Below are 57671 nucleotides of genomic sequence, written 5' to 3' on the forward strand. Positions count from 1 at the left end.
TCTAAACATGCAAAATGCTCTAAACCCAAAAAATAACACCCCAAATATCCACCGTTAAAACTGTCACCAGCTCCGGTCGTGTCTACGACGGTATTGGCGCGTTGATAGGTCTGTTTTACGGGTATTCCGAGGGAGATTGGCCCTGCGGCGCCTCGCTTTAACGCACCAGTCACTGAAAGGCGATTAAACCTTGCGATCACCTCGTCTGCTGTCTCGCCAAACAGGGCCATTTCGTCGTCAAGAGAAGGGAGTGCGATGTCTGCGCGTTGCCAAAATGCGGTTGTAATTTCGCGGGCGTGCGCCTCGCTGTCCCACAAGCGTGGGCGATAGTTACTGTCGTAGATCACCGTTATGGAAGAGGCCTCAAGCCATGCCAGAAGCGATTTGCGGACTGCATGGGGCAGGATTGCGAGCGATATGCCCGTTAAATAAACTGCGTCATAGCTCGAAAGAACGCTAAAATCGCCGTCATCAAACAACTGACGGGCAGCGGATGTGTTGCGCCAATAGGTAAAGCTGCGCTCGCCATCCGGGCGGGTGGTAATAGCGTAAAGGCCAGGCGATGCACCGGGAACCGTACGAACGGCTGATGTGCCCACGCCCTCCCGCGCGATAAAATCATTTATCCGAGCCGAAAATGGATCATCCCCGAGGCACGTTACGTAATCGACAGTCAGTGAGGGGGCCGTACGATGCAGGTAAATTGCTGTGTTCAGCGTATCCCCTGCAACACCGACCTGCGCGGCATCATCTGTCATTGAAAGCTCGATCATGGCTTCCCCGATACATGCGATCCGTTTCATTTCTGTTCTCGCTTCCAAATAATCAGACCTGCACCCATGATCACAATTGCGCCCATGATGGTGGCGCTGTCAGGTATTGTTCCGAACAGCAAATAACCCCAGATCGCTACGTAAATCAGGAAGGAGTAGGTGAAGGGCATCAATTGATTTGCGGTGCCAAAGCGGTGCGCATTCGTAAGCAGCTGGTGTCCTGCCCAGCCCATCACGCCAAGACCTATCAGCACGATCATGGCCCATGTGGTTTCAGGCTGCACCCAGCTCCATATCGCAAAAGGTAAAAGTATGAGTGTCCCGACCATCCCCATGTAGAACTGCATCGTATCTACGGCGACAATGCCTGACAGTTTGCGCGTCATAATTGAATAAAGTGCGAGGGCTGTCGCGTTGTAGATGATGAGCAGCATGGCGGGGTGAAACGCCGTGCCGAAGGGCCGCACAACGATCAATACGCCAATGAAACCTAACAAGATCGCTCCCCAGCGCCATGGGCCAACTCGTTCGCGCAAAACCGAGATCGACAAGAAGCAGACGATTACAGGGCTGGAAAACATGATCGCCGAAACCACCGTCAGCGGCAGGAATTGCAACGCATAGAAATTGGAGAGCGTGGCCGAGACAAGAAGCAATGCGCGGCTGAAGACCTGCCAAAGATGATCTGTCTTGAACCGCTCCGCCTCTATTCCGCCTTTGGCGATGACGGCGATAGAAATAATGAAGTGGCTGGCGTAGCGCATGAACGCGAGTTGGAAGGCGGGTATACCTGCCACCGCCAGCCACTTTGCCCCAGTGTCCACCACGGAAAAGAACAGCCATGCGGCGAGCATCATCAAGATGCCCAACCGTGGCAGATCAGCGTTGGACCCTGCGGTGACGGCCATAGATCAGCCTTTGAACTTTTTAGCGTAGAAGTCGACCATCTGACTGACCATATCGTCGGCCTGGCCGCTGTCGCGTGCAGCTTCCAGCGCGCCAAGCGGTGCTTTGACCATGATGCTTTCGGTGCCGGCATCACGGGCCATGCGGTCATAATAGCCCAGATCTTTGGCTGCGTTTTTGATTGCAAAGGCCAGCATCGATGGATCGCCGTCCACACCGTAGGCTTTGACGAAATCCATCATGCCTGAATGCAGTGGCCCTGCTGCCATGACGTTATAAAGCTCTTGGCGGTCAACACCCGCACCGTCTGCCATGGCAAAGGCCTCGGCCATTGCATTTGCGACGGTCATGCCGAAGAAGTTGTTGATCAGTTTGATGGTATGGCCTGATCCGACGTCGCCCAGATGAAAGACGTTCTCGCCCAGATCCTTCAGAACAGGCTCTACCGCGTCAAAGGCCGCCTTGTCGCCTGAGGCCATGATATTGAGCAGCCCGTCTGCGGCGTGTGAGGGGGTGCGCCCCAAGGGGGCGTCCAGAAAGCTACCACCAGCCTCGGCGACTTCGGCCGCCAGTGCGCGGCTGCTGGCGGGCAGGGACGTGCCGAAATCAACGACAGTTGCCCCTTTGCGCAGACCTGCGATCACGCCGTCAGCACCGCGCATCCTGCTTTCGACATGGTCCGAGGTCCCCATACACAGCATCACGATGTCGCTGGCCTCGGCCACGGCTTTTGCATTTGTGGCCTCTTTTGCGCCGCGTTCTATGGCAGCGTCCAGATAGGTGCGGTCGCGGTTGCCCAGAACGGTCAGGTCATAGCCGAGGTCCTGCAACCTGCCCGCCATAGCGCCGCCCATTAGGCCGAGGCCAATAAATCCGATGGTTGGTTTACTCATGTGCTGTCCTTTCGAGGAATAGTTGTGCGTGATTAAGCATATTGTGCGGCCTTGCCCACGCTATTCGGGGTAAGTTGTGTTTCGATCTGTTGTGCGATTGCCAGCGTGCGCGTTGCATCGGCCACGTCGATCAGCGGGCTTGCCCCGTCCATCACGCTGATAAAGTGGTCAAGCTGCGCGGCTAGGGGTGTTTGGGTGTTTGTATGGGCCGCAAAGGGGCGGACCTGCGCAGGGCTTCCCCAGTCTGTTCCGTGCCAGAGGGTCAGGGACGGGAAGCTGACCGCACCCTTTGTTCCCGTGATCCACATCATGTCTTGCTGTGTTGTGCCGATGTTCGGGTTTTCGCCCGTTCCCGCCTCAAACCCCCAAGGAGAAGGGGCATTGTCGGCAAAGCTGATGGTTCCTGTGGCACCATTCTCGAACGCGAGGGCCACTGCGCCGCTCTCGATCCTGTCGGTGCCGCGCAGCGACGCGCCACGCAGGGCCGCTGTTTGGGCAATCTCACCGATGCAAAAGCGCATGAGGTCAATGTCATGCACAAGGTTGATCATCACAGGGCTGCCGCCAGCCGTGCGCCAGTTGCCCTGAAAATACGGATCGGGTTTGCGCACAGCCCAGATCAGCGAAACAGTGACCACATCGCCAATCAAGCCATCGGACAGTGCTGATTTCAGTTGTTGAACGGGTGCGTGATACCGTCGGTGATGCCCGACGAGCGAACGCACGGATGCGGTTTGCAACGCAGCCTCTAGCTGCCGGGCGTCTTGCAGGGTGCCTGCCACGGGTTTTTCGATGAGCATGTGCCAGCCGCGCGCGGCAGCTTGGATGCCGTGGGGGGCGTGCAAGTGGGTCGGGGTAGCGATGATAACGCCGTCCACTGCGCCATCAACCGCATCCATCGAGGTAAAGCGTTTCGCATCTGTCTGGATCGTCATATCGGGATCGGCAAGGCCGACCAGCGTACAGCCGCTGTGGGCCTGCACTGCCTCGATATGGCGGATGCCGATCAGCCCGCCGCCGACAACCAGTATGCGTTTCACATCACAGCTCCAATTTGCCATGGGACGAATTCATAATCGCCCAAGCCTTGCGCCTCGGATTTGGTCGCCTCGCCCGAGGCCACGCGCAGGAACATGTCGTAAATCTCGCGGCCTTTGTCCTCGACGCTGACGCCTCTGGACAGGATTTCGCCTGCGTCTATGTCCATGTCCTCGACCATGCGGCGCGCCATTTCGGTGTTGGTGGCGATTTTGACTGTTGGCGCTGGTTTGGAGCCGAAAGCAGAGCCGCGTCCTGTGGTAAAGCAGACCAGATTGCAACCGCCTGCAATTTGCCCTGTCACAGAGGCAGGATCATAGCCGGGGCTGTCCATAAAGGTGAAACCCTTGGCTGTCACAGGCTCGGCGTATTTGTAGACCCCTGTAAGCGGCGATGTACCGCCTTTGGCGGCGGCGCCCAGTGATTTCTCTAATATCGTTGTCAGCCCGCCCTTTTTGTTGCCGGGGGAGGGGTTGTTATCCATGGAGCCGTTGTTGCGGGCGGTGTAGTCCTCCCACCATTTGATGAGGCCGATCAGTTTGTCGCCTGTTGCGCGATCCACGGCGCGGCGGGTCAGAAGGTGTTCGGCGCCGTAGATTTCGGGTGTCTCGGCCAGTACGCCAGTTGCGCCTTGGGCGGTCAGCAAATCGCAGGCGTATCCCAACGCGGGGTTTGCCGTCACGCCCGACCACGCGTCAGAGCCACCGCACTGTAGGGCGACCATCAGCTCGGACACAGGACAGGGCGTGCGCACGGCCTGATTGGCGATGGGCAGCATCGCGGTAATTTTGTCGATGCCCAGCTCAACCGTGCGGCGCAGCCCTGCGACGTTCTGGATGTTCATCGTCTGGAAGGTGGGGCTTTGTTTCAGACCGTAGGCCTCGAGCAGCCAGTCGATTTGATTCATTTCACAGCCCAAGCCCACCATGAGAACGCCTGCGTGGTTGGGGTGTTTTGCATAGCCCCACATAACACGTTGCAGCGCCTCGAACCCGTCCCCTGAATCCGCCATGCCGCAGCCTGTGCCGTGCACAAAGGCGGCGACCCCGTCCACGTTGGGATAGCCTGCCAGCACAGCAGGGGTGAAGTGATCGGCAATCATGCGCGCGGCTGTGGCCGAGCAGTTAACGGAGGTGACAATCGCAATGTAATTGCGCGTACCGACACGGCCGTTTTCGCGGCGGTAGCCCATAAATGTGTCTTGGGTTGTGGCAGGTGTGACTGGCCGCAAATCTGTAGAGAACTCATATGCCGTGTCGATGTTGCGAAATTCGGTATTGTGGGTGTGCACATGATCGCCCGCCGCAATGTCGCAGGAGGCATAGCCGATCAGTTGGGCATATTTGCGGACAGGATCGCCTTTGCGCATGGGCGCTGTTGCGATCTTGTGACCGGAGGGGATCAGCGCGGTTGTGTGCGTGTCCTCAATGGCGACACCAACGTCCAGCGCGCGCGTAGCTGTGACGACCGTATCCGCGCGATCAAGCCGTACAAAATCCATAGGGTACTCTTTCGGGTAGGGGACTTCAGGCGCAATAGGGCGCGTCGGAAGACCATCGGTGAATGTCGATATGTGGTGTCTTGGACAGGCGGGCGCGGGCCTCTTCCCACTGGGCTTTGCAGGCACGCCAATCGCGAAGCTCGTTTGCGGGGTTGGCGCGGGAGCGGGCGATGAATTCGGGGAAATGCTTGCGGCCTGTGGATTGGCCCGTGACGTTAAAGCGGATGTCGAAGGACCAGCGGAACCTGTCGGTTACGTTGGTTAGGGATGCGTGCGGGGTCAGTGGGTGGAACAGCACAGCGCCCCCTGCTTTGACGGGCAGTGGCAGTGCGTTTTCAGGCTCAAGAAAACCGTCTGCAATACCTGTTTGAGTGCGCGCGCAATGGGGCAGCATTTGCTGGTTTGCTGATTGCGGCTGTACCTGCAAGCACCCGTTCTGGACGGTCGCATCGTTCATGGCGATCCAGACGGTGACCATATCGGTGCTGTCTGCATCCTCCAGCGCCACAGCGCGGTCCTGATGCCAGTCGGTTGCGGTAATATGGGCGCGGATTTCATCCTCGGCCAGTGCGGTCGAGGGCGGCTTCAGGCGCACATGCTGGATGGGGTTGCTGGTCAGCTCTGGCCCGATCAACTGCTCGACCACGTCCAGCAGCGGCGCGGCGGTGAGCATGTCAAACACCGCAGGGCCGATGTGGAAAGGTGTATCCGCGCTGATCCTGTCGCCGGGAAGGGAGATATCCAGCGGCTGGAAATAGTCGCAGCCCGCGTTGTATCCCGTGAGCAACTTGCCCCAGAAATCAAGCTCGGACGGTGGGATGCTGACGCGGCCAGCGGCAAACCAGCCGTCATAAAGCTGGTCCAGCACCTGTGCATATTCATCCCTGACCCGTGTGAGGATATCAGTGGGAATGACATCAGGCACCACAAGATAGCCGTCCGTTTCGAACTGTTTGATCTGGTCGGGCGACAACATCATAGCAGCAGCGCAATGATGTTCGGCCAGATCAGCAGCACTGACAGGGCGATCAGCTGGATGCCGATAAAGGGCAGGAAGCCTTTGAAGATATCGGTCAGGCTGATGTGGGGTGGTGCCACTGATTTCAGATAAAAGGCCGCAGGTCCAAAGGGCGGCGACAGAAAGCTGACCTGCATGTTCATACAGAATACAACGCCGAACCAGATGGCCACATGGCTTGGCTCCAGCTGGCCGATAAAGCCGATCTCTTCGATAGGAAGGCGCAGCACGATGGGCAAAAAGACAGGGATGATCAGCAGGACGATCCCGACCCAATCCATGAACGCGCCCATGAACAGAAGGATCAGCATCATGGTCAGGATCACGGCCATTGTTGGCAGGTCCTTCCCCACAATCAGGTCGGCCACATATTGCGGACCACCTGCGATGGTGTAGGCCCCCGCCAACGATGCCGCACCGATGGTCACCCAGATGATTGTACCGGTTGAGCGCAGCGTGCGCATCAGGCTTTCCCAGACCAATGCAAATGATCCTTCACCGCGCAGGATTGCGATAATCAGAACCGCGGCAGCCCCCATGCCTGCGGCCTCGGTGATGCCTGTGATGCCGCCATAGATCGACCCCATGACAACACCGATCACCACAATAGGTGCGACAAGGCCTTTGCCCATGTCCCAACCAATCTTGGCGCGTTCCTTGCCAAAGACAAAGTAGATCAACAGCAGTGCGACGATGACGATGCCTGCAAGCCACGGCATATGCGCCGCTGTGCCAAGGCGCGCCGGATCACCGTCGCTGGCAGCGTTGGAGCCTGACAACTCAAAAAACGCGGCGCGGGCAAAGAGGAAGGTGCAAAAGCCTGCTGTCACAATGGACAGAAACGCAAGGAACAGCAGCCGCTTTTCACCGCGCGGCGGATCGTTGGGGTCTTCGGGCGGCAGGGGCGCGTCTTCGGGGCGCAGGCTGGTGCGGATGATGATGTAGATAATAAACATCGACGCCAGCATGAATCCCGGAATAAACGAAGCGGTGAACAGAGCCTTGATCGAGGTTTCGGTGATCAGGCCATAGATGATCAGCACGATAGAAGGCGGGATCATCGTGCCGAGCGAGCCTGACGCACAGATCACACCAATCGCAAGGTTCTGGTTATAGCCAAGCCGCAGCATCTGCGGCAGGGCGATAAGGCCCAGAAGGACGACTTCACCGCCAATGATACCCGACATCGCCGCCATAATCACCGCCATGATGGATGTCACAATGGCAATGCCGCCGCGGGTGCGTGACAGCCAAACATTGAGCGACGAATACATGTCTTTTGCGATGCCCGACCGTTCCAGCAGGGAGGCCATGAAGATGAACAACGGGATTGATATGAGGACATAGTCCGTTAAGAGCCCGTATATCTTTTGCGCAAGAATATAGAGCGGCCCTGTGCCGGGCCTGCCTGTCAGGATTCCATCCCCGAAGGTGAAGGGGTTGGCCAGCAGCGTCGGCTCGAACTTCATCACCAGTACGAGAACGGCCAGAGAGGCAGAGGCGAAGCCGAGCGGCATCCCGATGGCAAGAAGCGCGATCAGCGCCAGCATCAGGACCAGCGAGATTGTTCCAATATCCATCAGTCTTGCCCTACCGCACGTTTCAACATTTCAATCTCTTCCTGATCGGGTTCATCCGTATGGATTTCTGGCTCTTTGTTCCAATCCGCGATCAGGTTCAGGACCGCTTGTATCGCCACGAGGCTGATCATGATCAGCACCATGGGTTGAAGCGTGGCTGGGATCGGCGGATTGAAGGCCGAGCCATAAAGCTCCCATTTGTAGAGCTTGTTCACAAAAACCTGTTTGTAGCTGCCATAGACCAGCGCAAAGGCGAAGATCACGATCAGCAGGCACGAGAAGGTGTCAAAGACCCGCTGCAACCACCGCGGCACCATATCGTAGATCAGGAAAATGCGGATATGGCAGCGTTGCTGCATGGCATAAAACCCTGATGTCAGGAACACAAAGCTGGCAAACCACAGGGTCATCTCGTTTGCCCACTCGGTCGGGCGCTCAAGAATATAACGCATAAAGACCTCGTACAGCATGACGATGGTCATCACGGCGATCATCATCATTGTCACACGGCCGATGAACAAGGCGATGCGGTCAACAGTGCTGGCCCCGTCATATTCCATCGCTGCGGGCTGTACGCTGCGCGCACCAAAAAAAGCCAGCACAGGCGACAGGATCAGCGCGGCCATGTCCAGAAAATCAATATGCCCGCCAAAGATGCCCGCCATGTTTGGCGTTACATCGGCGCGCAGATAGATCGCTTCGACCTGACCGCGCAGGGATTCTGATGTATAGGGAATCCAGTCGAGCATGAAGGCTGGCAAATGCCAGATCAGCCAGCTCATCGTGCCGACAAAGGCCATGGGAATCACCCACTCAACAATCCCGCCCGAATTTTGTCGCATCCGTTTTCCTCTCGCTTACGCGTCGATCGTGTACTGTTTGATGAAGTCGCGGTCAGGTTCCACGCCGATACCGTGCCCTGTGGGGATGGCAACGCGGCCCTTGTTTGCCTTGACCTGAGCTTGGATATTCAGTGGCTCTGCCAGCAGGTTGTCGCGGAACTTGTTGTCGGTGGTGTCGAATTCCAGCATCGGCTCCCATGGGTGCAGGCCACCGGGCAGGGGCGGCATGGCCGCCAGCAGTTGCAGATTGGTCGCCACCGCAATGGCACTGCCCCAGACGTGGTTGATGACGGGGGTGAAATGCGCGTGGCACAGGGCCAGCACACGCAAATATTCGCTGATGCCCCCCAACGCGCAAACCTCTGGCTGGGCGATGTCCAGCCCGCGGTTCTCAAGGATGTTGCGCCAGCCCCAGCGGTTGAACTCGGCCTCGCCACCCGAAATGTTCACCTTCAGCCCTGCGCGAAGTTCGCGGTAGCCGTCCAGATCTTCGGGGGCGATGGGTTCTTCGAACCAGTAGGCGTCCAATTCTTCCAGTGCGCGGCCCACATAGAATGCGTCCGATGTTGTGTAGCAGTGATTGGCATCCACCATAAAGCGGAAACCATCCCCCACGCCTGCGCGCACGGCCTCGCAGAGCTTTACATCAGGTTTGGGGCCAAAGCCGGTTTTCATCTTGGTCGCGGTAAATCCCATGTCCTTGATCGCGGCCGCCTCGTCCTTGAACCGCGCGGCAAGCGTGTCGACAGGTTCATCGCGCAGCATCATCCCGTAGCCATAGCAGGGCACATCTGTGCGGTGCGCGCCGCCGATCATCTTGTGCAGGGGCAGTCCTGCCACCTTGCCTGCGATATCCCACAGCGCGATGTCCACGCCCGAGAGAGATTGCATCGGCATGCCTTTCTGACCGTGGTCTCGCAAAAGGTTGTAGACCTTATGCCAGATCACGTCCCGATCCATCGGGTCCATGTCCAGCACCATTGGCTGGATTACTTTTTCAACGATGCCCTTATTGGCGACAGCTATATTTCCAGGACCAAAACACTCGCCCCAGCCTGTCACGCCTTCGTCCGTCTGCACCTCGACCAGATGCGCAGAGCGTTTTGCGTAGTATTGCTGCGAATAGCCCAACACCTCGGGCATATCGTATTGCAACACATGGCTGATGATGCGGGTGATTTTCATGAAGACCCAAGAGTTAGAGAGTAAAACGGCAAGGCCATGGAAACAGCCTTGCCGCAGTGCGTCAGATCAGCGGGTTGGGCTGATTATTCCATCGCGCCCATTTGCTTGAGGAAGCCGATGTGGCTCTCCAGCAGTGCTTTTGCTTCTGGTGTTGTCGCAAACTCGGTCCAGCCTACCTGTACTGCCGCGCGGTATTTGGCCAGATCTTCCGGTGTCCACTCATACAGGTTTACGCCTTTGGCGGTCAGGTCCTTGGCGGTCTGTGCGTTCTGGACTTCGTTGATTGTGGCGTTGTGCAGCGCGAGGCTGTCCATTGCCACTTCCATGATCTTTTTATGGTGTGCTGGCATCGCTTCCCATACGTCCTTGCGGCAGGCAAGGTGATCAGCCGGCATAGAGTGGAAGCCGGGGTAGTTTGTGTGCGTTGCGATGTCATACAGACCCAAGCCCACGTTGTTGGTCAGGTTTGCCGCATCGGCGCCGTCGATGATACCGGTTTCAAGCGCAGTAAAGATTTCGTTGAAATCCATCACGATCGGTGATGCGCCCATGGCCGAGAAAACCTTGGTCGCAAGACCAGGGGGTGAGCGGAATTTCCAGTCCTTGAAATCATCCGCGTTGCGGATTGGCGATGTAGAGGCCAGCGATTCAGGGCCGGGGATCCACCAGCCGATGAATTCCATGTCGTAGGTGTTGTAGAGACCGTTCAGCGCCGCGCGGCCATCGCCGTGCAGCAGCCATGCCATCTGCTCATACGGGTTACCGTAGCCGCCCATAAGATCACCGGCAAACTGGAATGCGGGGTTCTTACCTGTCTGGTACGCGCCGCCTGTCATGTCGCAATCAAGGATACCTGTGGCAGCCGCATCGAATGTCTCGACCGATTTGACCACGGATGATGAATAGAACATCTCGACCGCGATCTCGCCGTTGGACATTGTCTGAATGTCGTCAATGTATTTCGCGGCCATTTTCCCCGAAAGGGTCTCTGGCGAGAAGTGCGTTTGAATGCGAAGTTTGGTTGTTGCGTGGCCATCAGCCATTGCCGTGCCCGCGACCATAGCCGCTGCAACGGCCACCGAGGCAGCTGTCTTCAATAGTGTCATGTTGTCCTCCCAGACGTTACGCGTGTGTGCCCGGAGGTCGAACCGCCCCCGCTCCCAATAACGCTAACGTGAGGTTAGGCTGACGAATCGTCTACAACAAGAAAAAAGTGAAATTTATAATAATTTCGAGATTATTATGTATTCTCGAAATTATTTAGTCTAGTGTTGAATGGTACAAACATGAAGCGGAACCAGAAATGTCGCAAGACCCAGATATTTATCATGCTCTAGAGAGGCGGTTGATCACCAATGGCTTTCAACACGGAGCAAAGCTGCGGGCCGAGGTGTTGCGCACCGAATTTGGCTGTTCTGCGAGCACTGTGCGCGAGGTCCTGTTCCGGTTGTCGACAGTCGGGTTGGTGAATTTCCAAGAACAGCGCGGGTTTCGAGTGCCGGAGCGGTCGCCGCAGAAATTGATCGAGCTAACCCATCTGCGCGTCTTGCTGGAGGGGGAGGGGAGCGTTTTGTCCATCCGCAAAGGCGGGGTGGCTTGGGAAGCGCGTCTGACTGCGGCCCATCACAAGCTGAGCCATATCGAAAAGCGGATACATGCGCAGGACGACCCGAGTGAGCTGATCGACATCTGGTTCAGTTCGGAAAACGAGTTTCACCAGACCCTGATTTCGGCCTGTGGGTCAGAGACGCTCAAGCAGATGCACGGCCAGATTTATGCGCAGTTCCGCCAGCAGCTGATGGTGGCCGACATGCGGTTTGATTTCATTTCGGAGAACATCCAGCACCACGCCAGTATTCTGGACGCTGCCATGGCAGGAGACGAGGCGCTGACGCGCCAGCGCATTCACGAGCATCTGGCGCGGCATCTGACGGGTAATACGCTGGGCGACTAGGCCGAAAGCTCGTCCTGCATGTAAACTTCGATGATCTTGTCAAAAGACTGTTCGGCGCGAAAACCCAAAGCGATGGCGCGTTCGGGCGCAAAGTCGCGCGGCCAGCCATCAACAATTTTCATGATCGTTTCATCGGGCTGGTGTTTGATCAGATCAACCGCTTTTTGTCCGGCGACCTTGCGCAGCGCCTCGATCTGTTCTTCTACCGTGCAGCTGAGGCCAGGCAGGTTCATTGCGCGCCGCCCTTCAAGCAGATCGGTATCAAGCTGCGCTGCTTGGGTCAGAAACTGTGCGGCGGCACGCGGGCTGGCATGCCAGTGGCGCACGGTATCTGGCACGGGCAGGACCGCCTCCACCCCATTCAGCGGCTCACGAATGATGCCCGAAAAGAACGAGGATGCCGCCGCATTGGCCTTGCCGGGCCTCACGCAGATTGTGGGCAGGCGCAGGGATAGACCGTCGATAAACCCTTTGCGGCTAAAATCCGTCACCATCAACTCGCAGGCGGCCTTTTGTGCGCCATAACTGGTTTGCGGCGCAGAGAGGAATTCATCGTCGATCTTGTCTGGATAGGGTCCGCCAAAAACAGCGATGGATGAGGTGAACACCATGCGTGGGCGGTAGGTGCCGCCCGAGGCGTGATGTTCGTTTTTCAAGGCCTCCAGAAGGTGCCACATCGCCATCATGTTTACGTCCCAACCCAGATCGAACTCGGCCTCGGCCTGTCCCGACACGATAGCGGCGAGGTGAAAGATCACATCGGGGCGGCTGCTGGCCAGTGTCTTGGCCATCGCTGGGTCTGCAACATTGCCGATAACGGTTTTTGCCGCCACGCCGTCAGCCGGAAAGGCGCGGTCAAACAGGGTCAGTTCCGCATTGGGAAAGATGGTATCTGTAGTGATGCGCTGGGCCAGCTTTTGGCCGATCATTCCGCCACCACCAAGGATTAGAATTTTGGTCATGTCAGATCATTCCGTTTCTTGAGTTCCAGATAGAGCCCCGAGTGGTCCAGATCGGCGCCGCCCATGGTGTTGCAAAAATCGGCAAAGCGGTCGCGCACAGCTTGGGTAGCGGGCAGGCTGAGGTTCACGGCACCCGCTTCGGCGAGCGTATTGTCGAGGTCTTTGAGCTGGAATTTGGACAGGCCACCGGGGGCGAAATTGCCTTGCGACATCCGCTCGCCATGCTGTTGCAGGATAACGCTATCGGCAAACCCGCCTTTGAGCGCGGCACGCAGGGCAGCAGGATCAGCGCCGCCTTGCTCAACCAGCAGGGTTGCTTCGGCGACGGCGGCGATGGTGACAGCGACGATGGCCTGATTTGCCAGTTTACACAGTTGCCCCGCGCCCGAGGGTCCGACCCGCACAGGCCGACCCATGGCCGACAGGACGTCACGCATTTGATCAAATACCGCAGCTTCGCCGCCCACCATGATGGCGAGCGTGGCATCCTCTGCGCCTTTGGTGCCGCCTGATACGGGCGCATCCAGATGTGCCACGCCATGTTGCCCCAGCAGGGCTGACTGGGCGCGGGCGTGTTCGGGTTTTGCACTGGACATGTCGATCCAGACACTGCCGTTTGGCAGGGCTGCGCGGAAAGCATCATCATCCAGCAATGCCTGTGTCGCGTAACCATCCGATAGCATGCTGATAATGATCTCGGCCCCTGCAATGGCCTCGGCAGCAGTGGCGGCAGTGTTTGCACCTGCCTCGACCAAAGGGGCGGCACGGTCCGCGCTGCGGTTCCAGACCGTCAGTTGATGCCCCGCTGACATCAGATTTCGGGTCATGGGTGCGCCCATCAGGCCAGTGCCTAGCAAGGTAATTTTTCGCGGCTCAATCATCGCAGGGGGTCCTTTCGCATCAGAAACGCCGTGGGGTTATGGTCAAATCCAAATCTCTGTCATACGCTAAACTATCCGTCCAGAAGCGCCATTGGCTCTGCTTGATTTACATGAGGTTTGTGAAAATACGCAAGCTTTGGCGCCGCTGGATGGTAAGGGTGCAACCATAGATCGGGATGAATAATTGTGACTGGACAAAGGCTTAGCGGGAAGCGCGTTTTGGTGACTGCCGCCGGACAGGGGATCGGGCGGGCCAGTGCAATTGCTATGGCGCGCGAGGGTGCGCAGGTGTTTGCGACCGATGTAAACATGGATGCACTATCTACGATTCGGGATGCGAATCTCGAAAATATAGAAATTTTCGAACTTGATGCGCGCAGTGACGAGAGTGCGCAGGCAGGTGTCGCGCGGGCCAATCCGGATGTTTTGTTCAACTGCGCGGGCTTCGTACATCACGGCACAATTCTGGATGCCAAAGACGACGATCTGGAATTCGCGCTTGATTTGAATGTCCGCTCAATGGTGCGAACCATTCGCGCGGCGCTGCCGAATATGCTGGAGCGTGGAACAGGCTCGATCATCAATATGTCATCGGCTGCAGGCTCTATCATCGGTGCGCCGAACCGTTTCATCTACGGAACCACCAAGGCGGCGGTCGTCGGGCTGACAAAGTCGGTTGCGGTTGATTTTGTAGCCAAGGGTATTCGGTGTAACTGCATTTGCCCCGGCACGGTGGAATCCCCCAGCTGGCATGACCGCGTAACCGCGCTGGGTGAGCAGTTGGGCAGCTATGACGAAGCCATGGCGCAGTTTGTAGCGCGGCAGCCTATGGGCCGTGTCGCTACCGCCGAGGAGATTGCGGCGCTTGTTGTGTACCTTGCCAGTGACGAAAGCGCATTCACCACAGGGCACACGCATATCATTGATGGAGGCTGGTCAGGCCAATGACACAAGATACCCCGAAAGCCACGCGGATCAGCAAGGATGCCCTGCGGTCGCGCAAGTGGTTTATGAACCCTGACAATCTGGAGATGACCGCGCTGTATCTGGAGCGGTATCTGAACTATGGGCTGACGCGTGAGGAGCTGCAATCGGGCAAGCCGATCATCGGGATTGCGCAGACGGGGAGCGATCTGTCGCCATGCAACCGCCACCATATCGAACTGACCAAGCGCGTGCGCGACGGTATCATCGCGGCAGGGGGGACATGCATTGAAATTCCGGTGCACCCGATTCAGGAAACGGGCAAACGGCCCACTGCATCGCTGGACCGCAACCTTGCCTATCTGTCGCTGGTCGAGACCTTGTTCGGCTATCCGCTGGACGGTGTTGTACTGAACATCGGGTGTGACAAAACCACGCCTGCGCTGTTGATGGCGGCGGCCACGGTGAACATCCCTGCGATTGCCTTGTCCGTCGGCCCGATGCTGAATGGCTGGTGGAAGGGCGAGCGTGCAGGCTCTGGCACCGTGATCTGGAAAGCGCGCGAGCAGTTGGCTGCGGGCAATATCGGCACGGACGAGTTTATGGAGATCGCGGCCGCCTCTGCGCCGTCGGTGGGCTATTGCAACACGATGGGGACGGCCACGACCATGAATTCACTTGCCGAGGCGCTGGGCATGCAACTGCCCGGTTCTGCTGCAATTCCCGCGCCTTACCGCGAGCGGGGGCAGATCAGCTATGAGACTGGCAAGCGGATCGTTGACATGGTTTGGGAGGACATGCGCCCGACCGATATCATGACCCGCGAGGCATTCGAGAATGCGATCGTCATCAACTCGGCCATCGGCGGCTCTACCAATGCGCCGATTCATTTGAACGCGATTGCGCGGCATTTGGGTGTGCCGCTGGACAATGATGACTGGCAAAAACACGGGCATGATGTGCCGCTGCTGGTCAACATGCAGCCTGCGGGCAAATATCTGGGCGAAGATTACCAGCATGCAGGCGGTGTGCCTGCGGTGGTGGGTGAATTGATTGCAGGGGGGCTGCTGCCGCATCCCGATGCTGTGACCGCCAATGGTAAAACCATGGGCGATAATTGCGCGGCGCAACGCTCAAAGAACACGGATGTGATCAAGCCTGCCAGTGATCCGATGATCGGGCAGGCGGGGTTCCTGAACTTGTCAGGCAATCTGTTCGAAAGCGCGATTATGAAAACTTCCGTGATCTCGCCCGCGTTTCGCAAAACCTATCTGTCCAATCCGGATGATCCAGAGGCGTTCGAGGGCCGTGCCATTGTCTTTGAAGGGCCGGAGGATTTTCACCACCGGATCGACGACGCGTCCGAGAACATCGACGAAAACTGTATTTTGTTCATGCGCGGTGCGGGCCCCAAAGGATACCCCGGTGCGGCGGAGGTCGTGAACATGCGACCCCCGTCTTATCTGATCAAAAAGGGGGTCGAGGCCTTGCCGTGTATCGGGGATGGCCGCCAGTCGGGGACATCAGGCAGCCCGTCGATCCTCAACGCATCGCCCGAGGCTGCGGACGGTGGCGGATTGGCCTTGCTGCAAAACGGTGATCCCGTGCGCATTGATCTGGGTAAGGGAACGGTCAACATGCTGGTCCCGCTGGACGAGTTGAACGAGCGTGCCCGCGTGCTTGCAGCCAATGGCGGTTACGACGTGCCTGCCAGCCAATCGCCGTGGCAAGAACTGTTCCGCGAAAAAGTAGGGCGTCTGGATCAGGGTATGACCCTTGAGGGCGCGGAAAAATATCAAGACATCGCACGCAAGTACATGCCGCGCGACAATCACTAAAACTCAGAGGAAAACACCATGAAACTTGTCCGCTATGGCGCTGTCGGTGCCGAGAAACCTGCGATGCTGGATGATGAGGGCCAGTTGCGCGATCTGTCTGCGCACGTGAGCGATATCAACGGTGATATGCTGGATGATGCCAGCATCGCCAAGCTGCGGGCGCTTGATCCTGCCAGCCTGCCGCTGGTGGAAGGGGAGCAGCGCATCGGGGCCTGCGTGGGCAACATCGGTAAATTCCTGTGCATCGGGCTGAACTATTCGGACCATGCCGCCGAGACAGGCGCTGAAATTCCCAAGCATCCGATTTTGTTCTTCAAGGCGAATTCCGCCATTGTGGGTGCTTACGACGATGTGGTGATGCCGCGCGGATCAACCCAGACCGATTGGGAAGTCGAGCTGGGAGTTGTGATCGGCACCACTGCCAAATACGTCACCAAGGAAAATGCGCTGGACCATGTGGCGGGCTATTGCATCGTGAATGATGTGTCCGAGCGGCATTTTCAGGCAAACCTGACGGGGCAGTGGACCAAGGGGAAATCCTGCGACACCTTCGGCCCGACTGGTCCATGGCTGGTGACACGTGACGAGGTTGAAGACCCGCAGAACCTTGATATGGCGTTGGATGTGAACGGCAAGCGGATGCAGACGGGCACCACCTCCACAATGATCTTTACCGTGGCCGAGATTATCGAGCACCTCTCGGGCCTGATGACATTGCATCCCGGTGATGTGATTACCACAGGCACCCCTCCCGGTGTGGGGTTGGGGATGAAGCCCGAGCCTGTGTTTCTCAAGAAAGGTGATGTGATGGAGTTGACCATTCAAGGACTGGGACACCAGCGCCAGAAAGTGGATCAAGATGCCTGATCTTTTGCAAATCGGTGGCATCACGGATGCAATGCGCGAACGGCTGGAAGCAGAGTTTACCATCCACCAGACCAAGCGGTATGACGCGGATAAAATCACCCACGTGGTGACAAATGGCCACGACGGGGTGAACCCCAATTTGATGGCATCGCTGACCAACCTTCAGGTAATCAGTGGCTATGGTGTGGGCTATGACGCAGTAGATGCGGATGAGGCCGCGCGGCGCGGTATCATCGTTACGCATACGCCAAACGTATTGAACGAAGAGGTCGCGACCACGGCGCTGCTGCTGATGCTGTCATGCTACCGCGAAGTGTTGCGTGACGATGCCTATGTGCGCTCTGGCGCTTGGGAGGCCAAGGGCGGTGCGCCGCTGACCCGCTCGGCGGATAACCAGACCGTTGGTATCCTCGGGCTGGGGCGGATCGGGCAGGCGATCGCAGACAAGTTGGCGCCGTGGAACGCAAAAATCCTCTATCATTCGCGCACCGAAAAGGACGTGCCTTATACCTACTACGACAATCTGACGGCGATGGCGTTTGATTGTGATGTGCTGATCTGCATCACGCCCGGTGGCCCGTCGACCAACAAGATCGTTAATCGCGATGTCTTAGAGGCGCTGGGCCCGCAGGGGACGTTGATCAACGTAAGTCGGGGGTCTGTGGTGGACGAGGCCGCGCTGATCGAAGCATTGCAATCAGGTGCTTTGGGCTGGGCCGGCCTTGATGTGTTCGAGGGTGAGCCGCACGTGCCGCAAGCGCTGCGTGATCTGCCCAACACGGTCCTGTTGCCTCATGTTGGCAGCGCCACCATCGAGACGCGGGCGGCAATGGGGGATTTGACAGTGGACAACCTGCTGCAACATCTCAAGGACGGCACCGTTATCAGTGCCGTGCCTGAATGTGCGCATCTGTGATCTATAGTGCTGCGGTGACAGATGTTTGAGTTTGTCATTGCAGTTTTCTTTTTGCTGATCACGCCGGGGCCGGGAGTGTTGACCACGGCGGGTATCGGGGCTGCCTTTGGCTATCGTGCGGGGCTGGGGTTTGTTGTTGGGCTTATGCTGGGCGGGTTCATCACCATGATGATCGTTATATCGGGCCTTGCAGCGGTTGTATTGGCGGTGCCGTCTTTGCGCATGGTGCTGTTGCTCGCGTCGGTCGGATATCTGGTCTATCTCGCGTGGCGGATCGCCAGCGCGGGATCGAAGATCGGGTTCCGACCTGCGGCCAAGCCGCTAGGCTTTGCCAATGGGCTTGCATTGCAGTTCATTAATCCAAAGGCTTATGTGGTCGCTACAACCCTGTTTTCAGGTTTTGCCTTCATGCCCGATGCCCCAGTTTGGGAAGTTGTCCTGAAGATACTGGTGTTTAACGCAATTTGGGTGCCTGTGCATTTGGTCTGGTTGGGTGCGGGTGCCACTCTGGGCAGTATGGACCTAAGCCTGCCTGTGCAGCGGGTGATCAACATCGGTATGGCCGTTTCGCTGCTGGTCGTGGTGGCGGTTGCGTTGATAGCAAGTATCTGAGCGAAAGAAGATTTGTTTTGGCCCATGCCAAACCGGAAGGAACAGAATGACACAAAATCAAAAAATTGCGGCAATCGGTTTGGGGTCCATGGGCTATGGCATCGCCCAATCTGCCTTGCGCGGGGGGCATCGCGTTTGGGGCGTTGATATCAACGCCGAACAAATGCAGCGATTTGTGGATGAAGGGGGGCAGAGTGATGCGCTGGCGGATGTGGCCGCCGAGCTGGACGCGGTTATCGTCGCGGTGTTGAACGCCCCCCAGACCGAGGATGTGCTGTTTGGCGCGCACGGTATCGTGGACCAGTTGCGCAGTGGTGCAGCGGTGTTGTCTTGTGCCACGGTGCCGCCCGAATTTGCAAAAGACATGGCGGCACGTTGTGCCGAGCACGGCGTGCACTATCTGGACGCGCCGATATCTGGCGGCGCAGTAAAAGCAGCCAATGGCGCGCTGTCAATTATGGCGGCAGGCAAGCCTGAGGCATTCAACGCCCTGCGCCCTGTTTTGGATGCGATTGCCGAGACTGTGTTCGAGCTGGGTGATGAGGCTGGTGCAGGCAGTGCGATGAAGGCGGTAAACCAGCTGTTGGCAGGGGTGCATATCGCCACGATGGCTGAGGCCATGACCTTTGGTATGACCCAAGGGGTGACACCGGACAAGTTTATCGAGGTCATTAGCAAATGCGCGGGCACCAGCTGGATGCTGGAAAACCGTGCGCCCCACATCGCAGCGGGGGATTATACGCCCCACAGCTCGGTCAATATCTGGCCAAAGGATCTTGGAATCGTGTTGGACATCGCAAAGAATGCGCAGTTCAGCGCGCCGATCACAGCGGCGGCCTTACAGCAGTTTGTGGCGGCAGCTGGCATGGGGTTCGGCGCGCAGGACGATGCGGCGGTGGCCAAAGTATATGCGCGCAATGCGGGGCTGACCCTGCCCGGTGAAGACGGAAAGGGGTAGGCCAAGATGACAACTGTTCTGGGCTGCATTGCAGATGATTTCACCGGCGCGACCGATCTGGCAGGGTTGCTGGCGCGCAGTGGCGTGCGGGTTTCACTGCGCATCGGTGTGCCAAGTGAGCCACCCCAAGACACAGGCCCTTTCGAAGTAATCGCGTTGAAATCGCGCACCGCGCCTGTGCACGAGGCAGTGGCCGAAACGCGCGCGGCATTGGCGTGGTTGCGCGCGGCGGGTGCGCAGCGGTTTTTCTGGAAATACTGCTCGACCTTCGACAGCACAGCAGACGGCAACATAGGCCCTGTGGCCGAGGCGCTGATGGATGATCTGGGGACAGAGCAGACCATCTATTGCCCTGCGTTTCCTGAAAATGGCAGGTCGATCTTCATGGGTAATCTGTTTGTCGGACAGCAACCCTTGGCCGAAAGCCCGATGAAGGATCACCCCCTGACGCCGATGCGCGACAGTAATCTGATGCGGCTGTTGTCCCCGCAAGTGACCAGTCCTGTGGGATTGGCGGACAGATTGACGGTGGCGCGGGGTGCGCCAGCGTTGCGCGCACGGCTGGACGCGTTGAAGGAAGAAGGCGTGGCCCATGTGGTTGTCGATGCTGTTGCCGACGAAGATCTGACTATTATTGCGCAGGCGTGTCGCGATATGCCACTGATGACGGGCGGCTCTGCTGTGGCGATGCCGCTGCCCGCTCTCTACCTTGCGGACGGGACGTTGCCAGCGGAGGCTACAAAAGGCCAAACGCTGGATATTGCGCGGGAAACGATTGTGTTGTCGGGCAGCTGCTCTGCCATGACAAATGCGCAGGTCGCAGCGTACATCGCGCAAGGGGCGCCCGCGTATCAGCTTGACCCTCTCACGCTTAGCCAGACGGGTGCCGCGCCTGTACTGGACTGGATTGCGGCGCAGGATTTAGGGGCGGCGCCATTGGTCTATGCGACCGCTGATGCGCAGAGCGTTAAATCCGCGCAAGAGGCGCTGGGCGTGGCGCAGGCGGGGGTCTTGGTTGAGCAAACCCTTGCGGCCTGTGCGGTGGCCGCGCGGGATGCGGGGGCACGGCGGGTGATTGTGGCGGGAGGCGAGACTTCGGGAGCTGTCACGCAGGCGCTTGGCGTGACGCAGCTGGACATCGGGGCCGAGATTGCGCCCGGTGTTCCTTGGACCTTCTGCCGTTCGGGGGGGCACCAGATTGCACTAACGCTCAAGTCAGGCAATTTCGGTGCGCCCACGTTTTTCCGTGACGCCCAAGACAGACTGGACGCATTATGAGCACAGAAGTGAAGTTGCGCGAGTTGATCTGCGTACTGGCGAAATCCATGTTTGACCGCGGGCTTACAGGGGGCAGCACAGGCAATATCTCGGCGCGTACAGCGGATGGCGGGCTGCTGGTCAGCCCGACTGGCACCAGTTTTGGCCGGCTTGATCCTGCACGCCTCAGCCGATTTGACGCGCAGGGTGTGTTGATTGAGGGCGATCCTCCGACCAAAGAAATGCCGCTGCACAGCGCGTTTTACGAGACACGGTCAACCGCCGGGGCGGTGGTGCATCTGCACGCGTGCCATTCGGTGGCATTGTCGATGATGCCTGACGCGGATGAGGACAACTTTCTGCCGCCGCTGACGCCTTACGCGATTATGAAACTGGGGCGGGTCAAGTTGCTGCCGTTCTTCCTGCCGGGTGATCCCGCGATGGGGGATGCGGTGCGCGGCCTTGCGGGCAAACGCGCGGCAGTCATGCTGGCCAATCACGGGCCGGTGGTTGCGGGCAAGGATATAGAAGCGGCCTGCAATGCGATTGAAGAGCTTGAGGATACCGCACGGCTTGCCATGATGACACGTGGTTTGTCACCTCGCGCGTTGTCGGCGCGGCAGGTTCAGGATCTGGTGACAAAATTCGATGTGGAGTGGGATGCATGAAGTTTTCAGCCAATCTGGGGTTCCTATGGAATGACCTGTCGCTGCCCGATGCCATCCGCGCGGCCAAGGCGGCGGGGTTTGACGCGGTCGAGTGTCATTGGCCCTACGACACGCCAGCATCGGATATTGCAGAGGCGCTTGCGGAAACGGGTCTGCCCATGCTGGGTCTGAACACCCGCAGGGGGAATGTCGCCAAAGGCGACAATGGACTGTCCGCTATCCCGGGCCGCGAGGACGAGGCGCGCGCGGCCATTGACGAGGCTGTCAGCTATGCCTGTGCCATTGGCGCGTTGAATATTCACGTCATGGCAGGTTTCGCTGCAGGTGATACGGCAAAGCAAACCTTTGCGGCGGCACTTGGATATGCCTGCGAAAAGGCTGGCGCGCACGGGATTACGATTCTGATTGAGCCGTTGAATTCATACGATGCGCCAGACTATTTTCTGTCGACCACAGCCCAAGCTATAGACATGATCGCAGCCGTTGGTGCGCCCAATCTCAAGCTGATGTTTGATTGCTATCACGTGCAACTGATGGAGGGGGATTTGACGCACAAGCTGCACAGCTTGCAACCGCATATTGGCCATATCCAGTTTGCCTCGGTGCCTGACCGTGGCCCGCCCGATCATGGGGAGGTGCACTATGCCCATGTTTTCGATGTCATTGCTGATCTTGGCTACACCGCCCCGTTGGGGGCCGAGTACAAGCCGACGATCCCTACAGACCAGACGCTGGGCTGGCTAAAGCCCTATCGCTAAAGCGATGCTGTGATCCCGCCGTCCACATAAAGGGTGTGGCCGTTCACAAAGCTGGATGCGGCCGAGGATAGGAAGATTGCGGCGCCGACCAGTTCCTCCACATTGCCCCAACGGCCTGCAGGGGTGCGTTTGGCTAACCACGCGCTAAAATCAGGATCGGCCACCAGTGCCGCGTTCAGTGGAGTGTCGAAATACCCTGGTGCGATGGCGTTGCAGTTCAACCCGTGCTGCGCCCAATCGGTTGCCATGCCTTTTGTCAGGTTCCCCACGGCCCCTTTTGTCGCTGTGTAGGGTGCGATGCCTGGACGGGCGAGAGAGGTTTGCACGGACGCGATGTTGATGATTTTCCCACGCCCGCGCCCGATCATATGGCGTGCGACGGCTTGGCCCACGTGGAACACAGAGGCGATGTTGGTTTGCAGCAGCCGCTCGAACGCGTCTGCGGGAAAATCCTCCAGCGCTTCGCGGTGCTGCATGCCTGCGTTGTTGATCAGGATGTCGATCGCGCCGTGGTCCGCCTCAAACCCGTCTATGGCGGCGCGCACGCCTGCATGGTCGGTCGCGTCGAATGCCAGCTGATGCACGGTCGCGCCCTCTGCCTCCAGCTTGGCCGCCGCTTGGGAGAGTTTTGCCGCGTCGCGCCCGTTCAGGACAACTTCGGCACCTGCTGCCGCCAAGCCGCGCGCAAGGGCAAATCCGATCCCTTGGCTAGAGCCGGTGATGAGGGCGCGCAGGCCTGTCAGGTCAAACATTTGCAACGTCATGGCAGAATTCCTTTGGTGGTTGGGGCAGAGTATCCGTATCTTGGGCGCAGTTGTATAGCGGAGAAATCGCCCATGACGGCCCCCAATCAATCCATCGTTATTCACGCGGCGCATGATCTGCGCATCGAGGCGCGTGATGTGCCCACCCCCGCAGCGGGAGAGGTGCTGGTGGAGATGCAGGCAGGCGGCATCTGCGGCTCTGATCTGCATTATTACAATCACGGCGGCTTTGGCCCGATCCAACTGCGCGAACCGATGGTGCTGGGCCATGAGGTGTCGGGCAGAATTGCGGCCTTGGGCGAGGGGGTTGATGGTTTGCATGTCGGGCAGCTTGTGTCTGTCTCGCCCTCGCGGCCTTGTCAGGCTTGCACATATTGTCTGCGCGGGCAGCAAAACCATTGCCTGAATATGCGGTTCTATGGCAGTGCCATGCCTTTCCCGCATATCCAAGGTGCGTTCCAGCAAAGGCTGGTTGCACAGGCCAGCCAATGTGTACCAGCTGATGGGCTTACCCCGGCCCAAGCTGCCATGGCCGAGCCTTTGGCAGTCTGTCTGCATGCAATCAGACAAGCTGGCGATATGGTCGGCAAGACGGTTTTGATTACGGGTTGTGGCCCTATCGGATGTCTTAGCATCCTTGCGGCACGCCGCGCAGGGGCCGCTGCGATTATTGCCACGGATTTATCGGACTATACTTTGTCACTGGCGCGCAGCTGCGGCGCGGATCACGCGCTGAATACCGCCATGCAGTCAGAGGCGCTTGGTCCGTATCAAACGGACAAGGGCCAGATTGACGTACATCTAGAATGCTCAGGCGCGGCACCGGCTCTGGCATCTGGGGTGGCGTGTCTGAAGCCCGGTGGTGTGTTGGTGCAGCTGGGGCTGGGAGGTGACATGACAGTTCCCATGCAGGCTATGACTGCCAAAGAGATCACGCTGCGCGGCTCGTTCCGCTTTCACAGTGAATTTGCGACTGCTGTCGCGATGATGCAATCCGGTCTGATACAGGTTGATCCGCTTATCACCCACAGCTTTGCCATCAGCGATTGCATGAATGCGTTTGAAACAGCCAGCGACCGTAGTCGTGCGATGAAAGTGCAATTGGTATTCTAGGAGGGTTCCATGACCTTGACCGCAAACGAAGTGGCGGCTGCTTATGCCGAGAACGGCTTTGTCGCTCCGATAGATATTATGTCGGCGAATGAGGCGCGGGCCTTGCGTGATGATTTTGAACAAGCTGAGCGGGAACTGGCGCAGGACGCGGAAAAACTGAAATTGCTCTACAGTTATCCCGACCGGTTGCTGCCCCGTTTTGATGCGCTAATCCGTCACCCGAAAATGATCGCGGCCGCTTCTGCCGCCCTTGGCCCCGACCTGATGGTCTGGAGCGGCAGCCTTTTCGTTAAAGAGGCACGCTCGCCCAAGATCGTGTCATGGCATCAGGACCTGACCTATTGGGGACTGGACAGCGCAGAGGAGACGACCTGCTGGATCGCCCTGTCTCATGCTTCGGTTGAGAGCGGGTGTATGAAATTTGTCGCGGGCAGCCACAAAACCCGCATTGTGCCGCATGTGGATACCTTCAGCGATAATAACCTTTTGTCGCGCGGCCAAGAGATTGCCGTGGATGTCGATGAAGCAGACGCCGTGCCAGCCCCGCTGCGGGCGGGGCAAGCCTCGTTGCACCACGGGCATTTGTTCCATGCCTCTGGCCCGAACACGACGGATGATCGCAGGATCGGGGCGGCTGTTCGCTACATCACGCCAGCGATGAAGCAGCAAGGCGGTGTGAAATCTCTTGTCGCCCATGTGGCGGAATCGGATGCCTACGGACACTTCGAAGTTGCGGGCGCCCCGAAAGGCAGGCTGCACCCTGATGACTTCGCGATGTGCCGCCAAGATGCACTGCGTAAACAGGCGATTCTGTTTGAAGGGGTAGAGTAGCCGACGGTGGTTTAGGTTTTCATTTCGTGGGCAACCCACTAAGCTTTGTACAAAAGGATCGAAGGGACCCTAAATGAATAGTGCAAAACCGCAGGTCGGGGTCGCTGTTGCGCCCACAAGCTTTGCCCATGTTGACGGCAGCACGCGCGTGATTGGGGGGACAAAAGACCGCTGGAGTATCTTGTTTGTCTACCGCGGCAAACACTGCCCGCGCTGCAAACGCTATCTGAACAAATTGAATGCAGCGCTGGCCGATTGGACGGCAAAAATGGATGTGATCGTAGTTTCTGCCGATACGCGTGAAAAGGCCTTGGCAGATCAGGCGGAGTTCGGATGGACGTTTGATCTGTGTTACGGAATGACCGAGCCGCAGATGAGGGCCTTGGGCCTGTACGTCTCTGACCCGCTTTCCGAGGCAGAGACGGATACCCGTTTTGCAGAGCCAGGTACATTTGCGATGCGCCCTGACGGCACGCTTATGTTGGTGGATGTTTCAAATGGCCCTGCATCCCGTCCTGATTTGGAAGAGCTATTGGATGGGATGATCTTTAACATCGACAACGACCGCCCCGTTCGGGGCACGGCGTAGTATCAGCTGACAGCAAAGCTGTTGGAGCGGTCAAAGCCGCCCGTATGTCTGAAACCCAAAATAGGTCAGGGCAAAATGCTCTGGCCTGTTTAAGAAGGGCGCTTTTGTCTTGCCTGGGGGGCAATCGCAACGGCCGAGCCATGCCCTGCTGCCACATCGGAACTGGGCAGCCTTTTCGGACGAAAGCCGACTGCGATTGGTTTGCGAAGCAGCATGATCAACCGATCATTGAAGCCGCAAAAGAGACTTCGTTTCCGCCCACACGCCAGAGAGATTTTGGATCGCAGTATCCATTGCCCGAGTGTCAGCCACCTTGGCAGAGTTCTCGACCTTGTTTAACGAATTCCGCAACTCGGTAGCCCCGAGGGTCGCAGCACTTCCTGACATCTTATGCGCTAACCCAACGGTTTCCTCTAAGGGCAGGTCTGTGGACAGGGACACCAGAGCGCGGTCCATTTCTTCGACAAACCGCGCTATCAATTTTCGTGTTGCGACACCACCCAAGGCTTCTTTCATTTCGGTCAAGTGCGCTGGATTTACGAGTGTCGCAGATACGTCTGGCTGTTTCGTAGCCCTACTTGTCTGGCTTGTGAATTGCGTGATCACATTGATCAATCCCGCACGTGAAAGGGGCTTGGTCACAATATCATTCATACCGTCTTCTAAAAATGCCTGTTGTTCCTCTGCCATCGCATTTGCGGTGAGTGCCACAATAGGTGTCTTTGCACAGGGACCGTTTGAGGCCCGAATTGCCCGTGTTGCAGTGCGGCCGTCCATCACAGGCATGCTGATATCCATCAGGATCAGATCAAAGAACTGCTTTGCAGCAAGGTCTACAGCGATCTGCCCGTTATGGGCCTCGGTGATGGTATGGCCTTGTGCAGTTATCATCTCGCTGGCGACCATGCGGTTAATCTCGTTGTCCTCTACCAGCAGAATATGCGCCGACGGTAAATCGGCAGGATGATGGGAAGTCTGGTCCAATGATACGGGTGCCACAGCCGGTTCGACAGGAAAGCGGACAGTGAACACGCTTCCTTTTCCTTCCGCGCTCTGCACATCAATGGTGCCACCCATCGCCTTCACAAACCGCAACGCGATCCCAAGACCCAGCCCAGTTCCGCCGACATCACGGTCATACGAGGCATCGCCCGTCATGAAATCATCAAATATCTGCGACTTAAGCGCTGCATTCATCCCGATGCCCGTATCCCTGATGGTCAGTTGCACATCAGGGGAGGACGTGATGTCTCCGATAATCTGAGCAGTCACCGTAATCTGGCCGCAGCGTGTAAATTTGATTGCGTTCCCGATAATGTTCATCAGCACATGCTGGATGCGCTCTTTGTCTGCCAAAATCCAATCACTTGGCGCACCTGACCACGACCAGGAAAGGTTCGTGTCATTTGCTGCAGCAGCGCCGCTTTGGCTATCTACAATATCTTGTAGCAGTGTGCTGAGGTTCATTACGGCAGGCCGCAGTTGTAGTTTGCCGGCGTCATATTTCGTAATGTCCAAAACGTCCGAGATATGGCTCATCAGTAGTCTGCCGGAGGTATCCATATTTTTGATATACTGCGACTGCTTGGCATCTAGGGGGGTGTCTCTCAAGAGGCTCAGGTTCCCCAATAGGCCATTCAACGGCGTGCGGATTTCATGGCTCATCGTCGCCAGAAAATCAGTTTTGGCCTTTTCCCCCGCCAGCGCACGATCCCGTGCCGCCACAAGGTTTTCTTCCGCAGCAATACGGTGCGAGATATCGCGCAAAAACGAAATGAATATTTCGCCCTCTTCGGTTTCGGCAGACTGGATCGCGAACTCTATCGGAAAAATTTCGCCATTGGCACGCTTGGCTTCAAGCTTGATCCGGCCTTTGCCAACAACCCGTTTTTCACCACTCTCGCGCATGCGCACCATACCCGCATCATGGGCAGCGCGGTGGTGGTCAGGGACGATCAGCGCGCCCAAATCACTCCCTATTGCATCTTCGGCGCTGTAGCCAAACATCTGCACTGCCGCCGCGTTGAAATCCAAAACCAGCCCGTCATCGTCACACACAATGACAGCGTCCAATGCGGTGCCCGTGACAACGTTCAACCGTTTGCTGGTCTGGATTGCTTTCAAGCGCCGTCGCACATTCTGGCGGTTCAGAAAGCCAAGATAGAGCGAGAAAACAAGCAGAGTAAGCAGCAGTAAAGCAACGCCAGTTGCCAGTTGGAATAACGTGTCAAAGACCCGCTCGCGCCGCGCGTCTGAATTGGTCGCGAAAAAATTCAGACCACTGTTGGCGAGTTTTCGTACATTGCCACGAACCTCTCGCGCCGCTTCGGAAAGAACGGGGAGAGACGCCGCAAGAACTTCATCGGAGGCATCAATTGTGGGTACGCTCTGTGCGAGAAATGTCTGTATCGCGGTGAGGTTGTCTGAGAACGCAGGCACTTCGCGAACGGGCGCATATATCGACGCTTGGGCGAGTGTTTGAACACGGCTGTAGAAGATATCAAAACTGCGACGCATCTGCACGAGGTCAGGATCGCTGTCGCGCAGTCCGGCATCAAGACTGATCTCGAATTCAAGAAATTCAACTTCGGCTTGGGACAGGGTCCATTGGACATTGTCCGACGTAGCCGAGTTAAGGAGGCGCAGATCACGCGCGACATTTACGGTAAGAAACGCAATCGCAAAAAAACCGACCAGCCCTAGCAAGACAGTCATGATCAAGCGATTGCGGAAGTCCTTCTTTTTCGATTGTGACACCGGATACTCCTGCAATTGAGGCAAAGTATCAGCTTTGCGCCGCAATCAAAACTCAGTCCACGGCCTCAATACGGTCCAATTGCCATATGCTGCGCGAATAGATGACTTCGGTACGGTAATCAGAGTTGTCATCATAAGGATATACCAGCCATAGCGGCCCTTTATCGCGTACAGACATCGTCTCGCCGTTCAGGCGGTATGCCACGATGGGGCCACCTTCAACAGCGTCGGTCAGCGGCACTTCGACGGTATAGTCATTGATTGCGGTGGCACGCAATGTCTCGCCCGTGATGCCCAATGCCTGTACCAGCACGGCAAGCGAGACGCCTTCAAAGGTCTGCTTGCCCTCGGTCCAGATTGTCGAAGTCTCGATTGTGGTCTGTTCAAGTGCTTGCAGCAGGTCGAGGTCGAGCAGTGCTGCCCCTTCCCCGTTCGTCTGCTCCAGATTGCCCGTCACAGTCAGCATAACGTCACCTGTCGGTGCCGCCATATCTTGGGCCCAGGCGGGAGCAGATAGACAAGTTATGATTGAGATCGCTTGAAGAGTAGTGCGCAACATCGGGTCATCCTTTTTCGTTTCTACCCTCGGTATAGAACATTCGGGATTGATGCACCTGTAGCAGGGGGATAGGTTCCTATCCTTTCGGATAGGTAGGCGGAGGACCGTTCCACATCCCTCTGACGGACGATAAGCTGCGCGGCGCCACTATTATGCTGCCATTGCAATATAAAAACGTCTAAGTGTATCGCTTAAGGTGCAGGCAACACAGGAGGCCGTGATGCGCGTATTGATTGCAGACGACCATGATTTGCTACGCGATACGCTGGTCCTTTTTCTCGAAGCGCAGGGCGATATCGAGACTCGGACAGCTGGAGATTTGTCTGGCGCGCATAAGTTGATCCAAAGCGAAGCGCGCTTTGATTTGATCCTTCTTGATCTCAATATGCCAGGCATGAACGGTCTTGACGGGCTCAAGCAGACGATTGCGATGCAGGACGGGCAGCGGGTTGCGTTGCTTTCTGGTGAGGCGACAAAAGAAATTGCCGAGCAGGCGTTGGAAGCGGGAGCGGCTGGCTTTGTGCCTAAGACGCTGCCTGCCAAATCTATGATCAATGCGGTAAAATTTATGGCGATGGGAGAGCAATACGCCCCCATTGATTTCATGACGGCTGTAGAGGAAAGCCCCGAACATCCGCTGGCGCAAAAGCTGACACCACGGGAATTGCAGGTGCTTAAAGGGCTGACCGAGGGCAAATCCAACAAGGAAATCGCCCGCGATCTTGATCTCACCGAACCCACGGTCAAGCTGCACATGAAGACGCTCTACAGAAAGCTGGACGCGGCAAACCGCACCCAAGCGGCCCTTATTGCGCGCGAAGCTGGGTTGTTCTGAGCGTCCTCAACAAGGCTATTTGCACAAAAATGCGTCCAAAGCCGCGAGTGCTTGGGTCGTTTCCAGCGTAGCTGCAGAAGTTCCCAGAACTTCGCTCAGTGCTTTGCGCGTATCCTTTCCGACAAAACCGTCAACGGGTCCGGGATCAGCGCCTGCGATGATTAAAAGCTGCTGAAGCAATTTTCCGTTGCTTCCACCCTCTAGCGTAGCAAGGCCACAGGGTGCAGCAGGTTCAGGGGGCACGGCCTGATCCTCTGGCGCGGCTTCACCCTTAAGGCATTGGGCAACCACATCGGCGACGCGATTTGCGGTCTCTGGTGGTGTACCCTCCGCAGCAAATCCACAGCTTGCTTCCTCGGCTGGACAGGAAATCCGTATTTTCCAATCTGGCCTGCTTTGCGCAGACGCAACAGTACCCTCACCATTTGCAAAAACAGTGTAAAAATACCCGTCCAATACCCCCTCTTGCCATAGGCCAGGAAACTGTGGCGAAGGGACATCCGCATGACGGGTCACAACACTTGTTGCCCCCTCTAGCGGCTTGTCAAACGTGGCGAGGACGCAAGGTTCTGCGCCAGCGGACCCTACGCCGGACAGAAACACAAAGGCAAACCCGAGCGCGCGTTTGATCATTGGCGTGCTTGGATCAAGGGGCCGTGCGCACGAAAGGCGAGGGCCGCCAGCACAGTTGCGTTGGTGTTGGTTGTGACGGAACCGTTCGTGCTGCCATCAATCTCGTAAATCCCTTCGGGCCAGCCACGATCCCCATCGCCCAAAGGCGCAATCGCAGCAACCAGTTCGCGGGTGTAGTCGGTGCCGAACAGGGCATCCATCGCAAAGGCCACTTTGGTTGTGACCGTGCGCTTGCTGTCCAGACGCTCCCCTTTGAAGGTCATAACCGCCCATGGCGCGCCACCGCCCCAGACCGAGGAATAGACAAAATAAGGTGCTTCATCGAGGTGGGATTCGCTCACTGCGGTTAGAACGCCAGTCTCTCGAAACCGTGTTTCCTGCGCTTTGTAGATCGCTGTGGCGAAACGGTGCGAGCGTGCGTCAAACCCGAATTCAAGCCCGTCGAAGATGTAAGGCTCACTCACGGTGAAGGCAGGTGTGATATTGCGGTGCAGGCGGCTATCGACAGGAATGGGTTGGCCCAGCACGTCCTTCACCATCAAATGATCTTCCGCACGATATGCGTTGAACATGTCAAATCCGAACAGCATCATCGCCTTGGCCGCATACTGCTCATAGCCAACGCGCCCTTCCTGATCGCGGCGCAGTTTCTCATCGGCGATGTTGCCGCCAATGAGTTGCCCGTTCTCTACCATCTGGCTCAGATCCCATTTATCCAAAACAGCTGCGATCTGCGGTGCAAGACCAGGATAGCTGTTCTGGACCTGCCCCATGGCGCCAACCATTCGCGCGATATCAAGTGCAGACCAACCCAAGCCGCGCTCGACAGGCCGATTGCCATAATCGACCAATTCACCCGTCTGCACATTGTAGGCCTTGTTCGGCAGGATATCGTCGAACAAGCGTATCTCGCTCAACGTGCGAAGTGCCAGTGCGATACGCGCCTCTGCTTCGTCAGTCGTGATGACCCCCAGCAGATCGGCTGAAATCACAGCTACGAAATATGATCCTGTCTCCCACATCGTAGTGGAGGGGTATTTATCTGCTGAATTGACCAGCCCCGTTTCGGGGTGTGTGTTGTTCTCGAAATACCGCCATGCGATGCGCGCGTGGTCAAGGTCCTCTTTTGTGCTGGTCCCTGTGACTGCCAATGGCAACGGGGTCACATCCTCAAAAACAGCGAGAGGGGATTGCATGGTTTCGGGAGGCGTTTGCACCTGTTCTGTCACTTCAGCGGCCTCGGATTTACGGGTGTCTATCTTTTTTTCAAGCGAGATCACAAGCGCAAGGCCCAAACCCAACGCCACAAGAAAGGTGATGTGACTGCGTGCTTTTATCAGGTTGTCGCGGAAACTCATTTTGAAGATACCTCATCTGTGCTGGACGGTTGCCACATCGCAGCGGCGATCATGCCTGCCATGGCCAAACAATTGTTGAAACCCCAAAGGATATTTGCGACCACGCCGCCCGCAGAGTGGGAAGTATCCCCCAAGGCAAGTGCGCCGATGCCCCATACAGCCCCAAGAATAGTAAGGACGACCACAGCAATTTGCGGCCAGACCAATTCAAGGAATGTGCCGGATTGGCGCGTTTTGGGCGTAACTTTGAACGAGATTTTCTCGCCTTTGGCAACTGCAAGCAGAGCTTTCAGACCGAGCGGAAAAAATGCCAGATAACTGGATTTGGCCGCATATCCAGCAATGCCCCAAGTCCCAACCATGATCGCCAGCTCCAGCGTGACCAAGAACGGGATCAGGCGGAAAAAGAACTCGTCCGAATACGCCGCAACGGGGGAGATGCCGGTGAGCAAATACACAACGGGCGCAAACAGAAATATGATGTTCCACAGTGGCGCGAGATAGGAATAGAAAGTCGTGCCATACATCATCCGTTGTCCAAACGACAAGCCACGCCTGAAAAGCGGGTTATCGTTTTTCAGGATGTCCAGACTGCCGCCTGCGTATTTGAACCGCTGGACGGTCCATGTCAGCATGTCTTGCGGGGACAGCATCTTGCTTTCGACGATGGGATGTTGCTTGGATTTCCACCCCCGCTCGCTGTCAGAATGCAGAACAATCGACGTATAAATGTCTTCCGAGACGTGAAAGCGATAGGGCGTCAAAACTTCTGTCGCAGCCGATTCAGTGCGGATTGCGGCCATCAACTCGGGCGCGACCACTCGTTCCTTGCTCGAGACAGTGACATTTTCCTCAACGGCAAATGCACGTTGTTCGACCTTGTCCCCAAAACTGCGCAAGGCGGCCTCCATCACGGCCTCCCGCCGGTGAATTGATCCTGCACCACAGCAGAATGCGGCATTCACCCAGTTTCGCCGCCGCAGGATAACGTCATAAAACATCTTGGGGTCGTTCACGAATGGATCAGCACCATAGACAACCGGCCCGATCGCCCGCTCGATCGCACTGCCCACTTGCGCGCCCTTTTCGCCAAAACGCCGCTCAAGCTTGTCCGTCAGATGCTCGCCTTCGGGGAGGTCATAGAACCACTGCGGCGTCTGGACCCACGCCATTTTCTCATCACGGAAATAGCCAAGCGTATGTTCCAGCAGCGTAGGGAAAGGCCGCGTATCGGCATCGCAGATGACCATGAAATCGCCCGAGGTCAGCTCCATCGCATTGCGCAAATTACCCGCCTTAAAGCCCTCGTTGGTGCTGCGGGTGATATAGTTTGCGCCCTCGGCCTCGGTCACTGCTTTCATCTCGGGGCGGCGCCCGTCATCAAGGATGTGGATGCGGATATCGATGGGGTGCGGATAGGTCATCCGCTTTGCATCCAGAATACCTAGACGGACCAGCTCGGGATCCTCGTCATAGGTGGCAAACATCACATCTACGGAAATTTTGCGCGCACCCTCTGGATGGTTTCGCACTACGTCGTCCAGTGTCTCTGGCGGGCTCTCGATCTTGAGCGGGTCATCCTTCCAGAGATTAAACACGAATAGGATCATGCCGAAGTAAGCGCAGGTCTCGGCAATCACCAGCGGCACGGCAAACCACATTGCTTCGGGGTTGAGCGAATGCGCCCACCGCCACCAGATGTACCAGCCTCCCACGACCAGTGCGATTGTCGCTAGAAACTGCCACAACACTTCACGTGGAGCCGAATAGGGCAGCGGCGGTTCCGGCTTGCGGTCTTCAAACTTCAGAAAATAGTCATCCATGCTTAGACACCCGCTTTGCTACGGGATTTGCGCTGTTCCCATGGCGTTGGGCCCAGGCCGATTGTCCAAGCAAGCAGAGCGACCTTCGACAAGCCCCAAGCCAGTGCAAATGATGCAGGAAGCGCCACGGCAAAGCGGGTCAGCACAATCGCCCAAGGTGCCATGTACGCGGAGGCTCCAGACGTGAAGAGCGCGACATCGAACAAATCAATTACCAGTGGATGCACCAGATAAACGCCAAAGCTGTATTGCGCCAGCACGGACCAGCGGCTTGACCACTGCAAAAACTGACCACCCAAAAAGACGAAGAAAATGCAGATAGGCATCAGGAAATGGCCGTAAAAGTCCCAACCACCGCGCACACCCCACGCCCCTGTTTCATAGGCAACTCCGTAGAACGGCATGGTCGAGACATACGCCAGCCCTGCAAGGTAAAAGGCCGCGCGCCGGATGAGGCGGGATTCACCCCGCGGAATACCGTCTTTCCACAGCCCGTAAATCGCAAAAGCGGCAAAGCCGTACCCGACATAACCAAAGATTTTGAGCGCCCGAACGATATAGTCGCGCAGCGCTGGCTCAAGGTCCAAACCCCAGACAAACGCTTGCGCGCTGTTCATTACACCCAGCGTTAGCAAAACCGTAAACCCCATGACCGGATACCGCGTGGCAATACGCATTACCGGAAAAAACAGGAACAGGGCAAAGAGCGTTGGCAAAAAATGCATGTGATACTGCGACTTGCCCAGAATGAAGTAGCCGACCCAGTTTTTGGCATCTGTGATCTGGTCCCACATATAGGGGGCATAGCCAAAGGCATCTGCTTTGATCATCCTGAAGAAGGCATAGAAAACCACCCAGAAGGCAAAAGGCACCAACAGGCGTTTGGCCTGCTGTCCGATGGCAGTGCCATAGGCGGGCATTTTCTTGTCCACACGCATCGCCATAAGAAATAGCGAGAACATGAAGAACATTTCCGATCCCGAAAATTCCCCCAGCGAGCGAAAGAAGACAGGCAATAGCCGCGCATCAGGATCAGCATTGGCAAAAGGCTGGCCTGCAAAATCGGTCGAGGAGTGGATCAGCACCACGCCCATCGCTGCAAACACACGGTTTGCATCAAACCAGAGCAGCCGTGGCTTTCCGCCCCCGCTCATTGGTCGGATGCCGGAATAGGACAGGACCGGGGAAGGACAGTGCGGACCTTGGGTGGGGCAAGGTTGTGCTCCGTTGTTGAACACTCGGTCGCGCCAGTTTCGCCACCCGTTAGAACGGGGCGGCAATAGATGAACTCCTCAACAGGGATAACAGGATCAATTTTCGGCGGATTGGCGCAAGCGCAACAGGCCACTTCCTTGATCATCTTGTTTGGGTGGCACTTGTTGTCGCGAATGTCCGTGCCGTTGAATTTCATGTCCCATGTCTGGACGTTGTTGTTCTCTTTTTTCAGGATCGGCCCCTGCACTTTGTACAAAAGTGCCGCAAGGATGATGCCGTTATTGTTGGCAGATTGCAGCGGGATATAGCCGTTCCCGTTTTCGTACAGCCCTTCGAAAAACCCCATGTCAGGCTCTGAAAGGTCGGCAACACTTTCAAACAACAGATCGGTATAGTCAGTATCCCAAAGTGCCCACATGCCTACAGCCGCTTTTGCGGCAATGGCAGAGCGATCGGGCTGATACTCCCCGGTCGGATCAAGCGTGTTCCATGCATATCCGTCTGCGAAAATCGTATCGTAGACAAAATAGGGGCTGCCGTTGACCTGATGTTCCGAGCGCGCTGTGAGGATGCCTGTCTGCTCGAAGCGGCGTTGTTGCACCAGATAGATGCGGTTGGCGAATTCAGCGCGCCAGCCGTGGCTTGCAACTGCGGGATCATCCACCTTGTCTGTCGGCATGTCCCAACCCAGTTCGAGACCGTCGAGGATATACCCCTCTGTCAGGACATAATTCTGGTTCTTGAATACCCGTGGATCGCGTCCGTCATAGGGGACTTTTACATCGAAGATTGTTGTATAGGCCAGCGGCTCTGGCGACATAGCGCGGGCCACGTTAAAGCCCCAAAGCGCAAAACCCTTGGCAGCATATTCCTCATATCCCAGACGCCCTTCCTGCACGTAACGGGTTGTCCCGTCACCCCGCTTGAACGAGCCGAACATGCGGCCATCATCGTTTACAAGGTTACAAAAGTTCCAGCGCATGGGTACGTTATCGACGCTGTTGGCCAGATGCGGATGACGCTCTTTCAGGATACGCAACCAGACAAGCATTCGCCCGATATCAAGGGCCGACATACCCACTTCGCCCGGCTCGTTGGCATAGTTTACCTTTTCGCCTGTCTTGGAATTATATACTTTGTTTGGCGCTTCGCCTTGGTAAAGATCAAGGTTGCGCAGCGTATTGAGCAGTTTGGTCGCACGTGTATCAAAATCGCGTTTGTCGATCACACACAGCTCATAGGCGGAGACAAGTGCGCTGATATAGGATGCTGTGTCCCACAGAGTTGTGGAAGGGTAGGAGCCTACCGCGTTCACTAGTCCTGTTTCAGGCTGAAACCGCTTGGTAAAATAAGACCACGCCGTTTTTGCCATTGCATACTCACGGTCAGTCAATTCCCCGTTGCGCCCGAAATGCGCCGTTGAGCCAAAGCGCGCGCCGCGATCACATACGGGGCGCAAACCTGTTACACCGTCAAAGTCGATGATCAAGGGCGAGTCAGAGCGGATCGTCATGTTATCGTACTCGGTGCCGTTGACGACCACATTCTGGATCGTGATGGCACGGGGCGCATCGCTTGTTTCTTGAGCCTGGGCGAATGTCGCTGCTGTCAGCGCGACGCAGGAGGCCACAAGGCGCAGTGCGGAAGTGATAGAAAATCTTTTGTTCATGTTTCTGCTCCGTTTTCGGACTGTGCGTTGGCCGCATCATCGGCGTCCCAGAATTCTAGTTTTAGGCGGTTACGATCACCGGATGGCCCGTATTGGGCAGTATCCGAACACTCCATGATCAGGCCGATCCCCCGTCCGCCTTCCAGCATCCCGTCAATCTCCGACAGGCTTTTTGCAGCACGGCAGGGGTCGAAAGGGGGCGCCCCCTTTGGATCGAAAATTTCGATTTTTACGTATCCGTCATTCAGGTCCATCCTGATCTCTATCACAGGGCCTGATGTTTCCGCTGGGTGGATCACGAGATTGGTCAGTGCTTCGATAACGCAAAGCTCGAAACGGAAGCGCGTACCGTCCGAAACAATCGGCACGACCTGCGACCGAAGGGCCGCAACCATCGGTTCCACAGCAGCAAGCTGCTTGGGCATATGATGGATCTGCTGGCTCACTGCCGTTCGCGCAGCATCTGCAAAGCAGCGTCAACATCACGGTGGATCGGAAAGACACGGTCCATGCGGCAAACGCGGAACATCTGGTCGACGTCGCCGTTCAATCCACAAACCAAAAGGTCCCCGCGGTGCCCGATCTTTTTGAGCACACCGACAAGCGCCCCGAGGCCCGAGGAGTCCAGAAACGAGACGGTGGCAAAATCAATGATGATCTGGCCGTGTCCAGCCTCGACCAACGCAACCAATTCGCTTTTGAAATCTGTCGCGTTCGCAGCGGTTAAACGTTCGATACCTGGTCGGACAACGGTAACGTCTGGATCATGCTGTGTTGTGTGTATCATTCTATGTCTTTCTTTGCAGGGCGACGACCGTCAGATCATCTTCTAGCGTATCGCCGTCACGCCAATCGGTGAGTGTCTTGACGATGTGGTCGGGCATGTTTTGTGGTCCTGTTTCGGGCAGGGTGGAGACCATCTGCCGCAAACGTTCCAGGCCGAAAGGCTTGTTATTCTTGTCCTCTGCTTCGGTCGCGGCGTCTGAGCAAATGACAATCGCACCTGCCGGCTCAATCATCATGGTATTATTTTCGTATTCCACATCGGGCAGCATCCCTACGGGAAAGCCGCCATCGCCGATCATCTGCGTCTCACCTGTTTCTTTTACGTAATAGGGTGAGGGGTAGGCGGCCTGACAATATTCCATTTGTCCCGTAACCGTATTGATCACGCCGCAGAACATCGTGAAATATTCATCATCGTCCGATGCGGCGAACCGCAGGTTCAAATTCGCTACCAGTGCAGCCGGATCATCCAGCTTGCCGTTGCGCAACACGGTTTTGCGGAAAAACTCGGGTGTGATGAGATAGCCAATCGCAACCGACAAAAGGGAGGCATGAACGCCGTGCCCTGATACATCGACTGCATAAAAACCCAGTGTTTCGTCGGTCAGCGGAAAGCAACCAAACATGTCGCCCGAAACAAAGGAGGACGGCACAAAAGCCGATGCGATGGTATAGCCCAACATCTCTGTCTGGATATCGGGCAGCAGACGGCGCTGGGCAGCAGCCGCCGCGCGCAGGTCTTTTTGGATGCGTTCGCTGGATTCCTTGATCACTCTGTTGCGCTCGGCCAACTCACCTGCGTGACTTATCATGCGGCTTGCAGCGCGGATACGTGCATTGAGCATCACAGGGCTGCGCATTTTGTTCAGGAAGTCATCAACCCCCGCTTCAAGCGCTTCACTACGTACATCGTCTTCTTCGCTGCCAGTGATCATGATGATGTAGACGTAATGGTCCAACTCCAGCTTGCGGATTTCACGCGTCAACTCAACCCCGTCAAGGTTGGGCATCTGGTAATCACTGATAACGATCTGGACGTCTGAGTCGCGCACATGCTGCAACGCCTCCATGCCATCTTCCACTGGCACAGCTTCATAACCGAGTGTTTCGATCAACTGCGAAAGATAGGCCCGTTGGACGATGTTATCTTCTGCGACAATGATTTTCAGGCGATCTGTCACACGCACACCCGTTTGACTTTCGGCGCCCTTAAACCGGACATACCGAGTGCCGAGATGCGCATAATCTCGTTGGCGGCGGGTGATTGTCGAATGTTCACTTGAATGAACCTTTGCGTGCGAAATGATCTGTGTTCCCAATAAACAGGTGAAATTTGTCTATTAGGTGGCAAAATTCAAAGGCTAACACTGTTTGAGGTTATAGTTTTCAGGCTGTCAGACTTTGTGCGGCTAATTCCTCTTAGACTATTCGGAGAAAACCGGATCAGGGAAAAATACAGCGAAATCCCCTTGCTCGATACGGTCATGGCAGTGACCTTGAATTGTCAGTGTTTTGGTATCCTGCTCTATCGAATAGCCTGTGCAGCTTCTCTATTTGAAAGAGTGTTGATCCGATTGACCAGCGTTTGGGCAGTTTGCCTCCGCGAGGTTTGATCTGGTCTAAGGGGTCATGCCCGAACTGAGCGGGCTTGAGGCAACGCGCGGCATCAGGATATATTTTCTAGTGTTCTAGCCCTCCTATTCTTGCACTCACGGTCCATGTCAGGGATGCTGTCTGGCATGAACCGCGTCGGCGGGGATCGCCACAATCCTCCCAAACCGACACCGTTTGAAAAGCTGACGTCAAAACAGGACACCGCGTTAGAGAAAAGTCGGAAAGGGCCAGAACCAAGTGAAAGAACCTCTTGAAGCCCCCCCCGAACAGAGCGCTGTAAAAGCGTTTTCCCGAATGGCACCTGCTACGGTTGCCGAAATGCTGACGATTTTTCCTGAAGAAAAACTTGTTGATCTTGTGCGGAAATATGTAACCGACACGTCCGAGCGTTTTGCAAAAGTTACTGAAGCTGGTGCTGCGCATGACGCAAAAACCATTGGTGAACAGGCTCATTCTATCAAAGGCTCCTCACTCGTTCTTGGATTTACCGATATGGCGGAACTGGCCCGTGCGCTTGAGCATCGCGCAGGAGAGGGTCAGCCCTGTGATGATATAATCAATCAAATAAGGTCGGAGCTGGCCGATCTCGTCACCTGTCTGTAGCCTGCACCTAGAATTTGAATTTGTAGGAAACAGAAACTGTTCCTCCCAACAGGCCCTCACCGGAATTATTGCTTTTGTTCCAGAAGAACCGGTTATTGGCATAGTTGCTGTAAGTTACGCTCCAGTCGTCATTGATCCGGTAGCTTGCGGTATAGGCAAAGTCAGCATCATAGCTTTCCTGTTGACCGGGGAAATAGGCATAGGCTGTCGCGCTGATCCGAAATTTGTCCGTCACGGCATAGCTGCACGTTAGGTTCGCAGTGGTGTCTTTAGGGTTCGGCAAGCCGATGCTTGCCGAGCAGCCAATGGTTTTTTCGTTTGGCAACGAGATGCGCGGCAGCTTGTAACTTGCCCGTATTGTTCCAGAAGTCAGCGAGTCGACAAATACGCTGCCTGAATTATCGAAACGGCCCGAATAGTTGGAATAGCTCAGTGTAATCTTGTCCGTTGCACGATATGTGATTGCATATGTAAATTCCGCATCGGAGGGTGATTTCTCATGCCTGTCTGCGTAGCCGATGACGGAAAGGCGCAGCGACAGCTTTTTACTCAACTTTGCGCCGCATCCTAGACTGGCACGGGGTTTTCCAAATCGCTCAGAGCCTGATTTGTGGTTCTTATAGCGCAAAGTGACGCTGCCTGTGATCGAACATGCGAGGTTGATGCGTTCGAAAAACGTCTTTTCAGGTGCTGCGTTCCGCGTCACCACTGGGGGGTCTTCGACAGGCGCACGAACAACAGGTTTTGCCGCCACTGATACTCCAGAAGTGAACGGCTTGTCCTTTTTGCGCGCAGCGACATGCGGCTTTTTCTTTGGTTTGGTTTTAATCTGGCTTGCAGGTTTCTGCACCGTCACGGGTACTAGGTTTGATGCTGATACGACGGCTTCTGCGCTTTCAATTGCTACGTTGCTTTGGGTTGTGGGAATATCTGGTGCGGCCTCTGCAACGGTTGGAGCCGACGCAACGATCTCAGGTGCTACTGGCGCGGTGCCGGTCCCTGCAAGAATCCATTCTGCCAGATACCGCGCAAGAGCAGAGCCATCGGGAGCGGCCGGCATAACAGGTTTGGGTCCATCGATCGCAGCCACTGTCGTATCAGCAGCACCATCGCCCGAAATGATACAGGAGACGCCGGTGGTGCAGCTCAAACGATACAGAACAGTTCGCGTGTCCTGTACCCGCATGACTTTGCCCGACCCGTTCGGAAACAGAACATACCGCAGCCCGTTAACGTCGCCTTGCTGGTAGCGCGAAGCATGCCTTGCACTGGGAAGGTCGACAATGATTTCACGGGCAGCGGGAATGGCAAGACTGGCAGTATCCAAAACAACAGTCCGCGTTTCAGCCGCAGGCAAAAGTTCGGGAACAGGAGAGAGTGTCCTCTCTGAACTGGTCTGCGCGCTCGCGATCGACGGAAGCAGCGCCACTGCAATTGCAGCCTGCGTTATGAACCGCAACGGGTTCACCGCTGCCGCTCCACTTCGCGCTTCGTTTTTGATCCCGCAAACACCCGCGGACAAAAAGGCTGCATGCCCAGACACCTCAATCTTGTTTCGGGTCAGTATGTCACTGTGAAAAGTGGCATCTATTTGTCGCCCGAAATTATCTACACGTATTAGTACGCATTTGTTGCAAATACCGCGCCCTTGCATGGCGCGATCCGCATTCCTGACGGCTGCATCGCAAGAATATCACTGTCCCGCAATCACCTGAGTGCCAGACTATGCCATTGACCGCGCCCTCTATCCCGCAGGGGTGGCGTACCTATCCGTTTGGGTCATTCCTTACCTCTTTGCCAGTCTGCCCAAGGGGATTTTCTCTCGCCATAAAGCGTCAACAGCCTTGCTCGGACGCAATAACGCAGTCCGAGGGTCAGGCTAAGACACGCTGAGCGACATGCTTGCTCTGAGTTACCGAGAAAAGGAAACGACATGACGATTAACCTGAGCAACGAGGTTTTTGAATTCACTGGCACAGCAGAACATGACGTCCTTGGTGATGGTTTAGACAACATCGACGGCGCTGTTTTATCGATCTCTGCGCAGGATGCCATACGGATCAATGGCCGTCAGGGCGACGACGAGATCACCACAGGTCGCGGCAATGATCTTGCTGCTGGCGATATGGTCGGTGCTGAATGGACGTTGGTCAATGGTACGTGGACCTATGATCGAACTGCCGTTGTTCACAGCAATTACGGTGCTGCCACTTCTTTTGACGATACCATCACATCAGGCGCAGGCAATGATGTGCTGCTTGGAAATGGCGGCAATGATCTGCTGTTTTCGGGTGCCGGCAATGACATTGTAAACGCGGGCTCAGGCAATGATCGCGCTTTTGCGGGTCTGGGCAACGATACGGTCAACCTAGAGCGGGGCGATGATTACGCCGAGGCGGGTTTGGGCAGTGACATCGTCAATGGCGGCGCTGGCAATGATGTGATCTACGGTGATCTGGCGGGTGACAACCTTCTGGCCAGCGTGGGTGTTGATGCTTCTACCTTTGCAGCATTGGCACAAGGCGGGGCATGGGCCATTACCGATAATCAGGGCACAACGGAAATCTCGCAATCCGCAGCAACAGTTGCAGGTGAGACATATACAATCGCTTTTGATCTGGCCGCAAACTTTTCGGCCGGTAACTCTTCAGCCACAGTCGAAGTGATCTGGAATGGCGAAGTCATCGCCACGGTTGAGACAACTTCAGGCGCCTTTCAGACGTTTCAGGTCGACGTTGTAAGCACAGGCAATGAGGGTGCGCTTAGCTTTCGCGCGGTTCAAGGCTCAGATGGCATCACCTACAATTTTGATGGACCGATCATTTCCTACAAGACAGAAATTCCCTTCGGTGGCGAGGCGATCACCGTTGACGCATTCGCCGCTGGGCAGTCCAATCTCTATCAGGTCATCAACGGGCAGCTGAATGTCTTTGATGTGCAGAGCAATGAATACACCGTTGTTGGCGACGCACCAGATTTCCGCATCAACGCCGTTGGCTTCAACGTAGAAGACAATCTCATCTACGGCGTGGCAAAATCCAGTGGTCTGGATGCGCTGGGCAATCAGGTCAACAGCTCTGACATCGTCATGATCGACGCCAGCGGCGACGCATTCCGCGTAGGCGACGGGTTTTACGGCGATTATGTGGGAGACTTTGATGCCGACGGCAATCTGTGGACTTTCCACACTGGCCTGAACCGCATCAGCGTAGTCGATGTCGATACCTTCGACGCAGACGGTAATCCAGTCATCCAGTACTTCCACTTCCCTAGCAACATGTTCACAGACCGCACATATGATATCGCCTTCAACGCCAAGGAAAACTGCTTCCTTGCGGTGGTCGCGCCCGATCACAATGGCGGTAGCGGCCGTGTCGTGCGCATCGATACCGGCAGTGTGACCGAAGGCGGCATACCGACATTCTCACAGCTTGAAATCACCGGCACCCTCCACGGTGATACAATGCTCGACGGTATGCCGCGCGGTGCTTATGGCGCGGTATTCTTCGATGGTGACGGCAACCTCTATTTTGGTCTGAACAATGGCGATCATGATCTTGATCCGTCCTCGTCGACCCAAGGCGGTATTTTCCGCGTTGATATGGATTGGCACGCAGGTGAAGCCTTTGCCGAATTCATGGCTGAAACTGTTTCAACAGGCTCGAACGACGGTGCTGTTGATCCTCGCTCTGCTGATGCCTTCGCCGAGATCGACGCCGAAGCTGCGGTGCTGTTGCGTGACCCGATACTGACCCAGGTGGAAGGTGGCAACGACACCCTGCGCGGCGGAGAAGGGAACGACGAAATTTATGGCAATGCAGGGGCAGATGACATCAATGGCGGCGCTGGCACCGATATGCTGTCTGGCGATCAGGGCGATGACAGGATCTCGGGCGCGTCTGGAAACGATGAACTTCTCGGCGGTTTGGGGGCCGATAGCCTGCGCGGTGAGGCCGGAGACGATGCGCTGAGCGGAGGTGACGGCAATGATTATCTTTCGGGTGGAACGGGCCGTGATGTTTTGAACGGTGGCGCAGGGACTGACCGGATCGTCGGCGGAGCAGGGGCAGACGAAATTCATGGTGGCGCGGGCAACGATCAACTTTGGGGTGGCAACTGGAGCAGAGATTCTACCGCTGATACCTTTGTTTTCGAAGAAGGAACCGGTCGGGATTTTGTCTTTGATTTTGAAGCAGGGATAGATTTTCTCGATTTGAGTGCTTTTGATACAGATTTCGAAGAAATCACAAACGCTGCCCGTGATGAAGGATGGGCAACAACAATTGACCTGTCCCAGCTCGACGGGGGGCAAGCGGGCGACCACATCACACTGCTATCCGTTGAACTGGCAGCACTTGAGAGAGACGATTTCATTCTCTGACCAAACCATCGCGCCCGACAACCGTGAAAGGAGGTCGGGCCTGCCAGAACTGATAATTTGCGAAAACCGAAATCAGACCAAAGAACGGGCCTAGTACAACCACTAAGGCCCGAACAAACTGCGCGGCTTTAAATGTTCATTGGTTGCGGGAGGGCGCAACCGCCGTTGCCTCCCCGTCGCGACTTGTGCGGTCAGACCAAAATCATGTCGTCGGTCACATTGTTCAGTTGGTACCGCTCGAATGTGATGACTGTTCCCTGGTCTTCAAAAATAACGTTCCCGGCTGATTGGGTCAGGTGCGAGCGGGCGTCGGCTGCGGTATCATATCCAAAGCCACTGAAGGACAGATAATCCCACGCTTCCAAATCAACCACTTTGTTTGACGCGCCGTCTTCTTGATCGAACATAAATATATCCGCCATCGCGCCACCAGCCAGGACATTGCTATCTGCACCACCGTTGATTTTATCATCGACGCCTTGCGCGCGGATCCAACCCTTCACATCGCTGGCTGTTTTATTTGCAAATTCCTGGCTTTGGGAAAACCCGTTTACCAGATTTGCACTAGTGAACGTGTCACTCAGTTGGGATGTCCATCCTGTCACCTCATCTTGTGAGACTTCACCAGCATCGAAATCTCTGCCTAGTACATTGTTATACAACAACTTAACAAAGTCTTCAGGGTCGTCGAGAGAACCATAAGCGTTCTGGAACTCTTGTGAATTGGTGAAGCCCGGAATGATATCAACCAGCGCCTCACCGTTCGCAAGCCTGCCCAACCAACCAGTAAAACCAGCCGCATCCGGTTCACGGTCCAGCGTCGCCTGGTACAGGCGATAGACATCGTCCGACCAAATCGCAGGGTTACTGTTCACACCCAATTTGTTCGCAGCCTCCGTGGTCTTATTGATCAGCTGCTGGCTTTCCGCAAAACCGTTCACCACGTCAGCGCGGGTAAAGGTATCTGTGATGCGATTGGTCCAATTGTCGATCTCAGTCTGGGACACTTCACCCTGATCAAAGTCGCGATCAAGGACGTTGATGTACATTTGCTTTACGAAATCTGCATTGGTGAGCGCGGAGTAGGTATTTTGAAATTCTTTCGAGCCGACGAAGCCGTCGCGCACTTCGGCAAGAGTCCTGTTGCCGGTGAAAAGTTCGCTGGTCCAGTGCTTGTGACCCATCTCGTCTGGTGTACGGTTGAACGTCGCTTGGTACAGGCGGAACACCTGGTTTGCTTCGGGCAATGCATAGCGAAGCTCGAACCCATCACCATAAAGATGGTCGCCACCTTCGCCGCCACTAAGTATATCCGTGCTTCCGCCGCCACTTATCGTGTCAGCGCCCTCAAGACCCAAAATCTCTTCGGCCTGAATCGTTCCGATGATCAGATCATCGGATGATGTGCCAAGCGATGTGACCGGTATGACCGATGGCAGAGAGGCATCAACGAATTCGCGTGTCCCGCCGCCGTCAACATAGCTTACGCGGACAGAAATCGTTTTGCCTTCGTCCGCTTCTGTCACCGTATAGGAATTACCGGTCTCACCTACCAGCAATCCGGCTGCTTCGGCGCTGAATGCCCTATCTGTGAGGAATGTTGTGGTGCCGTCCGAATTGATAGTCGTGAGCACTCCCCCGCTGAGAGCGTAGTCAATGTCCGGGCCATTGACCCACTGATACTTTAGTTCGCCCAGACCGTCTTCGTCCATCAACGTTGACGCGACCGTCAACGTCTCCCCGACCCTCGGTGTACCTTCGATGGAAACGCTCCCGGTTGGGGCGCTGTTGACGTCGGGCAACACGAAAGACCCTTCGACGGCGGCAGTGCCTGCCAAATAATCGAACCGATCCTCAAAGATATCGACCGTCAACAAATCGAGATCGGCCGAAGCGCGGAAGAGTGGCCCAAGCGCGAGGTTCTGCTCGAAGACTTCAATGTCCGTCAGCCCCAGATTGGGGATTTGTGACAGTGGCAGCGACAGTCCAAGTTCGAGATTGGCCTTGAGAATATCGAGCGTATAGCCAATGGCGAGCTTCAGTTCGGTATCGTTGAAGAACTCTGCGTCGGGCGTCAGGGTCAGGGTATAGTCAATCTCGCCATCGCCGTTGACGTCTTCCAGCGCACTGACATTTTCAAACACCAATGCTTCGGCAGCGCTCGCAAGGATACGCTGTGATGTGCCGTCCTCAAAGGTGACCTGATAGTCCATGTCATCAATGCGCAGCGCAAACTTCTGGTCGAAAGCCGCATCCGCACCGATTTTGAGATCGGCAATGTCCAGACCAAAGTCCAGCGCAACAGCACTGTTGATCACCGCCTGCTGCTCTGTGGTAAGGTCTGACTCTTCCAGCTCGTCCGCCAGGCTCCAGCCGCGCTGGAGCGGGTTGAAGTTGACCGATGTCTCCGGGGGAATACCCAGCACCTGGCCAACAATAACAGTGGCCAATGTGTCGACGTCTATCTCGATTTTGGCGACCTCGTTCGAGGTGCCCGACGAAGTGAAAAAGCCAAGCGAGCCGACATTGGCCAGATCAAGGCCAGAGATATCGTTCATAAATGTGTCGATGTGGAACAGTGCTGTGTCCGAGCCAACTGCAAGCTCGATAATCGGGATAAAGCCGTCATCGCTGATCTCGTCAGCGGCGGTCAGCGAGTCGAAGACCGCCTCGATAATTTCGAAGAAGTCGGTCTCGCCAAACTCGGTGGGCGCGCCGTTGGCCTCCAGCAAGGTTTTGAAGTCTTCTGAAAAGCCAAGTTGTGCGCTGGCAAAATCGGACAGGATTGTTTTGAGGTTATCGAGGACATTCGTCTCGTCCTTGTAAAAGTCAGGCGAAAATTCGGCTTCCTTGCCTTCGGTCTCAAGAATGGGGATGCCAAAGTACAAACCTGTGATGATCTCATCCACCCAGTTGCCGAATTCGATCTGGATCTGGTTGTCTTCGTTAAATTCGGGCAGCTGGAAGGCCGCGATAGGCAGGTCCGGCAGGATGCCAGCGTCTGCAAGGTTGGCAGTGTCGATGTCGATAATGTCAAAGACGCCGCTGATCGAGAAATACTCGGTGGACGTGCTAGGGCCCTCGCTGTCGAACAGATCAAAGCCGATGGCCTTGCCAAAGTATTCGGTCATGATGTCGACCGTAACATCCGCGAAATACGCAAGGCCCACATAGAACTGGGCATTGGGGCTTATGGTGGTAAAGGCAATCTCTTCGCCTGTGGTCGCACTTGTCGCGGTCGGAAGGATCGTGAACGTATCGGCCACTGCATCATAGGTCGATGTGGAGGTCAGCGCATAGTCGAGGTTGCTGTCCACCGACCCGCCGTCAAAACGCAAGTCGATCACAATGCCCGCTTGCGCCGAGGCCTGGGCGTCCAGGGCAAGCTCAAACTTCAGCTTGTTGCCTTCCCCGATGGCGTTGGCTGCATCAAGTGTCGCTTGGGTCGTAGTCGCTGCAACCGACGCCGCACTTGCGGCCACCGCAGCAGCCGCGGCTTCGGCCCCTTCTTCGATCACATTACCAAGGTCGGACAGCACATCCCCGATATCGGCCGTCCCACCGTTCTGGTTGAGATTGGTCTGGGCCTGCGCAGCGGCGGATTGGGCTTGGGAGTTCACCCCACTCACCGTATCCACGATGGCGTCGAGCCCGCCTTCGATCAGCCCATTTACGAAATCGACATACCCGAAGATAAATTTTTGAATGGGGTCGAGTGCCTCGTATTGTGCGATAACGGTATCCAGCGCATTCTCGATCGCGTTGCGCTCGGCGACAAGGTTTGCCGTGGCGCCATCAAGGTCGCTCAGGAACTCTCTGTATGAGCCGGGGGCGATCCCCGCGGACGGATTGCCGACCCTGACAAGATCAAGCAGGGCTTTGTACGTGTCACCGTTCGAGACAAAGTTGAACCCGGAGATGTCGGATGCCTCAACCACCGCGTTGATCGCATCCACAACAACAGGCAGCATTTCATCATCGGGTGTCGCTAGTGACTCAGACCCGGCGACATGGTTATAAATGTCGATAAGATGCCCCATCCCTGTGGATGCGGCAGTCTTGCGCCCTTCAAGTATCTGTATCTCCGCGTTGATAAAGATTATCTGACCGATCAGGGACTCGATGATATCGCTATACGTCGTGGCAAGCCCGGATCGGGCGGTTTCGGACACAACGCTGGTAATATTGACCGCGGTCTGGGTCACGGTAGCAAAACCGCTGGCGATATCTTTTGCGACCGTCAGACCCCAGGTTTCGGCGGTATCTGCAAGCTTGTTGGCGGCCGTGCTCGCTTGTGACGCTTCGGTATTGAGTGTCGCATTCGCCGCATTCAGATCGGCCGCTGCCTGATCACGTGCCGCACGCAGGGTTCCCAGAACACCGCTGTCTTCCAAGGCTTCTCGGGCATCAAGATCAATATCGAAATCAATGAATTTTTCCAGCGTCAAATATTCGCGATCAACCAGCCGGAACTCGATCGGAACGGCATCAAAAGTAAGCTGGCCCACCTCCGCGTCAGAACCTTCCACGCTCACCTCGAGACCCCGCAACGTGTTTTCGAGGTCGAGCGTGGTCGTCATTGGGACTTCGAAGCCGCCTTCGTCCCTCACCGTGTAGAAAACCTCGACAGTTTGTGACTGTTCAATGACGGCACCCGCCGCATCCCAAGTCACTTGATCCCCCTCAAAAGTCACCCGCCCTATGACAGGCTGCTCTACCGATACCACTTTGTAATTGATGATTTCCCCGCCGATAAGCGGGATGTAATCTCCCCACTCGACAATGAAGGCGTCACCTGTAGCCCACATGTTTTGATCATTGGCTGTTACGCGTACATCGGTGCGAGAGGTTTCCTGCGGCATAAGGTTTTCTTTCTAAATTTTGTGGGACGTTTGAAATAAAGATGGAAAATAGAATTTAAATTTTATTGCTGGGCTGCGTGCGCTTTAGTGCACGCGAGAGAAAAAGTTGCGAATTTTTTAATAAAAAGCAAGAAAAAGTTGGGTTGTCATGGTGTCCGAGGCAGGTATCCAAAGTTTGGGTCCAGAAAATCCTGAGGGCACGGAAAAGTGCCGGTGCCTCCTCAACTTTTTGGTTTTGAGGTGCCCCAACTGAGCGGGTCCGGACCCAGTGTTGACAAAACGGCGAGGGTCTCGTCGCCCCCTCGAACGGCAAAAATGGTGAGGTCATGATCAACGAATGCGTAATCCCGAAATTGTCATGGTACCGACAACATTTCTAACGCCAGATATCGTCGTTCGAAACATTCTGCGGTAATCGAGAGAAGTGGACTTTCGTTCAGCCCCGATGAATGCCCACCTCGACTGCAAGCTATGAGGTCACATGGCCCTAGATACCGCTCTTGCAGGAAATGGTGGCTGGTAAATGTCTCCTAAGGGCCGTCCCTGACGCTGCTTTTGCGCCCGTAATGCGAACATCCTGCGACCGACCTAATGGTGGCTCCGAGCCCTCTTTCGGGAAGCAGGCAAATTTGGCCCAGAGAGCACGGCCATTATAAGTACATTGATTGAGCTTGGCGTTGGTATGGCGCCACTTGTCCGAAGCGGAGGTTGGTTGGGGTGTGTAGCGATATTGTGGAGCTGACAACAGGAAAGCCAACTTGACAGCTCGCAAACCGATGCGCTCATGCGCCTTTGGATATTACCTAAAACCCTATACTTTAGTCGATCTGGGTCGTGGTATTTTCCGATGTATCATCTCCCGCCCATCTGGCGATGAGATGGATCAGGATGATGATCATGGAAAGGGGGACCGCCACGGAAATCCAGACCATGGGTATCCCGAGCGTATCCGCTGTCAGACCTGATTGGCGTGCAAGATACCCTTTTGCAAACCCGCCCCGCAGTCCGATAAAGCAGAAGTAAATCACGGGCAGGATGAAGGTCAGGACTGCAGCGCTTTGGACCGCTTTTGCAAAAGCGGCAAGGATATGCGGCGGGTCGGGAAACACGCTTTGCATCAGCACTGCATCCGACTGCGTTTTGAACGACAGTGTTGCCCCAAGAAGGCCAGTCCAGACCATTGCATAGCGTGCGACGTCTTCGGTCCAGACAGGAGGGGAAGAGAAAACGTAACGCGCGATGATTTGCACGACGACCGTCAGGAACATCAAGCAGACCGCAAGAACCGCAACGCTGCGCATTGCGAGATGCAAATGGTCGCTGGTGCTGACGATGAGGTGGCGCATGCGTCTCTCCCGTTGTGGATGGCGGGCCGCGAGGGGCAGCCCGCCAAGTGTTTTAGCGGTTCTCGTCAGAGAGCTTCTTCCAAAGCGCGGTGTCTTCGGCTGTCATCAGGTCTGAATCGTAGACTGGCAAGGATGCCTCGCGGAAGACAGCACGCTCTTCAGGTGTCAGGCGTTGGACAGTCACGCCCTTTTCCTCAAGTGCGGCGAGGCCTTTTTCTGCCGCTTCACCCAGCCATGCGCGTGTCGCGGCATCTGCTGTCACAACGGCCGCATCAACGGTTGCACGGTCGGCATCTGACAGACCATCATACCACTGCTTTGACGCAATCACGGCACGCATTGGCCAGATCACATCTGCCGTGGCAAAGTTTTTGACGAAGTCGGTCTGGCCGAACATCACCGGCACGAAAGGTGAGTTCAGGTAGCCATCGATCACGCCCGTTTGCAGGCCCGCAGGCACTTCGCCCCAAGGCACGATTGTGCCGCTGGAGCCCCATGCCTCATACATCGCGATCTGTGCATCATCCAAAGCGCGCATGCGCAGGCTCGACATATCGGCGGGCGAACGCACGGCCTGCGTGGTTGTGATCACGCCAGAGGCTGGCCCAAGCGGCGCAAGGGCAAGCAAGATCGCGTCTTGCTTGGCAAGGTTCTCGTTCACGCGGGTAAAGACATCACCAGCAGCCAACGCACGATCCATATGTGCAATATCGTCAAAGACATATGGCAGGCGCACGCCATAGATAAACGGGTCAACCTGTGCGACTGCGCGCACGTCGGACATTGAGATTTCCAGCAAGCCCGTCGAGACCTGATCGAATTTCTCGGCTTCATTGCCAACGGAGCCGCGCGGCATTTCGCGTGTTTCCATCCCGCCAGCCTTCAACGCCTCGGCGAAAGTATAGGACCAGTTGTAGGATCCCGATTGTTCGAGGTCTGGTTTCCCGTCCAGTGCGATCTTGACCTCCGCAGAGACTGATGTGGACATTGCAAGCAACGCCGCCAGTGTGAGTGCCTTGAGTTTCATTGGTCGTCCTCCCTTTAGTATTGGTTAGTTCACAGAAAATCCGAACAGGCGCGGTAGGGTGAGTGAGAGCGCAGGCCAATAGACCAACGCCAGCAACAGCAGCACTTGAACGAAAACGAAAGGCAGCACAGCATAAGCGAGCCGCCAGTAATTGAGATTGGTGAGCGCGGACACGACCACAAGGCATTTGCCCAGCGGCGGCGTAATCAGGCCCACACACAGATTGAAACACAGCACGATGCCAAGGTGGATCGGGCTGATGCCTTGCTCCATTGCTTGCGGCGCAAACAGCGGGATCAGCAGGGTCAGGGCCACTGGCGTGTCCATGAACATGCCTGCGATCAGAAAAATACCCACAAGGAAAAACAGGTATTTCGTGCCGGTCAGCCCAAAGGAGTCGACCCAATTGGCCAGCGCGCTGGACCAGCCCAACTGGCCCGCAAGATAGCCCAGCACCGAGATTGCTGCGAGGATGATAAAGATCGTACCGGTCATCTTGGCTGTGGCCTCAACCGCGTCGAAGATCATCCGCCAGTTCAGCCCCTTGTAGAACTGGCCGGCCATGAGCGCGAAAAACACCGCGATGGCAGAGCCTTCTGTCGGGGTGGCAAGCCCGAAGACAAGCGAGCCAAGGATCACTACGGGCAAGCACAAAGCAGGTGCCGCATTGAGCAAGCTGGGCATAAAGCGCGGCAGGTCGTCGGATGCACCGCCCGGATGCCCCTTCATGTGCGCGATGACTGCGTTCAGGATCATCAGCGCAGCGGCGAGCATCAGGCCGGGGATGACACCAGCAATAAACAGAGCCGCAACAGAAGCACCTGTCAGCCCGCCATAGATGATCATGATAATCGACGGAGGAATGATCGGCCCGATCATCGAAGACGCCGCAGTGATGGCCCCCGCGTAATAGGGATCATAGCCGCGTTCCTTCATCTCTGGCACGAATGTCCGAGAGAGCGCGGCACTATCGGCAATGGCAGAGCCTGAAATACCTGCAAAGAATACACTCGTGAGAATGTTCACATGCCCTAACCCACCGCGAAAGCGTCCAACGATAGACATGGCGAAATCGATCAGGCTGCGGGTTACTCCTGCGCGGCTCATGATCTCGGCAGTGAGAATGAACAAAGGCATCGCCATAAAGGCAAAAACGTCCAATTGAGCAAAAATGCGTTGTGGCAGGATCGACAGAAACTGGGTTTTGTCGACGGCGATGAACGTCAGGACCGATACCGCGCCCATCAGATAGGCAAAGGCTGTGCCGCTAATAAGCAGAAGCACGAAAATGATAGGGATGAGCCACATATTACACTGCCGTCCGCAGGGCGGGGTTTTCGGATGTAGGCGCTGCGCGCAGATCAGGTGGATGCGTCACAATGGATGTCAGATCCACATCCGAGTGTGGGAGGGTTTGCATATTTGCCAAAGGCCGCGCTGTCTGTTCGGAGCGTGCAAATAGAGTTTCTACCGCTTTTGCTGCCGCCAGCAGCCTTTCGTCGCCCCGAACTGGTCCCAACATTTGAAACCCGAAGGGCATCTCGTTGTGGTCGCGCCCACAAGGCAGCGTAATTGAAGGGCCACCCGTTAAAGATCCGCGGTAGCACAGCGCTAGCCAGCGGTAGTAAATATCCATTTTTTGCCCGCCGATCTCATCTGCATAGGACTGCGTCCATGCAAAGGGCGATACTGGCGATGTTGGCAGCACGATGACATCAAACTGGGTCATCAGCGCGTTGAATTTGCGCAAGATGCGCGTCTGCTCGGCATGGGCCCAGCCACGGTCGGCCAATGACATGGTATGTCCAAGGGCAACGTTATCTCTGATATGCGCGCCAAAGCTGTCGGGATCTTGGGCCACGGCCTCGCCAAAGGCTACGCCAAAACTCTCGGCCCGTAGAATGTCGAAACAGCGATCCATATCGCCCAAATCGAGGTCGGCCACACGGCATTCCTTGACCTGCGGACGCAATACCTCAAGACGCGCTCGAAAAGTCTCACGGATACTTTGCTCAACCGGTGCGCCGCCAAAGTCTTCGCTGAAACCAACGCGCAAATCTTTCAACTCAGTGGAGTGAAGCTTTGTAAAACGTCCTGTAACGGAAGGAGCGGAAAGCGGATCATCAGGATCATAGCCCTGACACACATCCAGCATCAGTGTCAGATCATCCACCGTTCGCGCCATTGGGCCAAGAACCGAGATGCCCGACCAGCCCAAGGGTCGCGTGGGATGGGCGATCACATCAACAGAAGGGCGGTAGCCAACCACACCGCAAAGCGCTGCGGGCATGCGGAGCGATCCACCCGTGTCCGAGCCTGTACACAGGGGCAAAAGGTTGGCTGCAAGTGCTGCGGCGGAACCGCCAGACGAGCCGCCCGCGATGAGATTGGCGTCAAACGGGTTGCCAGTTGCCCCCCAAACCCGATTGCGACTGTTTCCGCCCGCTCCCATTTCAGGGACATTTGTCTTTGCAAGAATGAGTGCGCCCGCCGCCCGCAGGCGCGCAACCATCGGCAAGTCGTCATCCGGGATATGACCCCGTGCGCGAATACTGCCGTGGGTGGTCAATAAGCCTTTGGTGTTTTGCAAATCCTTCACACCAATCGGCAACCCGTCGAGCGGACCTATCGAGCATCCTGCCTGCCAACGCGTCGTCGCAGCGGCAGCAGCACCGGTGGCCCCCTCGATATCCAGAGCCGTCAAAGCATTGATTTTGGGATTAGAGCGCGCAATCTCATCGAGGCAGGCCTGCAGATAATCACTGGGCGTCAGGCTCTTTGCCTTGAACGCCGCAAGCACCTCGCAAGCAGACAAAGCGCGTAGAGCTGCTGTGCTCAACGGCTTGCCCCAACACTCATGAAAAATACAACAGACACCCAAGCCCTCCCAAACCGTGTGTTTGGTTAAGGTAATGGATGGTTAGGGTCATAAATAGTGAAATATGCGCTAGATACATTAACCAAATGGAATGGTTGGCGGGTCGTCGGTCGTTTGCTGGAGGCATTTAAGGAATAAAGACAAGGTAGCGTTCTGCGCATATTGGTCTTTGCGCCAAAAGCAGCGTGCTTCGGACAAAAGGTCACGCGTATCGAGTGGTAGCGTAACAAGTTCGCCCCGCGCGGCTTGCGCCTGCGCAAGCCTTTGAGGCAGCAAACCAAGTGCTGGCATCACACGCAAAAGCTCAAGGTTCAGCGCCAGTGACAGAGATGCAATTGTATTGCTCGGAGGTGATAGTCCGTTCGCCGCAAACAACGCATCTACTGCCTGCCGCGCAACAGAGTTCGGCTGTGGCAATATCCACGGGTAGCTCGCGACATCTGCCCATTTCACATCTTCAGTTTGCCCCATCGGATGATCGCGGCCCGCCACAACAACCACAGGTTCTGAAAACAATGCCATTTGGTCGATGCCCTCCAGTTCCTGAGGCTGCCAAATCCTTGCAATCAACAGGTCCAGCTTGCCGGTCTCCAACTGCGGCAGCAGCTCTACAAAATGGCCCTCGGAAACCGAAACATTTGCTTGCGGGGTGCTCCGCTTGAACAACGCGATCGTGCGCGGCAAGAGCACGGGTGCTACCGAACTGACGACGCCGACAGAAACAGAACCCGAAACCCCGCTCGTCATTGCCTCGATGTCGAATGCTGCGCGATCAAGTTGACCAAGAGCCTGTCGCGCATGATCGGCAAGGCGGATGCCGATCGGTGTCAGATACAACCTGTTACGATCGCGCGTGACGACAGGCACGCCAACGATCTTTTCCAACTCGGCAATCTGCTTTGAAACAGCGGGCTGCGTCACCCCAAGCGCCTCAGACACCCGTGCGATCAATTTAAGATCAGACAGCGCCACAAGAGCGCGCAAGTGCCGAAGCGTAATGCCCTGTTGAAATCCCTTATCCAAAACGCGTCGCACCCGTTTGCAAATTCAACCGTATTGCCCGCGCAAGCATACCATTTGACGCGCTGCCTTGAGAATCGGCGCAAAGCGCTTGATTGGCAAGGCTCGAATTCAATGGAACCGTCTCAGACAGAGCTTTCAGCATCGGTCGGTTCGGGCATACGACCTCCCCTCGGAAGCAGCGCGGCAGCGGGTCACACCATTCAAACCATAGCCTCTGAAGGTAGATGTTTATTAAATACCAACCAGATATCACATCTTTAGCTGATTTTGGAAATAGGCATCGGACCGTCTTTTGACGACAATGGAGTTTAGTTTCGCCAAGCAAAGAACTGATGTTATCCAGATAGAACCATATCCGCAGGGAGCAATTTACTATTCACCAACCGCGCGTTGGGCAGATCGTTTTCTTCGGCTTTCTTGACCGCTGCATCGCTGTCATATCCCAGATCCAGCCACCTCTTGAGGAGCCGGTTTCGGAGTTCGGCCAAAGGGACATCAAGAACGATGCCAAAATCCCAAAGCTTGGCCAAACCATCCCATGGCGGTGCATCAAAAAGCAGATAATTGCCTTCTACCAATACTGTTGTATCGCTAGCGCGCAAGCATCCACCGTTTGGCACAACGCAATCGCGGGCCCGATCAAATGTAGGGAATGGAACCTCGCCTGCGTGCCGCATCCGCTCTGACAGGGAAACAAGACCGGCAACGTCGAAAGTCTCGGGCGCTCCCTTGCGCGACAGCAACCCTCGCGCTTGCAGATGGTCGTTGCTGTGGTGAAATCCATCCATCGGCACAACACAAGCGTGGGGAATTCTGGCGCTCAGCTTCTTGGCGAGATAGGATTTGCCACTTGCAGGAGGACCCGCAACAGCGATGATCCGCCGCCCCCGTCGCAGCGGAACATCAGTGATCCTCTGCGCGATATCGGCAAACTCGATCAAGCGCTTGCCGTCTCTGATGGAGCCTCTTTCGCCCCCGTCATGAATGCGACAGCATCCGACATGGTGTAGTCTTTGGGATTAATGACACACAACCGCTTACCCAAGCGGTGGACGTGGATGCGGTCGGCGACCTCGAATACATGGGGCATGTTATGGCTGATGAGAATGATTGGAATACCGCGAGATTTCACGTCCTGAATGAGTTCCAGCACTTTGCGCGATTCCTTGACCCCAAGAGCCGCCGTTGGCTCATCGAGGATGATCACTTTTGACCCGAACGCCGCAGCGCGCGCTACGGCGACACCTTGGCGTTGGCCACCTGATAATGTTTCGACGGCTTGATTTATATTCTGGATCGTCATCAATCCCAACTCTGTCAGTTTTTCACGGGCCAGACGCTCCATCTCTGGCCGGTCAAGCTGGCGGAAAAGCGAGCCGCGGATGCCCGGACGGCGGATTTCACGGCCCATGAACATGTTATCCGCAATCGATAGTGCGGGTGACATGGCGAGCGTCTGATAGACGGTTTCGATACCGGCATCGCGGGCCTGAATGGGAGATTTGAAATTGATCTCTTTGCCTTCGAGGTAAACCTGTCCCTCGTCGGGGATCACCGCACCCGACACTGCTTTGATAAGCGAAGACTTCCCCGCACCGTTATCACCGATCACGGCAAGAATTTCACCTGGCATCAGGTCAAAGTCACAGTGATCCAGTGCCGTCACTTTGCCATATCGCTTAACAAGGCCGCGGCCTTTGAGAATAGGTTCCATTATGCTGCTACCTTTCTGATCCACTGGTCCACTGCGACTGCTGCGATGATGAGCACGCCGATGAGCAGGTAAGTCCATTGTGCGTCCGCCCCCATGAGGCGCAGCCCAAGTGTGAACACCCCTACGATAAGCGCGCCGAAGAATGTACCGAGGATCGAGCCGCGCCCGCCAAAGAGCGAGATGCCTCCGATGACCACAGCCGTGATGCTTTCGATGTTCAGAAGTTGTCCTGATGTGGGAGATACAGAGCCGATCCGCCCGATCAATGCCCAGCCTGCAAAGGCGCAAATCAGTCCCGCAACGGCATAGACGGAGATGATCGTTCCTTTGACATTGACGCCAGACAATTCCGCCGCGTCGGCATCATCACCCACGGCATAGACATGGCGACCCCACGCCGTATGGCGCAAGACGTAAGCCAGAACCGCTACAAGGACGACGAGAAAGACGACACCCACCGTAAAGACTGCGCCGCCAATATTAAACTTGGCACCCAGCAGTTGCAGCAGCGGCGCGTTGTTTGCGATGTCCTGACTGCGAATGGTTTCATTCTTTGAGTAGAGAAAATTGGCGGCCAGCACGATCTGCCACATGCCAAGCGTCACGATAAACGGCGGTAATTTCATCACCGCCACAAGCCAGCCGTTGACGTATCCGATGGCTGTGCCCGCCAGCAGACCGCACGCTACCGCCACCTCGACGGGCAAACCGTAGCGGAATGTGAACTGACCCATCACGACCGAAGAGATCACTGCGATTGCGCCCACACTCAGATCGATGCCTGCGGTCAGAATGATCAATGACTGTGCAGCGGCAACGATGCCCACAATCTGCACCTGTTGAAGGATAAGGGTCAATGCGAAGGGAGAGAAGAATTTCGAGCCCAACAGAAGGCCAAAGACGACGATAGAGGCCACAAGCACAATCAAGGGCACAAGAGCGGGGTTGGTATGCAAAACG

At 56.1% G+C, this 57671-nt stretch carries 49 protein-coding genes (1 of these 49 running past the window's edge); 16 read left to right on the forward strand and 33 right to left on the reverse strand.

What is annotated here, in order from left to right:
• From Q0903_RS18760 to Q0903_RS18805, 10 genes are all read right to left on the reverse strand, one after another.
• A partial coding sequence (locus tag Q0903_RS18760) for a sugar kinase (RefSeq protein WP_299417808.1) occupies positions 1 to 803 on the reverse strand: 803 nt, incomplete at its 3' end.
• Entirely contained in the window at positions 800 to 1681 is an 882-nt protein-coding gene (locus Q0903_RS18765) for a DMT family transporter (protein ID WP_299417809.1), read from the reverse strand. The genes Q0903_RS18765 and Q0903_RS18760, both read right to left, overlap by 4 nt.
• A gap of 3 nt (positions 1682 to 1684) precedes the next feature.
• A complete protein-coding gene (locus Q0903_RS18770) occupies positions 1685 to 2605 on the reverse strand; it encodes an NAD(P)-dependent oxidoreductase (RefSeq protein ID WP_299417897.1) in 921 nt (306 codons plus the stop codon).
• The gene (locus Q0903_RS18775; RefSeq protein ID WP_299417810.1) at positions 2605 to 3612 is read right to left on the reverse strand and encodes a Gfo/Idh/MocA family oxidoreductase; all 1008 of its coding nucleotides are present in this window, start codon (positions 3610 to 3612) and stop codon (positions 2605 to 2607) included. Before Q0903_RS18775 ends, Q0903_RS18770 begins: the two co-directional genes overlap by 1 nt.
• On the reverse strand, positions 3609 to 5111 hold the full coding sequence (locus Q0903_RS18780; RefSeq protein WP_299417811.1) for an altronate dehydratase family protein: 1503 nt from the start codon (positions 5109 to 5111) through the stop codon (positions 3609 to 3611). The genes Q0903_RS18775 and Q0903_RS18780 overlap by 4 nt, the downstream gene beginning before the upstream one ends.
• A gap of 25 nt (positions 5112 to 5136) precedes the next feature.
• Positions 5137 to 6090: a phytanoyl-CoA dioxygenase family protein gene (locus Q0903_RS18785; RefSeq protein ID WP_299417812.1), complete on the reverse strand. Its 954-nt coding sequence runs from the start codon at positions 6088 to 6090 to the stop codon at positions 5137 to 5139.
• Complete coding sequence (locus tag Q0903_RS18790) at positions 6087 to 7709, reverse strand: TRAP transporter large permease subunit (RefSeq protein WP_299031555.1); 1623 nt, start codon at positions 7707 to 7709, stop codon at positions 6087 to 6089. Before Q0903_RS18790 ends, Q0903_RS18785 begins: the two co-directional genes overlap by 4 nt.
• Positions 7709 to 8551 (reverse strand): TRAP transporter small permease, encoded by an 843-nt coding sequence (locus Q0903_RS18795; RefSeq protein WP_299031558.1) that lies wholly within the window; start codon positions 8549 to 8551, stop codon positions 7709 to 7711. The genes Q0903_RS18790 and Q0903_RS18795 overlap by 1 nt, the downstream gene beginning before the upstream one ends.
• A gap of 15 nt (positions 8552 to 8566) precedes the next feature.
• Entirely contained in the window at positions 8567 to 9736 is a 1170-nt protein-coding gene (locus tag Q0903_RS18800) for a mandelate racemase/muconate lactonizing enzyme family protein (RefSeq protein WP_299417813.1), read from the reverse strand.
• An 83-nt stretch (positions 9737 to 9819) separates the two neighbouring features.
• Positions 9820 to 10842, reverse strand: coding sequence for a TRAP transporter substrate-binding protein (locus Q0903_RS18805; RefSeq protein WP_299031564.1), 1023 nt, complete (start codon positions 10840 to 10842; stop codon positions 9820 to 9822).
• Positions 10843 to 11039: 197 nt separating this feature from the next.
• Here Q0903_RS18805 and Q0903_RS18810 point away from each other — a divergent pair, with 197 nt between their 5' ends.
• A complete protein-coding gene (locus Q0903_RS18810) occupies positions 11040 to 11690 on the forward strand; it encodes a GntR family transcriptional regulator (RefSeq protein WP_299031567.1) in 651 nt (216 codons plus the stop codon).
• On the opposite strand, the gene denD is transcribed toward Q0903_RS18810, so the two are convergent.
• Both denD and Q0903_RS18820 read right to left on the reverse strand, forming a co-directional pair.
• Complete coding sequence (gene denD / locus Q0903_RS18815) at positions 11687 to 12652, reverse strand: D-erythronate dehydrogenase (RefSeq protein ID WP_299417814.1); 966 nt, start codon at positions 12650 to 12652, stop codon at positions 11687 to 11689. The genes Q0903_RS18810 and denD overlap by 4 nt on opposite strands.
• On the reverse strand, positions 12649 to 13533 hold the full coding sequence (locus Q0903_RS18820; RefSeq protein WP_299417815.1) for an NAD(P)-dependent oxidoreductase: 885 nt from the start codon (positions 13531 to 13533) through the stop codon (positions 12649 to 12651). The genes denD and Q0903_RS18820 overlap by 4 nt, the downstream gene beginning before the upstream one ends.
• Before the next feature lie 186 nt (positions 13534 to 13719).
• Here Q0903_RS18820 and Q0903_RS18825 point away from each other — a divergent pair, with 186 nt between their 5' ends.
• Genes Q0903_RS18825 through Q0903_RS18865 form a run of 9 tightly spaced genes read left to right on the forward strand, consistent with a single transcriptional unit; the run spans position 13720 to position 22331 of the window.
• A complete protein-coding gene (locus Q0903_RS18825; RefSeq protein ID WP_299417816.1) occupies positions 13720 to 14481 on the forward strand; it encodes an SDR family oxidoreductase in 762 nt (253 codons plus the stop codon).
• Positions 14478 to 16295, forward strand: a complete 1818-nt coding sequence (locus tag Q0903_RS18830; RefSeq protein WP_299417817.1) for an IlvD/Edd family dehydratase — start codon at positions 14478 to 14480, stop codon at positions 16293 to 16295. The genes Q0903_RS18825 and Q0903_RS18830 overlap by 4 nt, the downstream gene beginning before the upstream one ends.
• Before the next feature lie 18 nt (positions 16296 to 16313).
• The gene (locus Q0903_RS18835; protein WP_299031582.1) at positions 16314 to 17162 is read left to right on the forward strand and encodes a fumarylacetoacetate hydrolase family protein; all 849 of its coding nucleotides are present in this window, start codon (positions 16314 to 16316) and stop codon (positions 17160 to 17162) included.
• Complete coding sequence (locus Q0903_RS18840) at positions 17155 to 18078, forward strand: 2-hydroxyacid dehydrogenase (protein WP_299031585.1); 924 nt, start codon at positions 17155 to 17157, stop codon at positions 18076 to 18078. Before Q0903_RS18835 ends, Q0903_RS18840 begins: the two co-directional genes overlap by 8 nt.
• A 21-nt stretch (positions 18079 to 18099) precedes the next feature.
• Entirely contained in the window at positions 18100 to 18690 is a 591-nt protein-coding gene (locus Q0903_RS18845) for a LysE family translocator (RefSeq protein ID WP_299417818.1), read from the forward strand.
• Positions 18691 to 18736: 46 nt separating this feature from the next.
• Positions 18737 to 19648 carry an L-threonate dehydrogenase gene (gene ltnD, locus Q0903_RS18850; RefSeq protein ID WP_299417819.1) on the forward strand — a complete coding sequence of 304 codons (912 nt, stop codon included), beginning with the start codon at positions 18737 to 18739 and terminating at the stop codon, positions 19646 to 19648.
• A 6-nt stretch (positions 19649 to 19654) separates the two neighbouring features.
• On the forward strand, positions 19655 to 20926 hold the full coding sequence (gene otnK / locus Q0903_RS18855; RefSeq protein WP_299417820.1) for a 3-oxo-tetronate kinase: 1272 nt from the start codon (positions 19655 to 19657) through the stop codon (positions 20924 to 20926).
• Complete coding sequence (locus Q0903_RS18860) at positions 20923 to 21573, forward strand: aldolase (protein ID WP_299417821.1); 651 nt, start codon at positions 20923 to 20925, stop codon at positions 21571 to 21573. Before otnK ends, Q0903_RS18860 begins: the two co-directional genes overlap by 4 nt.
• On the forward strand, positions 21570 to 22331 hold the full coding sequence (locus Q0903_RS18865) for a TIM barrel protein (protein ID WP_299417822.1): 762 nt from the start codon (positions 21570 to 21572) through the stop codon (positions 22329 to 22331). Before Q0903_RS18860 ends, Q0903_RS18865 begins: the two co-directional genes overlap by 4 nt.
• Here Q0903_RS18865 and Q0903_RS18870 read toward each other — a convergent pair.
• Positions 22328 to 23095: an SDR family oxidoreductase gene (locus tag Q0903_RS18870; protein WP_299031603.1), complete on the reverse strand. Its 768-nt coding sequence runs from the start codon at positions 23093 to 23095 to the stop codon at positions 22328 to 22330. The genes Q0903_RS18865 and Q0903_RS18870 overlap by 4 nt on opposite strands.
• Positions 23096 to 23167: 72 nt before the next feature.
• Between Q0903_RS18870 and Q0903_RS18875 the strand changes: the two genes are divergently transcribed.
• The 3 genes from Q0903_RS18875 (at position 23168) to Q0903_RS18885 (ending at position 25628) form a co-directional block, all read left to right on the forward strand.
• Positions 23168 to 24208: an L-idonate 5-dehydrogenase gene (locus Q0903_RS18875; RefSeq protein WP_299417823.1), complete on the forward strand. Its 1041-nt coding sequence runs from the start codon at positions 23168 to 23170 to the stop codon at positions 24206 to 24208.
• Positions 24209 to 24217: 9 nt separating this feature from the next.
• Entirely contained in the window at positions 24218 to 25039 is an 822-nt protein-coding gene (locus Q0903_RS18880) for a phytanoyl-CoA dioxygenase family protein (RefSeq protein ID WP_299417824.1), read from the forward strand.
• 73 nt (positions 25040 to 25112) lie between these two features.
• Positions 25113 to 25628, forward strand: a complete 516-nt coding sequence (locus tag Q0903_RS18885; RefSeq protein WP_299417825.1) for a redoxin domain-containing protein — start codon at positions 25113 to 25115, stop codon at positions 25626 to 25628.
• A gap of 225 nt (positions 25629 to 25853) precedes the next feature.
• On the opposite strand, the gene Q0903_RS18890 is transcribed toward Q0903_RS18885, so the two are convergent.
• Positions 25854 to 28385: an ATP-binding protein gene (locus tag Q0903_RS18890; protein ID WP_299417826.1), complete on the reverse strand. Its 2532-nt coding sequence runs from the start codon at positions 28383 to 28385 to the stop codon at positions 25854 to 25856.
• Between the two features lie 52 nt (positions 28386 to 28437).
• On the reverse strand, positions 28438 to 28875 hold the full coding sequence (locus Q0903_RS18895) for a molybdopterin-dependent oxidoreductase (protein ID WP_366141518.1): 438 nt from the start codon (positions 28873 to 28875) through the stop codon (positions 28438 to 28440).
• A gap of 289 nt (positions 28876 to 29164) precedes the next feature.
• On the opposite strand from Q0903_RS18895, the gene Q0903_RS18900 reads away from it, so the two are divergent.
• On the forward strand, positions 29165 to 29779 hold the full coding sequence (locus tag Q0903_RS18900) for a response regulator transcription factor (protein WP_299031621.1): 615 nt from the start codon (positions 29165 to 29167) through the stop codon (positions 29777 to 29779).
• A 15-nt stretch (positions 29780 to 29794) separates the two neighbouring features.
• Here the strand turns inward: Q0903_RS18900 and Q0903_RS18905 are convergent, their stop codons facing one another.
• The 8 genes from Q0903_RS18905 to Q0903_RS18940 are packed head-to-tail and all read right to left on the reverse strand — an operon-like array spanning position 29795 to position 38444.
• Positions 29795 to 30412, reverse strand: coding sequence for a hypothetical protein (locus tag Q0903_RS18905; RefSeq protein WP_299417828.1), 618 nt, complete (start codon positions 30410 to 30412; stop codon positions 29795 to 29797).
• On the reverse strand, positions 30409 to 31770 hold the full coding sequence (locus Q0903_RS18910) for a DUF3131 domain-containing protein (RefSeq protein WP_299417830.1): 1362 nt from the start codon (positions 31768 to 31770) through the stop codon (positions 30409 to 30411). Before Q0903_RS18910 ends, Q0903_RS18905 begins: the two co-directional genes overlap by 4 nt.
• Positions 31767 to 33593 (reverse strand): glycosyltransferase, encoded by a 1827-nt coding sequence (locus tag Q0903_RS18915; RefSeq protein WP_299417832.1) that lies wholly within the window; start codon positions 33591 to 33593, stop codon positions 31767 to 31769. Before Q0903_RS18915 ends, Q0903_RS18910 begins: the two co-directional genes overlap by 4 nt.
• A gap of 2 nt (positions 33594 to 33595) precedes the next feature.
• Complete coding sequence (locus Q0903_RS18920) at positions 33596 to 34747, reverse strand: acyltransferase (protein WP_299417834.1); 1152 nt, start codon at positions 34745 to 34747, stop codon at positions 33596 to 33598.
• Positions 34744 to 36477, reverse strand: coding sequence for a DUF3131 domain-containing protein (locus Q0903_RS18925; protein WP_299031636.1), 1734 nt, complete (start codon positions 36475 to 36477; stop codon positions 34744 to 34746). Before Q0903_RS18925 ends, Q0903_RS18920 begins: the two co-directional genes overlap by 4 nt.
• Positions 36474 to 36902, reverse strand: a complete 429-nt coding sequence (locus Q0903_RS18930) for an ATP-binding protein (RefSeq protein WP_299417836.1) — start codon at positions 36900 to 36902, stop codon at positions 36474 to 36476. Before Q0903_RS18930 ends, Q0903_RS18925 begins: the two co-directional genes overlap by 4 nt.
• Before the next feature lie 17 nt (positions 36903 to 36919).
• Positions 36920 to 37264 carry an STAS domain-containing protein gene (locus tag Q0903_RS18935; protein WP_299417838.1) on the reverse strand — a complete coding sequence of 115 codons (345 nt, stop codon included), beginning with the start codon at positions 37262 to 37264 and terminating at the stop codon, positions 36920 to 36922.
• 1 nt (position 37265) lies between these two features.
• On the reverse strand, positions 37266 to 38444 hold the full coding sequence (locus tag Q0903_RS18940; RefSeq protein WP_299417840.1) for a SpoIIE family protein phosphatase: 1179 nt from the start codon (positions 38442 to 38444) through the stop codon (positions 37266 to 37268).
• Positions 38445 to 39114: 670 nt separating this feature from the next.
• Here Q0903_RS18940 and Q0903_RS18945 point away from each other — a divergent pair.
• Positions 39115 to 39480: an Hpt domain-containing protein gene (locus Q0903_RS18945; RefSeq protein ID WP_299417842.1), complete on the forward strand. Its 366-nt coding sequence runs from the start codon at positions 39115 to 39117 to the stop codon at positions 39478 to 39480.
• A 7-nt stretch (positions 39481 to 39487) separates the two neighbouring features.
• Here Q0903_RS18945 and Q0903_RS18950 read toward each other — a convergent pair whose 3' ends face one another.
• A complete protein-coding gene (locus tag Q0903_RS18950) occupies positions 39488 to 41002 on the reverse strand; it encodes a hypothetical protein (protein WP_299417843.1) in 1515 nt (504 codons plus the stop codon).
• Between the two features lie 411 nt (positions 41003 to 41413).
• On the opposite strand from Q0903_RS18950, the gene Q0903_RS18955 reads away from it, so the two are divergent.
• The gene (locus Q0903_RS18955; protein ID WP_299417845.1) at positions 41414 to 43861 is read left to right on the forward strand and encodes a calcium-binding protein; all 2448 of its coding nucleotides are present in this window, start codon (positions 41414 to 41416) and stop codon (positions 43859 to 43861) included.
• A gap of 191 nt (positions 43862 to 44052) precedes the next feature.
• On the opposite strand, the gene Q0903_RS18960 is transcribed toward Q0903_RS18955, so the two are convergent.
• The 9 genes from Q0903_RS18960 to Q0903_RS19000 form a co-directional block, all read right to left on the reverse strand.
• Complete coding sequence (locus Q0903_RS18960) at positions 44053 to 48723, reverse strand: DUF4214 domain-containing protein (RefSeq protein ID WP_299417847.1); 4671 nt, start codon at positions 48721 to 48723, stop codon at positions 44053 to 44055.
• An 818-nt stretch (positions 48724 to 49541) separates the two neighbouring features.
• A complete protein-coding gene (locus Q0903_RS18965) occupies positions 49542 to 50069 on the reverse strand; it encodes a TRAP transporter small permease subunit (RefSeq protein ID WP_299417849.1) in 528 nt (175 codons plus the stop codon).
• Between the two features lie 52 nt (positions 50070 to 50121).
• Positions 50122 to 51096 carry a TRAP transporter substrate-binding protein gene (locus Q0903_RS18970; protein WP_299031658.1) on the reverse strand — a complete coding sequence of 325 codons (975 nt, stop codon included), beginning with the start codon at positions 51094 to 51096 and terminating at the stop codon, positions 50122 to 50124.
• Positions 51097 to 51120: 24 nt separating this feature from the next.
• Entirely contained in the window at positions 51121 to 52404 is a 1284-nt protein-coding gene (locus Q0903_RS18975) for a TRAP transporter large permease (RefSeq protein ID WP_299417851.1), read from the reverse strand.
• A 1-nt stretch (position 52405) separates the two neighbouring features.
• Positions 52406 to 53935: an amidase gene (locus tag Q0903_RS18980; RefSeq protein ID WP_299417853.1), complete on the reverse strand. Its 1530-nt coding sequence runs from the start codon at positions 53933 to 53935 to the stop codon at positions 52406 to 52408.
• A gap of 117 nt (positions 53936 to 54052) precedes the next feature.
• Complete coding sequence (locus tag Q0903_RS18985) at positions 54053 to 54997, reverse strand: LysR substrate-binding domain-containing protein (protein WP_299417855.1); 945 nt, start codon at positions 54995 to 54997, stop codon at positions 54053 to 54055.
• A gap of 335 nt (positions 54998 to 55332) precedes the next feature.
• Positions 55333 to 55938 carry a phosphoribulokinase gene (locus tag Q0903_RS18990; protein WP_299417857.1) on the reverse strand — a complete coding sequence of 202 codons (606 nt, stop codon included), beginning with the start codon at positions 55936 to 55938 and terminating at the stop codon, positions 55333 to 55335.
• Entirely contained in the window at positions 55935 to 56711 is a 777-nt protein-coding gene (locus Q0903_RS18995) for an ATP-binding cassette domain-containing protein (RefSeq protein WP_299417859.1), read from the reverse strand. Before Q0903_RS18995 ends, Q0903_RS18990 begins: the two co-directional genes overlap by 4 nt.
• Positions 56711 to 57671: the 3' portion of an ABC transporter permease gene (locus Q0903_RS19000; protein WP_299417861.1), read on the reverse strand. The gene runs 80 nt beyond the window's last position; only the last 961 of its 1041 coding nucleotides appear in the window; its start codon lies off the right edge, out of view; the stop codon is at positions 56711 to 56713. The genes Q0903_RS18995 and Q0903_RS19000 overlap by 1 nt, the downstream gene beginning before the upstream one ends.

Origin of the sequence: uncultured Sulfitobacter sp. (assembly GCF_947502895.1) — a bacterium.
GTDB lineage: Bacteria > Pseudomonadota > Alphaproteobacteria > Rhodobacterales > Rhodobacteraceae > Sulfitobacter.

Bases quoted from the DNA above. Each gene is read 5' to 3' on its own strand.
- Q0903_RS18765 (WP_299417809.1), bottom strand. From the start codon at position 1,681: ATGGCCGTCACCGCAGGGTCCAACGCTGATCTGCCACGGTTGGGCATC.
- Q0903_RS18780 (WP_299417811.1), bottom strand. From the start codon at position 5,111: ATGGATTTTGTACGGCTTGATCGCGCGGATACGGTCGTCACAGCTACG.
- Q0903_RS18785 (WP_299417812.1), bottom strand. From the start codon at position 6,090: ATGATGTTGTCGCCCGACCAGATCAAACAGTTCGAAACGGACGGCTAT.
- Q0903_RS18790 (WP_299031555.1), bottom strand. From the start codon at position 7,709: ATGGATATTGGAACAATCTCGCTGGTCCTGATGCTGGCGCTGATCGCG.
- Q0903_RS18795 (WP_299031558.1), bottom strand. From the start codon at position 8,551: ATGCGACAAAATTCGGGCGGGATTGTTGAGTGGGTGATTCCCATGGCC.
- Q0903_RS18800 (WP_299417813.1), bottom strand. From the start codon at position 9,736: ATGAAAATCACCCGCATCATCAGCCATGTGTTGCAATACGATATGCCC.
- Q0903_RS18805 (WP_299031564.1), bottom strand. From the start codon at position 10,842: ATGACACTATTGAAGACAGCTGCCTCGGTGGCCGTTGCAGCGGCTATG.
- Q0903_RS18810 (WP_299031567.1), top strand. From the start codon at position 11,040: ATGTCGCAAGACCCAGATATTTATCATGCTCTAGAGAGGCGGTTGATC.
- denD (WP_299417814.1), bottom strand. From the start codon at position 12,652: ATGACCAAAATTCTAATCCTTGGTGGTGGCGGAATGATCGGCCAAAAG.
- Q0903_RS18820 (WP_299417815.1), bottom strand. From the start codon at position 13,533: ATGATTGAGCCGCGAAAAATTACCTTGCTAGGCACTGGCCTGATGGGC.
- Q0903_RS18830 (WP_299417817.1), top strand. From the start codon at position 14,478: ATGACACAAGATACCCCGAAAGCCACGCGGATCAGCAAGGATGCCCTG.
- Q0903_RS18835 (WP_299031582.1), top strand. From the start codon at position 16,314: ATGAAACTTGTCCGCTATGGCGCTGTCGGTGCCGAGAAACCTGCGATG.
- Q0903_RS18840 (WP_299031585.1), top strand. From the start codon at position 17,155: ATGCCTGATCTTTTGCAAATCGGTGGCATCACGGATGCAATGCGCGAA.
- Q0903_RS18845 (WP_299417818.1), top strand. From the start codon at position 18,100: ATGTTTGAGTTTGTCATTGCAGTTTTCTTTTTGCTGATCACGCCGGGG.
- ltnD (WP_299417819.1), top strand. From the start codon at position 18,737: ATGACACAAAATCAAAAAATTGCGGCAATCGGTTTGGGGTCCATGGGC.
- otnK (WP_299417820.1), top strand. From the start codon at position 19,655: ATGACAACTGTTCTGGGCTGCATTGCAGATGATTTCACCGGCGCGACC.
- Q0903_RS18860 (WP_299417821.1), top strand. From the start codon at position 20,923: ATGAGCACAGAAGTGAAGTTGCGCGAGTTGATCTGCGTACTGGCGAAA.
- Q0903_RS18865 (WP_299417822.1), top strand. From the start codon at position 21,570: ATGAAGTTTTCAGCCAATCTGGGGTTCCTATGGAATGACCTGTCGCTG.
- Q0903_RS18870 (WP_299031603.1), bottom strand. From the start codon at position 23,095: ATGACGTTGCAAATGTTTGACCTGACAGGCCTGCGCGCCCTCATCACC.
- Q0903_RS18875 (WP_299417823.1), top strand. From the start codon at position 23,168: ATGACGGCCCCCAATCAATCCATCGTTATTCACGCGGCGCATGATCTG.
- Q0903_RS18880 (WP_299417824.1), top strand. From the start codon at position 24,218: ATGACCTTGACCGCAAACGAAGTGGCGGCTGCTTATGCCGAGAACGGC.
- Q0903_RS18885 (WP_299417825.1), top strand. From the start codon at position 25,113: ATGAATAGTGCAAAACCGCAGGTCGGGGTCGCTGTTGCGCCCACAAGC.
- Q0903_RS18895 (WP_366141518.1), bottom strand. From the start codon at position 28,875: ATGGCGGCACCGACAGGTGACGTTATGCTGACTGTGACGGGCAATCTG.
- Q0903_RS18900 (WP_299031621.1), top strand. From the start codon at position 29,165: ATGCGCGTATTGATTGCAGACGACCATGATTTGCTACGCGATACGCTG.
- Q0903_RS18905 (WP_299417828.1), bottom strand. From the start codon at position 30,412: ATGATCAAACGCGCGCTCGGGTTTGCCTTTGTGTTTCTGTCCGGCGTA.
- Q0903_RS18910 (WP_299417830.1), bottom strand. From the start codon at position 31,770: ATGAGTTTCCGCGACAACCTGATAAAAGCACGCAGTCACATCACCTTT.
- Q0903_RS18915 (WP_299417832.1), bottom strand. From the start codon at position 33,593: ATGGATGACTATTTTCTGAAGTTTGAAGACCGCAAGCCGGAACCGCCG.
- Q0903_RS18920 (WP_299417834.1), bottom strand. From the start codon at position 34,747: ATGAGCGGGGGCGGAAAGCCACGGCTGCTCTGGTTTGATGCAAACCGT.
- Q0903_RS18925 (WP_299031636.1), bottom strand. From the start codon at position 36,477: ATGAACAAAAGATTTTCTATCACTTCCGCACTGCGCCTTGTGGCCTCC.
- Q0903_RS18930 (WP_299417836.1), bottom strand. From the start codon at position 36,902: ATGCCCAAGCAGCTTGCTGCTGTGGAACCGATGGTTGCGGCCCTTCGG.
- Q0903_RS18935 (WP_299417838.1), bottom strand. From the start codon at position 37,264: ATGATACACACAACACAGCATGATCCAGACGTTACCGTTGTCCGACCA.
- Q0903_RS18955 (WP_299417845.1), top strand. From the start codon at position 41,414: ATGACGATTAACCTGAGCAACGAGGTTTTTGAATTCACTGGCACAGCA.
- Q0903_RS18960 (WP_299417847.1), bottom strand. From the start codon at position 48,723: ATGCCGCAGGAAACCTCTCGCACCGATGTACGCGTAACAGCCAATGAT.
- Q0903_RS18965 (WP_299417849.1), bottom strand. From the start codon at position 50,069: ATGCGCCACCTCATCGTCAGCACCAGCGACCATTTGCATCTCGCAATG.
- Q0903_RS18970 (WP_299031658.1), bottom strand. From the start codon at position 51,096: ATGAAACTCAAGGCACTCACACTGGCGGCGTTGCTTGCAATGTCCACA.
- Q0903_RS18975 (WP_299417851.1), bottom strand. From the start codon at position 52,404: ATGTGGCTCATCCCTATCATTTTCGTGCTTCTGCTTATTAGCGGCACA.
- Q0903_RS18995 (WP_299417859.1), bottom strand. From the start codon at position 56,711: ATGGAACCTATTCTCAAAGGCCGCGGCCTTGTTAAGCGATATGGCAAA.